Annotated in this window: 51 protein-coding genes and 1 tRNA gene (2 of these 52 cut by a window edge); 20 read left to right on the forward strand and 32 right to left on the reverse strand. The window is 40.9% G+C overall.

Annotated elements, in window-relative coordinates; genetic code table 11:
• Both pstA and AN393_RS09505 read right to left on the reverse strand, forming a co-directional pair.
• Window positions 1–300, reverse strand: the 5' portion of a protein-coding gene (gene pstA / locus AN393_RS09500; protein WP_055014695.1) for a phosphate ABC transporter permease PstA. Its footprint begins 1350 nt before the window's first position; only the first 300 of its 1650 coding nucleotides appear in the window; it begins with the start codon at window positions 298–300; the stop codon falls past the left edge of the window.
• Between the two features lie 15 nt (window positions 301–315).
• The gene (locus AN393_RS09505; protein WP_055014694.1) at window positions 316–2550 is read right to left on the reverse strand and encodes an ABC transporter permease subunit; all 2235 of its coding nucleotides are present in this window, start codon (window positions 2548–2550) and stop codon (window positions 316–318) included.
• Between the two features lie 560 nt (window positions 2551–3110).
• Here AN393_RS09505 and AN393_RS09510 point away from each other — a divergent pair.
• The 3 genes from AN393_RS09510 (at window position 3111) to AN393_RS09520 (ending at window position 7363) form a co-directional block, all read left to right on the forward strand.
• Window positions 3111–3617, forward strand: a complete 507-nt coding sequence (locus AN393_RS09510; RefSeq protein WP_024031441.1) for a glycine cleavage system protein R — start codon at window positions 3111–3113, stop codon at window positions 3615–3617.
• A 178-nt stretch (window positions 3618–3795) separates the two neighbouring features.
• On the forward strand, window positions 3796–5883 hold the full coding sequence (ppk1, locus tag AN393_RS09515) for a polyphosphate kinase 1 (protein ID WP_055017940.1): 2088 nt from the start codon (window positions 3796–3798) through the stop codon (window positions 5881–5883).
• Window positions 5876–7363, forward strand: a complete 1488-nt coding sequence (locus AN393_RS09520) for an exopolyphosphatase (RefSeq protein ID WP_055017941.1) — start codon at window positions 5876–5878, stop codon at window positions 7361–7363. Before ppk1 ends, AN393_RS09520 begins: the two co-directional genes overlap by 8 nt.
• A gap of 41 nt (window positions 7364–7404) precedes the next feature.
• Here AN393_RS09520 and AN393_RS09525 read toward each other — a convergent pair whose 3' ends face one another.
• The 7 genes from AN393_RS09525 to AN393_RS09555 form a co-directional block, all read right to left on the reverse strand.
• Window positions 7405–7860 (reverse strand): hypothetical protein, encoded by a 456-nt coding sequence (locus AN393_RS09525; RefSeq protein WP_055014691.1) that lies wholly within the window; start codon window positions 7858–7860, stop codon window positions 7405–7407.
• Window positions 7861–8038: 178 nt separating this feature from the next.
• Window positions 8039–11161: an efflux RND transporter permease subunit gene (locus AN393_RS09530; RefSeq protein ID WP_055017942.1), complete on the reverse strand. Its 3123-nt coding sequence runs from the start codon at window positions 11159–11161 to the stop codon at window positions 8039–8041.
• The gene (locus AN393_RS09535) at window positions 11158–12693 is read right to left on the reverse strand and encodes an efflux RND transporter periplasmic adaptor subunit (RefSeq protein WP_055017943.1); all 1536 of its coding nucleotides are present in this window, start codon (window positions 12691–12693) and stop codon (window positions 11158–11160) included. Before AN393_RS09535 ends, AN393_RS09530 begins: the two co-directional genes overlap by 4 nt.
• A 3-nt stretch (window positions 12694–12696) precedes the next feature.
• Complete coding sequence (locus AN393_RS09540; RefSeq protein ID WP_055017944.1) at window positions 12697–14019, reverse strand: TolC family protein; 1323 nt, start codon at window positions 14017–14019, stop codon at window positions 12697–12699.
• Window positions 14020–14282: 263 nt separating this feature from the next.
• Window positions 14283–14648, reverse strand: coding sequence for a hypothetical protein (locus AN393_RS09545; protein ID WP_055014687.1), 366 nt, complete (start codon window positions 14646–14648; stop codon window positions 14283–14285).
• 63 nt (window positions 14649–14711) lie between these two features.
• Window positions 14712–15320, reverse strand: a complete 609-nt coding sequence (locus AN393_RS09550; RefSeq protein ID WP_055014686.1) for a paraquat-inducible protein A — start codon at window positions 15318–15320, stop codon at window positions 14712–14714.
• A 2-nt stretch (window positions 15321–15322) separates the two neighbouring features.
• Window positions 15323–16588: an EAL and HDOD domain-containing protein gene (locus AN393_RS09555; protein WP_055014685.1), complete on the reverse strand. Its 1266-nt coding sequence runs from the start codon at window positions 16586–16588 to the stop codon at window positions 15323–15325.
• Between the two features lie 144 nt (window positions 16589–16732).
• On the opposite strand from AN393_RS09555, the gene AN393_RS09560 reads away from it, so the two are divergent.
• From AN393_RS09560 to AN393_RS09570, 3 genes are all read left to right on the forward strand, one after another.
• Window positions 16733–17491: an ABC transporter substrate-binding protein gene (locus tag AN393_RS09560; protein ID WP_055014684.1), complete on the forward strand. Its 759-nt coding sequence runs from the start codon at window positions 16733–16735 to the stop codon at window positions 17489–17491.
• 69 nt (window positions 17492–17560) lie between these two features.
• The gene (locus AN393_RS09565; RefSeq protein ID WP_055014683.1) at window positions 17561–18127 is read left to right on the forward strand and encodes an alkylphosphonate utilization protein; all 567 of its coding nucleotides are present in this window, start codon (window positions 17561–17563) and stop codon (window positions 18125–18127) included.
• Window positions 18128–18233: 106 nt separating this feature from the next.
• Window positions 18234–19049, forward strand: a complete 816-nt coding sequence (locus AN393_RS09570) for an META domain-containing protein (protein ID WP_055014682.1) — start codon at window positions 18234–18236, stop codon at window positions 19047–19049.
• 56 nt (window positions 19050–19105) lie between these two features.
• Here the strand turns inward: AN393_RS09570 and AN393_RS09575 are convergent, their stop codons facing one another.
• Entirely contained in the window at window positions 19106–19945 is an 840-nt protein-coding gene (locus AN393_RS09575; RefSeq protein ID WP_055014681.1) for a 23S rRNA (adenine(2030)-N(6))-methyltransferase RlmJ, read from the reverse strand.
• Window positions 19946–20183: 238 nt separating this feature from the next.
• Here AN393_RS09575 and zapB point away from each other — a divergent pair, with 238 nt between their 5' ends.
• The 8 genes from zapB (at window position 20184) to AN393_RS09615 (ending at window position 25901) form a co-directional block, all read left to right on the forward strand.
• Complete coding sequence (gene zapB / locus AN393_RS09580) at window positions 20184–20414, forward strand: cell division protein ZapB (protein WP_024031454.1); 231 nt, start codon at window positions 20184–20186, stop codon at window positions 20412–20414.
• The gene (locus AN393_RS09585) at window positions 20414–20716 is read left to right on the forward strand and encodes a cell division protein ZapA (RefSeq protein WP_055014680.1); all 303 of its coding nucleotides are present in this window, start codon (window positions 20414–20416) and stop codon (window positions 20714–20716) included. The genes zapB and AN393_RS09585 overlap by 1 nt, the downstream gene beginning before the upstream one ends.
• 62 nt (window positions 20717–20778) lie before the next feature.
• Complete coding sequence (locus AN393_RS09590; protein ID WP_055014679.1) at window positions 20779–21801, forward strand: MBL fold metallo-hydrolase; 1023 nt, start codon at window positions 20779–20781, stop codon at window positions 21799–21801.
• A 30-nt stretch (window positions 21802–21831) separates the two neighbouring features.
• Window positions 21832–23316: a LysM peptidoglycan-binding domain-containing protein gene (locus tag AN393_RS09595; protein WP_408003143.1), complete on the forward strand. Its 1485-nt coding sequence runs from the start codon at window positions 21832–21834 to the stop codon at window positions 23314–23316.
• A 67-nt stretch (window positions 23317–23383) separates the two neighbouring features.
• Entirely contained in the window at window positions 23384–23872 is a 489-nt protein-coding gene (locus AN393_RS09600; protein WP_024031457.1) for a peptidylprolyl isomerase, read from the forward strand.
• A 26-nt stretch (window positions 23873–23898) separates the two neighbouring features.
• Window positions 23899–24627 carry an SDR family NAD(P)-dependent oxidoreductase gene (locus tag AN393_RS09605; RefSeq protein ID WP_055014678.1) on the forward strand — a complete coding sequence of 243 codons (729 nt, stop codon included), beginning with the start codon at window positions 23899–23901 and terminating at the stop codon, window positions 24625–24627.
• Window positions 24628–24637: 10 nt separating this feature from the next.
• Window positions 24638–25477 carry an amidohydrolase gene (locus tag AN393_RS09610; protein ID WP_055017945.1) on the forward strand — a complete coding sequence of 280 codons (840 nt, stop codon included), beginning with the start codon at window positions 24638–24640 and terminating at the stop codon, window positions 25475–25477.
• 52 nt (window positions 25478–25529) lie between these two features.
• Window positions 25530–25901 (forward strand): hypothetical protein, encoded by a 372-nt coding sequence (locus AN393_RS09615; protein ID WP_055014676.1) that lies wholly within the window; start codon window positions 25530–25532, stop codon window positions 25899–25901.
• Between the two features lie 130 nt (window positions 25902–26031).
• Here AN393_RS09615 and AN393_RS09620 read toward each other — a convergent pair whose 3' ends face one another.
• From AN393_RS09620 to AN393_RS09635, 4 genes are all read right to left on the reverse strand, one after another.
• The gene (locus tag AN393_RS09620) at window positions 26032–27207 is read right to left on the reverse strand and encodes a mandelate racemase/muconate lactonizing enzyme family protein (protein ID WP_055014675.1); all 1176 of its coding nucleotides are present in this window, start codon (window positions 27205–27207) and stop codon (window positions 26032–26034) included.
• A gap of 25 nt (window positions 27208–27232) precedes the next feature.
• Complete coding sequence (locus AN393_RS09625; protein ID WP_055014674.1) at window positions 27233–28000, reverse strand: class II aldolase/adducin family protein; 768 nt, start codon at window positions 27998–28000, stop codon at window positions 27233–27235.
• Window positions 28001–28166: 166 nt separating this feature from the next.
• On the reverse strand, window positions 28167–28490 hold the full coding sequence (locus tag AN393_RS09630) for a c-type cytochrome (RefSeq protein ID WP_004587649.1): 324 nt from the start codon (window positions 28488–28490) through the stop codon (window positions 28167–28169).
• A gap of 160 nt (window positions 28491–28650) precedes the next feature.
• Window positions 28651–29190: a DUF2058 domain-containing protein gene (locus AN393_RS09635; RefSeq protein WP_004587650.1), complete on the reverse strand. Its 540-nt coding sequence runs from the start codon at window positions 29188–29190 to the stop codon at window positions 28651–28653.
• Window positions 29191–29389: 199 nt separating this feature from the next.
• Here AN393_RS09635 and AN393_RS09640 point away from each other — a divergent pair, with 199 nt between their 5' ends.
• Entirely contained in the window at window positions 29390–30535 is a 1146-nt protein-coding gene (locus AN393_RS09640; RefSeq protein ID WP_055014673.1) for an MFS transporter, read from the forward strand.
• On the opposite strand, the gene AN393_RS09645 is transcribed toward AN393_RS09640, so the two are convergent.
• The gene (locus AN393_RS09645; RefSeq protein ID WP_055017946.1) at window positions 30502–31002 is read right to left on the reverse strand and encodes a prolyl-tRNA synthetase associated domain-containing protein; all 501 of its coding nucleotides are present in this window, start codon (window positions 31000–31002) and stop codon (window positions 30502–30504) included. The two genes, AN393_RS09640 and AN393_RS09645, sit on opposite strands and share 34 nt — an antisense overlap.
• 1 nt (window position 31003) lies before the next feature.
• Window positions 31004–31405 (reverse strand): hypothetical protein, encoded by a 402-nt coding sequence (locus AN393_RS09650; RefSeq protein WP_055014671.1) that lies wholly within the window; start codon window positions 31403–31405, stop codon window positions 31004–31006.
• A gap of 164 nt (window positions 31406–31569) precedes the next feature.
• On the opposite strand from AN393_RS09650, the gene AN393_RS09655 reads away from it, so the two are divergent.
• The 4 genes from AN393_RS09655 (at window position 31570) to AN393_RS09670 (ending at window position 38563) form a co-directional block, all read left to right on the forward strand.
• Window positions 31570–31645, forward strand: a tRNA-Ala gene (locus AN393_RS09655).
• 154 nt (window positions 31646–31799) lie between these two features.
• The gene (locus AN393_RS09660) at window positions 31800–33062 is read left to right on the forward strand and encodes a PotD/PotF family extracellular solute-binding protein (RefSeq protein WP_055017947.1); all 1263 of its coding nucleotides are present in this window, start codon (window positions 31800–31802) and stop codon (window positions 33060–33062) included.
• A complete protein-coding gene (locus AN393_RS09665) occupies window positions 33062–36280 on the forward strand; it encodes a hybrid sensor histidine kinase/response regulator (RefSeq protein WP_055017948.1) in 3219 nt (1072 codons plus the stop codon). Before AN393_RS09660 ends, AN393_RS09665 begins: the two co-directional genes overlap by 1 nt.
• A gap of 57 nt (window positions 36281–36337) precedes the next feature.
• The gene (locus AN393_RS09670) at window positions 36338–38563 is read left to right on the forward strand and encodes an EAL domain-containing protein (RefSeq protein WP_055017949.1); all 2226 of its coding nucleotides are present in this window, start codon (window positions 36338–36340) and stop codon (window positions 38561–38563) included.
• Window positions 38564–38607: 44 nt separating this feature from the next.
• Here AN393_RS09670 and AN393_RS09675 read toward each other — a convergent pair whose 3' ends face one another.
• Both AN393_RS09675 and proB read right to left on the reverse strand, forming a co-directional pair.
• Window positions 38608–39855, reverse strand: coding sequence for a glutamate-5-semialdehyde dehydrogenase (locus AN393_RS09675; protein ID WP_055014667.1), 1248 nt, complete (start codon window positions 39853–39855; stop codon window positions 38608–38610).
• Window positions 39852–40958, reverse strand: a complete 1107-nt coding sequence (gene proB / locus AN393_RS09680; protein ID WP_055014666.1) for a glutamate 5-kinase — start codon at window positions 40956–40958, stop codon at window positions 39852–39854. The genes AN393_RS09675 and proB overlap by 4 nt, the downstream gene beginning before the upstream one ends.
• 846 nt (window positions 40959–41804) lie before the next feature.
• On the opposite strand from proB, the gene AN393_RS09685 reads away from it, so the two are divergent.
• On the forward strand, window positions 41805–43655 hold the full coding sequence (locus AN393_RS09685; RefSeq protein ID WP_055014665.1) for a sodium:proton antiporter: 1851 nt from the start codon (window positions 41805–41807) through the stop codon (window positions 43653–43655).
• An 81-nt stretch (window positions 43656–43736) separates the two neighbouring features.
• Here the strand turns inward: AN393_RS09685 and AN393_RS09690 are convergent, their stop codons facing one another.
• The 14 genes from AN393_RS09690 to AN393_RS09755 form a co-directional block, all read right to left on the reverse strand.
• Window positions 43737–44375, reverse strand: coding sequence for a tetratricopeptide repeat protein (locus AN393_RS09690; protein ID WP_055014757.1), 639 nt, complete (start codon window positions 44373–44375; stop codon window positions 43737–43739).
• A gap of 110 nt (window positions 44376–44485) precedes the next feature.
• Window positions 44486–45799 (reverse strand): adenylosuccinate synthase, encoded by a 1314-nt coding sequence (locus tag AN393_RS09695; RefSeq protein ID WP_055014664.1) that lies wholly within the window; start codon window positions 45797–45799, stop codon window positions 44486–44488.
• Window positions 45800–46013: 214 nt separating this feature from the next.
• Window positions 46014–46892 carry a protease modulator HflC gene (gene hflC / locus AN393_RS09700; RefSeq protein ID WP_004587662.1) on the reverse strand — a complete coding sequence of 293 codons (879 nt, stop codon included), beginning with the start codon at window positions 46890–46892 and terminating at the stop codon, window positions 46014–46016.
• Window positions 46893–46897: 5 nt separating this feature from the next.
• Window positions 46898–48070, reverse strand: a complete 1173-nt coding sequence (hflK, locus tag AN393_RS09705; protein WP_055014663.1) for an FtsH protease activity modulator HflK — start codon at window positions 48068–48070, stop codon at window positions 46898–46900.
• 100 nt (window positions 48071–48170) lie between these two features.
• Complete coding sequence (hflX, locus tag AN393_RS09710) at window positions 48171–49460, reverse strand: ribosome rescue GTPase HflX (protein ID WP_055014662.1); 1290 nt, start codon at window positions 49458–49460, stop codon at window positions 48171–48173.
• A 15-nt stretch (window positions 49461–49475) separates the two neighbouring features.
• A complete protein-coding gene (hfq, locus tag AN393_RS09715) occupies window positions 49476–49739 on the reverse strand; it encodes an RNA chaperone Hfq (protein ID WP_004587665.1) in 264 nt (87 codons plus the stop codon).
• Window positions 49740–49816: 77 nt separating this feature from the next.
• On the reverse strand, window positions 49817–50734 hold the full coding sequence (gene miaA / locus AN393_RS09720; protein ID WP_082422697.1) for a tRNA (adenosine(37)-N6)-dimethylallyltransferase MiaA: 918 nt from the start codon (window positions 50732–50734) through the stop codon (window positions 49817–49819).
• A 10-nt stretch (window positions 50735–50744) separates the two neighbouring features.
• The gene (mutL, locus tag AN393_RS09725) at window positions 50745–52607 is read right to left on the reverse strand and encodes a DNA mismatch repair endonuclease MutL (protein ID WP_055017950.1); all 1863 of its coding nucleotides are present in this window, start codon (window positions 52605–52607) and stop codon (window positions 50745–50747) included.
• Between the two features lie 34 nt (window positions 52608–52641).
• Window positions 52642–53985 carry an N-acetylmuramoyl-L-alanine amidase gene (locus tag AN393_RS09730; RefSeq protein ID WP_055014659.1) on the reverse strand — a complete coding sequence of 448 codons (1344 nt, stop codon included), beginning with the start codon at window positions 53983–53985 and terminating at the stop codon, window positions 52642–52644.
• Window positions 53986–54048: 63 nt separating this feature from the next.
• Window positions 54049–54528: a tRNA (adenosine(37)-N6)-threonylcarbamoyltransferase complex ATPase subunit type 1 TsaE gene (gene tsaE, locus AN393_RS09735; protein WP_055014658.1), complete on the reverse strand. Its 480-nt coding sequence runs from the start codon at window positions 54526–54528 to the stop codon at window positions 54049–54051.
• Window positions 54529–54653: 125 nt separating this feature from the next.
• Window positions 54654–55994 carry an acetyl-CoA carboxylase biotin carboxylase subunit gene (gene accC, locus AN393_RS09740; protein WP_055014657.1) on the reverse strand — a complete coding sequence of 447 codons (1341 nt, stop codon included), beginning with the start codon at window positions 55992–55994 and terminating at the stop codon, window positions 54654–54656.
• 25 nt (window positions 55995–56019) lie between these two features.
• Complete coding sequence (gene accB / locus AN393_RS09745) at window positions 56020–56487, reverse strand: acetyl-CoA carboxylase biotin carboxyl carrier protein (protein ID WP_055014656.1); 468 nt, start codon at window positions 56485–56487, stop codon at window positions 56020–56022.
• 32 nt (window positions 56488–56519) lie between these two features.
• Entirely contained in the window at window positions 56520–56972 is a 453-nt protein-coding gene (gene aroQ / locus AN393_RS09750) for a type II 3-dehydroquinate dehydratase (RefSeq protein WP_024031479.1), read from the reverse strand.
• A gap of 228 nt (window positions 56973–57200) precedes the next feature.
• A protein-coding gene (locus AN393_RS09755; protein WP_055017951.1) for a protein-disulfide reductase DsbD crosses the window boundary here: on the reverse strand, window positions 57201–57671 show its end. Its footprint extends 1344 nt past the window's final position; the window shows 471 of its 1815 coding nt (coding positions 1345–1815); its start codon lies beyond the right edge, outside the window; its stop codon occupies window positions 57201–57203.

The following is a 57671-nucleotide window of genomic DNA, read 5'->3' on the forward strand; positions in this document are numbered from 1 at the left end:
GTTACCTGTTTTTATAAGTAGGCGCTCAACTTCATCTTTATTAAAGCCTGAAACATCAATACCGGTTGCCGCTAAACGTGCCGTAGGTACGAGCTCTCGGTCGTAAACTTCACCAATTATGGTTTGTTTTGAAATAGACCCTTCTAGCTCAAATTGAACCACCTCCGATGGCCAGAAAAAGCTTAACCCTTTCCAAGCTATCATTGCTAATAAACCAAGAACTGAGATTAAGCTGATGCTTACTGCACCGCCTGTCATCCAAATCCAAGGAGAACCAGACTTAAACCACTGCTTTACCATGTCGTGTCTCTCCACTTACATTGAGCTGTATTTTTCACGCAGCTGCTGACGAACAAACTCAGCCACTGTGTTGAAAACAAAGGTGAATATGAATAGTACAAATGCTGCTAAGAATAGTATTCTATAGTGCGAGCTGCCTACTTCTGATTCAGGCATTTCTACCGCAATGTTTGCAGCTAAAGTACGCATACCTTGGAAAATACTCCAATCCATAATCGGCGTATTACCGGTTGCCATTAATACAATCATGGTTTCGCCTACTGCACGGCCAAGGCCCATCATCACAGCAGAGAAAATGCCTGGACTTGCTGTAAGTAGTACAACACGCACTAGCGTTTGCCATTGTGTAGCACCAAGTGCAAGTGAACCATTTGATAAGTGTTTAGGCACACTAAATACGGCATCTTCCGCAATCGAAAAAATAGTAGGAATAACCGCAAAGCCCATCGCAATACCCACAACTAACGAGTTACGTTGGTCAAACGTCATACCAAGTTCATTGGTTAAGTATTGACGTACATTTCCATCAAACATCCAAAGCTCGACTGTTTCGCTCATCGCGAACGACAGCCAGCCAATAAATAACACGACCGGAATTAGCAGAATAGAATGTGACCCTTCAGGGATTTTATGGCGAATACTCGCTGGTAACTTAGTCCAGCCTAGTGCGGTGGCTAATACACCTAATGGCAATAAAATAAGTAAACCAACAATGGCAGGTAAGTGCTCTTCTATAAGTGGCGCTAACCACAGGCCAGCTAAAAATCCGAGTATTACTGTAGGCAGAGCTTCCATAATTTCGACGGTCGGCTTTACCACTCTACGTAGCTCACTCGACATAAAGTATGCGGTGTAAATAGCAGCAGAGAGCGCAATAGGCACTGCAAACAGCATGGCGTACAGCGCAGCTTTTAAGGTACCAAACGAAATAGGAACTAAAGAAAATTTAGACTCAAAGTCATCGCTTGCTGAGGTAGATTGCCAAATGTAGCCTGGCTCTGGGTAACCTTCGTACCATACCTCTTGCCACAGGGCTGACCATGTAACCTCTGGGTGTTCATTATGAATCTCTAATACGGTTAGTTGGTTATCGGCTAAAATTAGCGCTGCATTTGAACGTGGGGCTATAGCAAAGTTTTTAATTTCACCTTCACTGACTTTACCTTGCCAAAGTTTTGCCTCGCTTGTGGTGTAATAAATACCTAACTCACCGTTACTACTTGTTGTAAAGAAAGTACGACGATAAAACTCAGTGAAAATATTCAGCTTACTTTGCTTCGTTGTTTCAAACGAGCGAATTTTTTGATACTCACGACCGCTATCCGTGTTCACCTCAAACCACTGCGAGACTTCACCATTGTCGTTTGCCAACATTAGCGAGTTAGCACCAGCAAGCAGCTGGGCTGATACTATATTAGCGTTTTCTTCATTAGCTGACAGTAACTGGATCTGTTCTACATCATCTGGATAGCGGGTATCGTAAACATAAATTTGATTAGCTGAACGCACAAAAGTTCGGGTGGTATCCGGCGAAATTAATAGCTCGTCTATACGCCCATTTACATCAAGTTCGGTGCGCTCAACTACCCATTCAACTTCACCAGTGAACATGTTTTCCTCAGCCACAAAGCTGCTAAACAACACGCGCTTGTCTTCGGTTAAAGCAACAACAGCTGTTTTATCTTCATAATGGCTAAATGCAAAGCGCTTGATGGCTGCACCTTGATCGTCAACTTCTAATGCCATTTCGCCAAGAGGGTAATCTAGACGCGGTGTTAGCTTTCTTTGATTATTTGGAAAAGTGACTAAAAACTTAGGTGCGACAAGCATCACTGAGCCATTTTCTAAGCCAAACGCATAATGCCCCTGAAACGGCGCACTGTTTGCAAAGCTTGATGCATCACTTGGTAGCTTAGCGCTTAATGTTTTAAGCTTTTGACCAAAGCTGCCATCTTGCACACTATAAAAAATGACCTCGCCTTGCTGGGATAGCAAAAAGGCAACCTCTGTTTGTTCCTCAACACCTAAGCCCACGATTTGATCAGCATTAGTAACGTTAAAGCTGTTACGCTTTTCTACTTTTGCTGACTCAAAAATTGGTTGTACCACATAAAGAAGGTAAAAGAATATTAATAACAATGCTATTAATACCATTACTCCGCCTGCGGAAATACCCCACTTTGCAAACCGGTCTTTAAATAGACGGCTTCGATCCGTATTTAAAGTCGGCTTATTCGGATTGGAAGTCATCAACACACCCTTTAATTCTGTTGTTGCGCGAATTATATTTCATCAAGATGACAGTAATGTTACAGATGTAATAAATACCCGCTGCAAGGCTTTAAAACAGCCCCTTTATTAGGTACTCAATAGCGCGCTTTGCAGTATTTAGCTCATCTATATTTATACGTTTATTACGCATTACCTATTTACACTTTTATGGTTAAACGAAATACGTACTGCTCAAAGCGAGTGAAAACTGGGCGTTCCTGAGCAGAAAGCACAATACGATGACACTTATTATCAAAAGTGCTATAAAATTGTTAATTGATTCAGTGTGGATTTATGTTTTTGTAGGAACTAATTTGTGCTTTTATTGGACAAACAATTTAACGCAGACAATACTAAAACTATGTATAACGAATGAAGACAACAGCGCTTAAGCTAAAAAAATACAACGATAAATATACAAATAAGTAGTAATAAACGAGTAGTTTTCTATGCGTTTATTTTACCCCCTACATTGATAGAAACATTACACATAATTAATGCCTACGCATTTACATTTTCAGGCTTAGAGAGAGCTATTTATGAAGCAGTTGGTGATCACCATTTTAGGGCAAGACCGGCCCGGATTAGTAGAAAGCATTTCATCTGTTATTTTGCAAAATAAGGGAAACTGGCTAAGCAGTAATTTAAGCCACTTACTTGGTCACTTTGCAGGTATTATTCAGGTTGAAGTAGCCCAGGAACACTTTGAAGCATTACAAAATGCATTAAATGCCTTACCTAAACTCGATGTACGTATTGAAACCGGCAACACAGAGGTAGAGCCAAGCAGCAAAGAACAAATAAACTTTGTTATTACCGGCAACGACCGACCTGGTATTGTACAAGAGCTGGCAAGTGTAATACGCCATAAAGGCGCAAGCATCACTCATTTAAACTCAAGACAGCAGAGCGCGCCAAATTGGGGAGTGCCTATTTTTAGTGCTGTCGCCACGGTTACTTTACCCAGCGGTATGAACAAAGAAGAAGTGATTGATGCGCTTGAATCAATTACCAGTGACTTAATTGTAGATATTGAAGAGGCCTAAACTAGCACGCCCTTGACATAAAAATGACACGGCAGTCATTTTTATGTCATCTAACTGGCGTAAATTTAAATAAAAAGGGCTGATTATTACTCGTGTTATCGCTTTTTACATTGCAATTCCCCTAAGCGTATACACAGCCCAAATTAAACTTAAAGCATATCCTAATAATGGAATAGAGATGAATGCCCACATAACTCCCTCTCAAACAACTGAATATTTTGCCAAAGAGCTAAGCTGGCTGTCATTCAACGAGCGTGTGCTTCAAGAAGCTAAAGATAAAAATAACCCAATTATCGAGCGCATGCGTTTTTTAGGTATTTTTTCTAATAACTTAGATGAGTTTTTTAGAGTACGTGTTGCAGAGGTAAAACGCCGAATTTTACTAAATAAACTCCCCGATGCTAACTTTGAAGAAGACGAAATACTACTTAGCGAGATACAAAAAAAAGTGCGTCAGTTAGGTAAAAAGTTTAACCACATTCATCAGCAAGTACTTACCGACCTAAACCATCATAATATTCACGTGAGCCGCCCTGATGAGCTAAGCGTGTTTCATTTAAACTGGCTAAAAAATTATTTTCATGAGCACGTTCTACAGCACACCTCTCCTATTTTACTAAACGAAAACAAAGATTACTCCGACTATATAAACGACACCATGACCTACCTATTTGTAGAAATGAGTGATGAAAAAAGTTATTACGCCATGCTTGAGGTACCCACCGACAGGGTTGATCGCTTTATAAACCTGCCTCCAGAAAAAACCCGCCGCCATAAAACTATTGTGATGCTTGACGATGTAATCACTTACTTTTTAAATGATGTATTTAGTAGTTTTTTTTCCTATAAAAGCATTGCCGGTTATGCAATAAAATTAACCCGCGATGCCGAGTACAACCTAGATGATGAACTAGAAGCTGGCTTGCTTGATAAAATGTCCAAAGGATTAAAACAACGTATTTATGCCGAGCCGGTAAGGTTAGTTTACGATCAAGCCATGCCTGAAAGCATGCTCAAAGTGATGAAAAAGCGCCTCGGTGTCACGCATCATGATGCGTTAATTCCTGGGGGGCGTTATCGTAATTTTAGAGACTTTATAACGTTCCCTAATGTAGGGCGCCAATATTTAGAAAACAAACCCCTTCCCGCATTGCAAAGTAGTGCATTTAAAAAGCACGCCAGTGTATTTGATGCCATTAGTGAGCAAGATATTTTACTTTATTACCCCTATCATACCTTTAACCATGTGCTTGAATATGTGCGCCAAGCGGCATTTGACCCCAAAGTTACACAAATAAAGGTAAATATCTATCGTGTAGCGAGTAAGTCTAGGTTAATTTCTTCATTAATTAATGCCGCTAAAAACGGAAAATTAGTGACCGTTATGGTCGAGTTAAAAGCACGTTTTGACGAGCAAAATAATATTGAATGGGCAAAGGTGCTAAGCAGTGCAGGTATTAAAGTGATTTTTGGTATACCCGCATTAAAAGTGCACAGCAAATTATGTGTCGTGCACCGTAAAGAAAAAGGCCAAATAGTAAAATACGCTCATATAGGCACAGGCAATTTTCATGAAAAAACAGCCAAAATTTACACTGACTTTAGCTTATTTACTCGCCACACTGGCATTTGTGAAGAAAGCGACAGCGTATTTAGATTTATAGAGAGCAGTTATAAACCCTTTAAATTTGACCACCTGATGCTTTCGCCAATAAATGCCCGTGAAACGCTGCTTAATTTAATCAATAACGAAATTGACCATGTTAATAACAACAAACCGGGCAAAATTACTGTAAAAGTAAACAACCTCGCTGATAAAGAGCTGGTAGATAGGCTTTACCTTGCTGGCAAAATAGGGGTTAAAATTAGAATTATTGTACGTGGCATGTGCTCACTTATTCCTGGTATGCCTCAACTTAGCGACAATATTAAGATAATTAGTATCGTTGACCGCTTTTTAGAGCACCCTCGGGTCATGGTATTTGGAAATAATGGCGATGAAAAAGTATTTATATCCTCTGCTGATTGGATGACACGTAACCTAGATCACCGTGTTGAGGTAGGCGTGCCTATATTAGATGTTAAGTTAAAACGGCTCATAATTGATATATTAGAGCTACAATTTAAAGACCGTACCAAAGCACGTATTATTGATAGCGAACAAAAAAACGCTTATGTAAGACGGGGTAACCGTAAAAAAATTCGCTCTCAAATAGCTATTTACGATTATCTAAAAAAATGGGAACACACTTATTATAATGAATGATCATCCTTCCATTGCTGCCGTTGATTTAGGTTCCAATAGCTTTCATTTAGTGGTTGCTCGGGAAGTGAACGGCACTTTGCAAATTCTACATAAAGAAAAACAACGCGTTTATTTAGCTGATGGATTAGATGACAAGTTTCGCTTAAGCCAGGCAGCCATCGGTCGTGCTTTAGTGGTGCTAAAGCAATTTGCTAAAACGTTGCACGATTTTCCTGCCAGTAACGTAAAAGTGGCGGCTACATACACCTTTAGGCGAGCTAAAAATATTAATGCCTTTTTAGCACAAGCAAGTAATGTGTTTCCTTTCCATATCGATGTAATCGCTGGACAAGAAGAGGCGCGCCTTATTTATCAAGGTGTAGCACATTATATTCATAATGAAGAAAACCGTTTAGTGATCGATATTGGCGGCGGCAGTACCGAGCTTATTATAGGTAAACATTTTAAGCATAAACTTTTATCTAGTCGCAATATGGGTTGCGTAAGCTTTACTAAGCAGTTTTTTAGCGATGGTAAAATAACGGCCAAACGCTTTAACAAAGCGCAAATAAAAGCCGAGCAAGAGCTCGAGGCTATTTTTTCTACTTATGTAAATGAAAATTGGCAGTCAGTAATTGGTACCTCAGGCACTATAAAATCAATATTAGCGATAATAAACACTGCCAATACGCAACAGCCTAAAATCACCTTTGACAATTTACTCACTTTAAAAGGGCAGTGCATTAGTGCTAAACACATTGATAACTTAACTATTGCAGGGCTCACACCTGAGCGCCAACAAAGTATATGTGGTGGCTTAGCAATTTTAATCGCAATATTTACAGAGTTTGCCATTAAAGAGCTTACCTATAGCGACTTTTCATTACGAGAAGGGTTACTGCACGAAATGCAGCAGAAGCTGGCCGACAAGGATATTCGCTCAAACACTATTAATAATTTAAGTGAGCGCTACACCGCTGATAAAACACACGCAGCACGTGTTGCGGATACGGCTATTTGGCTTTATAAACAGCTAAAAAATGTGTGGTATCTAGATAACAACGATGATGTTGCGTTGCTGACGTGGGCAGCAAAATTACATGAAATTGGTTTATCCATTAACTCTTCAGGCATTAACAAACACAGCGCTTATATAGTGGCAAATAGTCAATTACCCGGTTTTACGCAGCAAGAGCAACTTATTTTAAGCTCACTTATTCGCTTTTATCGTAAAAAAATTAAACTAACTGAGCTGCCAGAGTTTTTAACTATTTCTCAAAAGCACGTACTTAAGCTTATTGTTATTTTACGCTTAGCTATTTTATTTAATCAAAAACGCCAAGTTAGCTTAAAGCCTGATATGGTAATAAGCGCAAGCAACTTAGGGTTGTTTATTAAATTTAGTAATGGCTACTTGCAAGAGCATACTCTACTTCAAGCGGATCTTGAGCAAGAACAACTCTATTTAAAAAAAGCGGGGATTGAGTTTGAGTGCATTTAGTAATAAAAAGCTCGCTTAAAGCGAGCCTTTACATGTTGGGCTTACATATCCATATGGCGGTTTGAGCTTTGCATCATTTGCTTAATGCCTTGCTTCTCGAGCTCTAAAATTTGCTCGAGCTTTTCTTTACCGTTTTCTGTTTCTGCGCGCTCTAATAAGTATTCGTAAAGTTCGATTACTTTTTTATGCTGCTCAGAGAGATAATTTTGAATAACCTTTTCATCAAACTCTTGGTCTTTGCTTATATCCTTAAACGTAATTAGCTCGGGGTTATCTGCAAAGTATTCGTAGCTGTAAGTATCTAAAGTATTGATCTCAGTAATTGCTTTAAAGCCAACTAGGTCTTCAGCTAACTTTTTTTCATAATCTAAATAATAGTCCACTAGCATTGCATTACGTTCGTCAAGCAACTCCTTAACGCTGTAAAAATTTGCCGCCATTTGTGTGTGAAATAAAACGGTCCAATCGTACACTTCTTTAATTGTTTTAACTTGCATGTGCATTCCTTACTGAGTTGACTGTATAAGCGATGAGTTGCGTAAAACGTGCCAACATAAACTTTATTAAAAACAACGAATTAAATAACAAAAAAGAGGAGCTAGGCGGTTTATCTGGTACAAGTTACAAAATACGGGTAATTTTTATAGGGCAATACAAAGCGCATTGCCCCGAGCTTTAATGAGAAATATGCCGCTTTTTCCACAGTAAATACACGGCAGGGATAACTAATAATGTAAGTATAATCGCACTTAACATGCCGCCTACCATAGGCGCAGCTATCCTGCTCATTACTTCGCTGCCAGTGCCTGTACCGTATAAAACAGGTAATAAACCAACAATAATTGTCGCTACCGTCATCATTACGGGGCGCACTCTTAGCCCTGCACCTTGCATAATAGCGTGTTGTAGCGCTTGTAAGTTAAATGCAGTTTCGGTTTGCTCGCACTGCTGTTGTTGCGCTGTATAAGCTTGGTTTAAATATACAAGCATAATGACGCCTATTTCTACGGCAACACCAGCCAATGCAATAAACCCTACACCCACTGCCACCGAAAAGTTAAACGCTTCAAAGTACATTAGCCAAATGCCGCCCACCATAGCCAAAGGAAGGGTGGCTATAATAATAAGTACTTCGCTTAGGCATTTAAAATTAAGGTATAGCAGTATTACAATAATCGCGAGTGTAAGCGGTATCACATAAGTAAGCTTTGCTTTTGCGCGTTGCATGTATTCGTACTGCCCTGCCCACGTAATTGAATAACCAGCAGGTAATTGTAGATTATCGCTAAGTACTTGCTGTGCTTGTGCTACATAGCTGCCAATATCACTGCCTTTAATATCAATTAAGCTCCACCCATTTAAACGCGCGTTTTCGCTTTTAATGCCGGTAGGGCCATCTTCAATAAATACTTTAGCAACATCACCAAGTGCAATATGTTGTCCTGATGGTGTAATAATAGGTAATAATTTTAAATCTTCAGGCGAAGAACGAAAGCGCTGCGGGTAGCGTAAATTTACCGGGTAACGCTGTTGCCCTTCAATTGTTTCAGTCACGTTTGAGCCGCCAATGGCAGTGGCTACAACCTGTTGTATGTCGGCTATATTTAGATTATACCGTGCTGCTTTTTCGCGGTTTATATCCACTTTAATATAACGCCCTGTGGCCACACGCTCTGAATACACAGAGGCTGTGCCAGGCACATCTTTTAACAACTGCTCAATTTGCTGCCCAATGTTTTGAATTTCTAACAAGCTTGGGCCTGCAATTTTAATACCTACGGGCGTTTTAATACCGGTGGCAAGCATATCAATCCGTGTTTTTATTGGCATAACCCACGCATTTGTAAGGCCCGGTAATGCAACTAAGCTTTCTAGCTCGGCTTTAATTTTTTGCTTCGTCATGCCCTCTCGCCACTGTGATTTGGGCTTAAATTGAATAAAGGTTTCAATCATTGTCAGCGGTGCGGGGTCGGTAGCGGTATCAGCTCGCCCTATTTTGCCAAATACAGTTTTTACTTCTGGCACTGAGGCTATGAGCTTGTCTGTTTGCTGTAAAATTTTTCGTGCTTCACCAATAGAAAGCCCTGGGTAAGTTGTTGGCATATACATTAAGTCGCCTTCATCTAGCAAAGGTATAAACTCACTGCCTATTTTATATACCGGATAAAAGCCTATAACCGTCACTATAAATGCAATAAATAACGTACTTTTTGGAAATTTAAGTACGGTGGCTAACAGCGGTTTATACCCTGCAACCAAGGCTCTATTAACAGGGTTTTTATGCTCAGAAATGACCTTACCCCGAATAAAGTAGCCCATTAGCACCGGCACTAAGGTTATCGCTAAACCGGCAGAGGCTGCCATCGCATACGTTTTTGTATAAGCAAGCGGGGCAAACATGCGCCCTTCTTGCGCCTCTAAAATAAATACAGGCATAAAACTTACTGTAATAATGAGTAAACTAAAAAATAACGCAGGGCCGACCTCCGTGGCCGATTTAGTCACTATTTGCCAACGGTTTTGCTTGGTTAGTGGCGTTTTTTCCATATGTTTATGCATGTTTTCTATCATTACAATAGCACCATCTGTCATTGCGCCAATGGCAATAGCAATCCCGCCTAACGACATAATATTCGCGTTTACACCTTGCCAATACATCACAATAAAAGCCATTAATATACCCATAGGCAAGGTTATAATAGCCACCAGCGATGAGCGCACATGAAATAAAAATACCACACACACTAAGGCAACAATAATGAGCTCTTCAAACAATTTACTGCTCAGGTTATCGACCGCGCTTTTTATTAACGTGGAGCGGTCGTAAACCGGTATTATTTCAACCCCTTCGGGTAACCCTTGTTTTAATGACTCAAGTTTTGCTTTTACCCGAGAAATCGTTTCTTGGGCGTTTTCGCCATAACGCATCACCACAATGCCACCCGCAACCTCGCCTTCGCCATTAAGCTCTGCAATGCCTCGTCGCATTTGTGGGCCTAAGCGTACATTTGCTACATCTCGTAATTGTAATGCACTTCCTTGGGCATTAATTCCTAATGGAATGGCTTCTAAGTCGGCGACACTTTTAATATAACCTGTGCTGGTTACCATGTATTCAGCTTCAGCCATTTCGATTACTGAGGCGCCAGTTTCTTGATTACCTTGGCTAATAGCCGTTTGTATCAAACTAAGAGGAAGGTCATGAGCACGTAACTTAATGGGGTCTACAACCACTTGGTACTGCTTTATCATGCCACCCACAGTGGCCACTTCAGATACCCCTTCAACGCTTTGTAGTTCAAATTTTAGAAACCAATCTTGCAAGCTACGAAGTTGGCTAGTATTGAGCTGATTTGTTTTATCAACTAACGCATATAAATAAACCCAACCCACTCCTGTGGCATCGGGTCCAAGTTGCGCTTTTGCGCTAGGCGGCAAGCGGCTTTCTACCTGACTTAAATACTCTTGAACGCGGCTGCGGGCCCAGTAAATATCGGTATTTTCATCAAAAATAATATACACATATGAGTCGCCAAAAAACGAAAAACCACGCACCGTTTTAGCGCCAGGCACAGACAGCATGGCCGTAGTAAGCGGGAAGGTAACTTGGTCTTGCACTACTTGGGGCGCTTGGCCTGGGTAGCTGGTTTTAACAATGACCTGTACGTCCGATAAATCTGGAAGCGCATCAACGGGAGTCTGTTTAACACTGTAAATACCCGCGCCAAATACAATAATACTCAGCAACAAAACGAGAAAGCGATTAACGATCGACCAGCGAATAACAGCAGCTATCATAATGACTCCCCATGCATTGAGTGATGAGCTACGCCTTTGCCAGTGGGGTGTTCAGCAATTTTGCTTATTACAAATTCACCGTCGATAATGCTAAAGGTAAAATTAACCTGCTGATTAGGGGAAAGCGCATTAATATCAAGCGCTTTAGCAAGTATAAAGTCCATCGTAGCGGGGCCTCTGTTCCATTTAGCAATAGCCTCTCTACTAATGTTAATTACCCGCTGGGCTGGGTTTATATTATTTATGGTCCCCATTACTGTGGCTGTTTGAACCGCTTCAGCCTTGTCTATTTCCATATCAGGCATATTGCTTATCGCTTGAGTGCTTGGTGCGCTCATACGCTCAAAGTCTGAGTCCTTACTCGACTCAGAGTCTATTAAAAACTGCGCAGCAGTCACAACACTATCCTCCTTGGTAATGCCTGATAGAATAGCCACCTCTTGTTGACTAATTTGCCCAACCTTTACTGCCACGGATTTAAAGCGTCCATTGCCTAGGGCAAGTACTACTCGGTTTTGTGCACCTGTACGAATAAGCGCTTGCTTAGGTATAACAAGTTGCGCTGAGTTACTGTGTGTGTGAATGCTTACTTGAGCAAACATATTAGGTTTAAGAAGCCCGGCGGTATTTTCAAAACGCAGCCTTACACGTAGAGTACGATTTTGAGTATTAAGCGCTGGGTAAATGTAATCTACTACGCCCTGCCACTGCTTACCTTGGATGTAATCAAGTGTCATCGTCACAGGGAGCCCTTTGGTTACTAAAGCTGCTTGGCGCTCAAATACTTCTGCCTCTACCCATACTTGCTCTAATTTAGCGATACTCATCATTGAGGTGCCGGGCTTAACATAAAAACCTTCACGTATATTAAGCTCATCAAGCACGCCACTTTGACGCGCGTAAAACGTAATGTTTTGCATCACTTTTTTATTTTTTTCTAAGCGTTCTATAAAGCCATCAGACACATTTAGCGATTCTAAACGCGCTTTGGCAGCCCGAAGCAATACACTGTTTTTTCTATTTACTGCGAGTAAAAACTCTTCTTGCGCGTTCACAAGCTCAGGAGAGTAAAGCGTGTAAAGAGGCTCACCAGCACTAACGGGCTCCCCTTGCGCTTTTACAAATAACGTTTCTATCCAGCCTTCTACTCGGGGATGAATATGGGTTACCTGGTCTTGGTTGTATTGCACATAACCGATTGTATTAATATTGCTTTGCAGCGTTTTAACTTGCACTTTACTGGTTTTAACGCCTAAGTTATTAACCACTTCAGGTGATATTTTTATAGTACCTGGGCTGTCGTTTTCAGTGTTTGCATACACAGGTACTAGCTCCATGCCCATTGGCGACAGGCCTGGCTCATCACGCCTATAATTACTGTCCATTGGCGCAACCCAATACAACGGCTTCGCTTTTTTACTATCAGCGGTTGTGGCTAAGTGCTCTGTGTCATTAATCAGCCAGCGATTAGCAATAAACATTAACGCGGCACCAGTAAGCAGTGCTACAAGGTATTTTAAGTTCGTTTTCATTTTTTACCCTCGTAACTCAGCCATTACTAGCGAGTCTAAACTGGCTGCGTAATAATTTAGGCGAGCAATAATAATATGTTTGTCTATTTGAATATTAAGCGCATCTATTTTGGCATTTAGCTCACTAATACGCGCACGCATAACATCAGAAAAGTCGCCATCATCACGGGTGTACGCGTTTAAAGTAGCCTGCGCTTGTTGCGACATTTGCGGTAATAATGTGTTTTGATAAAGCGTATGGCGCTGCTTAATTCGCTCAAGCTGGCTAACCTCTTTAAAGTACTCCCCTTTTAGATTTTGTAGCGCCACGCGTTTGTCGGTTTTAATGGCTTCTACAGTGGCAATAGCGGCTTTAACTTGCTGATCTTGCCTGTTGTCGGTAAATAAAGGCAAATCAATACTCACGCCAACCGAAAGTAAATCAGCACGCGATTCACCAAATTGATTATCAGCGCGGTAGCCATAACCCATATTTACGCCAAGTTGTGGCTTATAGCTCTGTTTAGCAAGGCTCACTTGTGTGCGTTTAGCGGCTATACGCTGATCTATTGCCACCATAGAGGGGTGCGCCATAAGTAACTTAATCAGCTCATTAAAGCCTAAGCCAATAAATTGTGTTAGCGGGGTTGGGACTGTAAAAGTGTCACTTAATGGTTGACGTAATATGCTGTGTGGTAACCACTGAGCTAATCCTTGTTTAGCGGCGTCTAGCTGCTGTGCTAATACAATCAGTTTATCTTCAAGGCGTGTGAGTTCCAATTGTGCGCGAATAATATCTTGTTGGCGGGTTTTGCCTAAGCTACTGGAGTAACTGGCTTCGGTAACTTCAATTAGCTGGGTAAACAATGCTTTATCTTGTTCAATTAACGCAATACTTTGCTGTGCTCTGTAGGCATTTAACCACAGTTCCATCACCCTCGCTTTTACTTGCGCCTTTCGCTGCGCCCTCAGCCACGGCTGCTCAAGTGCTTCTTCTTTTATTGCTTGCTGGCTAAGTGCCAGGCTATTACCACGGCTAAAGCTTTGGCTTATACCCAGTTTTAACTGCGTCATGTTTTCTTGATCAAACGCAAAGCCATCTACGGGTACGCTTTGTAAACCTATGCTCAGTACTGGGTCTGGTAAAGTACCTGCAGCAATACTTTGCGCTGTGGCGGCGGCTTGCTTTTGCTCACTGGCGCTCAGCCACGGCTCGTTATTGAGCGCCATGTTTATGGCATCCGTTAAATTAAGGGTGGGTACTTTTGCTATGGCATCACTATTAAATACAGCACCAAATAAGGTGGCACTTAGTAATACAGCTTTAAAAATTACAGTGCGGGTCATTGCCTGCTCCATCTAAAATTAAAAATAAAAATCTTAAATTAACAAGCAGAACAGGCGCTTTAAGCCAATATAGCTAAATTTCACGCATACCAATGGTAATGAGTTATTGAGTATTTATAGCAACAGTTAAATACAGTGATAACAAGGCATAAACATCGCCATGTAGGTGTTCTACATGAGAGGTTTATAACGCTGTTAACGCTTTATTTGGCACGCTAAATGGCTTAATAATCAGGTCGATTGGTATCACACCTATTCTGCGTTTAAGCAAACATAGGAGGGCGATATAAGGTATTACTGGGAGGGGAGGAGAGACCGCTATTAAACAGGGTAACTTTTTCACTCGATAACGAAAAAGCAGTAAATAAGGCTGGGTACGTTAGAATAGAGCTGCTTCCACAGCCATTTATTGGGCAATGACACTCACTTTGAATATCGGCTTCATCATTGCAGCAATCCATTTCCATCATACCTGTAGGCAATTTACTCTCGCTCATTACATGTGTGGCATGCTTTGCTGATAGGCTCATATGTGGCATTTCGCACTGCTGATTTACAGACGCGACGGCTTGCCCCACAAACGTGAGTAACATCACAACAACGAGCAAATTTGAGTAAAAACGCTGCAAAACTAAGCCTATTAAGTAAATTACCCAATAATAATATTTGAGTTGTTGAGCGAACTCAAATAATTAATTTTCTTTTTTAGGCGGGGTAATTAAGCTACTCGCTAAAATAGCAAAAATACAATAAGCACTAAAATACCAAAACCCCTCGCCAAACGTGCTATGCATAATGAGTAAATCGCTACTTTGGCCATGTGCATTGCCTGCCAAATAAGTCACTATTAACGCAATAACAAACACATCCACCATGCTCCACTTGCTCAGCGCGCAAATAACTACACCTAACTTATTTTTAAATACGCTGGCCGACAAGCAGCAATACAGCAATTGCATCAGTAGCTTTAAACATGGAATCACAATAGAGAACAACCCAACAAGCACCGCTACAAATAAATTATTATTGCTAGCCAGCTCATTAATAGTCCCCCATATACTTTGGGTTTTATTGTACGCGTTTATTTCACCTTCTAATTTATCAAGCCCTAACATGCTAGAGAACATCATTAACATACTGCGGGTCCGGCCATCGCCTTCCTCGGCTAACATGTCTATCCCAACCTTAGCCAGTTGCGATTTATCAATGTTACCCTCAATCGTCAATACGGGCTTAGTAACCCCTGGGAATAACAGCCCTAATGCAACCACAATACTTAAAATAGATAACCAATTACGCATATTTATTCTGCTATAGCCTCAATAATTTCGTCACTATACAGCACTGCATCAAGCACATAATTAAAAATATGCCCTATATGCAGATCACTGTTTATTGCTGGCATTAGTGTCGCTATTTTATCCATTTCATCTAGTTCAAACGCTCTAATAAGCGCAAGGCTTTGCCCTAAAATGCCCTCATTGTTTAATAATGCCTGGGCAATACTTTCATCTAACGAAAATTCTTTAACAATAGCTTCAAGGTCTGTATCTAAAATTGCATCCATTACCGAAAATAGCCCAACCAAATAGCCTTGGCCAACCAATTTTGGATAACTCTGACCTAACAATAGCGCAATAAACTGGGCTCTGGTTAACGCAAGCTTTGTAAGTTCTGTCGGTTTATCAGCGCCTAACTCACTCAGTGCTAAAACGCGAACTAGCTGCCTGATGCTATCCTCTCCTAAATACACAACCGCTTGCGATATAGAGGTAATGGTTAATTTGGTACTACTCGAGCGGGCATTAGCTAACTTTAATACACGCGCTGTAATGGCTACATCTCTGGCTACTTGCTTTTGTATTTCATCAAAGCATAAAGATTCTTTTGCCGTAAAGCGCAGTAAATCAAACACAATCACTTTGCCCGGCTCCACATCTTTGTAGGTGATCATTTCAGGACGTGCAAAAAAGTAACCCTGAAATAAATCGCAACCCGCTTTTTTTAACGAATGAAATTGCGCATGTGTTTCTATGCGCTCAACAATCACTTTTGCATGCGGGTTAGCGCGTTTAATTTTTTTTATCCGCATATTGGTCTTAATTATTACATCGTCCATTTCAATTTTGATGTAATCAACATGCGCAAGTAATGGCGCCCACTTATCGTCACCATCGTAATCATCTAAAGCAAACCTGTACCCCTCTTGCTTGAGCGCTTTAACGCGTTGAGTAACCTCTGCTATTTTGTTTGTACGCTCAACGATTTCTAACACACAATTTTGGGGCACTAGCAATTTTGGAAAGTTTTCTAAAATAGTGGCGGAAGAAAGATTAATAAACGCTAAGTGATGTGCTGTAAGTTTATCTGGCCCTAACATCATTAATGTATTAAAAAATAAGCGGCTAGTTGCTTGCTCATCAGAAGTCCCCACAGGAAATGCGTTATGGGCTGAATCGCGATAAAGTAGCTCATAGGCAAACACATTCTGCTGTGCATCAAAAATAGGTTGCCTTGCAACAAACTGCGTTAGCTTTTGCCCGTTCTCAAAAATATTTGTAGGGTTCACTTATAAAAACCTATCTTATTTAACGTTGTTTATTACAATTAAGTTATATACTGTAATTCAACTACCATGAAGATTCTAGAATCCTTGCATGTAAAGCTAAATTACATAGCACTCACTCATAAAAGTTTAGCAAAGGTTATTTATTTGTTTTTTTTAAAGTTGTTTTTATTCTTATTTATTGCCCACCTTGCTACATTTGCCAATGCAGAGCAAAGCCAGCCAGAGCTTAACTATAATGTTAGTGCATCGGGCAGCCATTACCCTTTTTACACCAGTAACCCAGAAAACCCTGGTATTTTGCCAGAAATTATTACCGCTTTAATGGCGCAGGCAAATATTACCGTCAATCATGTGGAGCTACCCACCAAACGCATTGCCAAGTATTTAGAAAACGGCTTTATAGATTTTGATGTGTTCTCTTTAAAATGGTTAGCCCAAAACGAGCGGGATAATCCTTACTATGTTTTTTCAGACCCGCTGATCCCCGCAACTGAAATGATTATAGCTTTACCTAATAAAGTGGCGCAGTATCAAACTGAACAAAGTTTATATTCGAAAGAGGTTGGTACCGTACTTGGTTACGATTACCACGATGATGAAAAATATAATCGCGTCGACTTTCCCTCTGAAAAAGAGCTACTAATTGCATTATCTAAAGCGCGTATTGATGTTGCCATTATGGGGATTCACACCGCAGCGTATTGGTCTAAGCAGTTAAATATTAAAATTGGGTTTGGCGCACAGCATTCGCACGGATATTTAAGAGTACGGTTATTAGCTAAGCATAAAGCCCTATTGCCTAAAATAAACCAAGCAATTGCTTACTTACACAGCAATGGTTATATAAAACGTATCGAAGATAAGTACATAGAGCCAATACCCGCACAAAACTTAAGGGATTAGTATCGCCCTGAGCCGCCACTGGGGTATAATACGGCCAAATGTAAACCTCCTCCTATATAAGAATGCCTTATGAGTATTGAAAAAGCCTTAATCGAGCGCAGCAATAATCAGTGTGAATTGTGCAGCGCAACCGAACACTTATCTGTTTACGAAGTACCTCCTGTTACCGAAACCCACTCAGATAAATGCATTTACACCTGCCAAACCTGTAAAGATCAAATAGAAAACAACAGCGAGCTTACCCCAACACATTGGCACTGTTTAAACGACAGCATGTGGAGCCAAACGCCTGCCGTACAAGTGGTAGCCTATAGAATGCTTACACGCTTAGCTGTTGATAGTGGCTGGGCACAAGATGCGCTAGATATGATTTACCTTGAAGAAGACACACTTGCGTGGGCCAAAAAAGCCCTTGCTGAAGATGACGATATAAAACATGTAGATAGTAACGGCGTAGTACTTCAAGCTGGCGATACCGTTACGCTAATTAAAGACTTAGATGTGAAAGGCAGTAGCTTGACCGCCAAACGCGGCACAGCAGTACGCAACATAGGCTTAACAAGTAACCCTGAGCATATTGAAGGGCGTGTAGAGGGCCAACGCATTGTTATTTTAACTAAGTTTGTCAAAAAATAGCTTTATGCTAAGGCGCATTAGCGCCTCTTTATGCCTTAAAAATTAAGCCATGATTAAGCTCCCTCCCCCTACACTTACCAGCAATACAGGAATAAGGAGCGCAAGCATGGCTAAACATCAATTGAGGTTTCAACAACGCATATTTACAAGCTTAGGTTTATTAGCACTAAGTGCATTCACATTAGCGGGCTGTGAAAAACCCGCTAACGAGTCACAATCTACAGCACAAGAAAAAAACGTGATGGGATTGACCGCTCAAGTAAGCTATAAAGATCGCAGTATGCCACGCCCAGGGTCGCAACTGATCGTAACGCTATCGGATGTATCAAAAGCAGACGTAAAAGCCGAAATAATCACCCAACAAATCCTAGATATAAACAAAGCGCCACCGTATACCGTAGAGCTTGCGTATGATGACAACAACATTGTTGATAAACACCGCTACAGCCTCACAGCCAGAATCATTAATAAAGACAAGGTTCTTTATACCAGCACAAGGCAGTACAACCCTTTTAAAAATGCAAAATCAGGGATCCTTCACGAAATTGAGCTTGAAAGAGTCGCCTCACCTAAAAGTGATGTAACGCTTGCAAATACATACTGGAAGGCAGTGACAATTAATGCACAAACAGTCAGTGTAAGAACAAAAGAGCCGTTCATACAATTTGATAAAGACAACCGTGTTAACGGCTTTTTAGGATGTAATAACGTCAGCGGCAGCTACAGTACAGAGCAACATTCAATATCGTTTAGCCAATTAGCAAGCACAAAAAAAATGTGTTCGCAAAGCATGGAGCAAGAAGCAGCGATGTTAAACATGCTCAATAACACACAAAAATGGGCTATAGAAGGCGAGTCTTTAGAATTAAAAGATAGCAGTGGCAACACGCTTGCCACCTTTAACGCGGTCTATTTTAATTAAGTAAAAGCCCAGTTAAACTGGGCTTTTTAGTGCGCGTATTTAAATACTCTCACACACTATTCATCTACTAACTGCTCGCTTCGGTAAAAGCCGCTAGGTTTACTTAAAAGCTTAACAAGCTCAGGTAGCACGTTATCCATTGTTTGCTTTAATTTCCAGGGCGGGTTAATCACTATCATGCCTGAGGCAGTCATACCGTGTACGTCAGTGTCAGCCTCAGTACCTAGTTCAAATAATTGAATATTACGCATGCCCGACTCAATCAGACCTTGCTCCATATTATTGATACGCTCTCTATCAACAACAGGGTACCAAATCATATAAGTACCTGTAGCAAAACGCTGCTGCGCCTTTATCAGCGTGGTAACAACTGTATCGTAATCGTCTTTAATCTCGTAAGGCGGGTCAATAAGTACACATGCTCGGCGCGAAGCAGGCGGAAGTAACCCTATTAATCCGACAAAACCGTTTTCGCCACGTACGCGAATAGAACGCTTACCTTGCATGTTTTGCTCAAGTAACTGCAAATCGCGCGGATGTAATTCAAAAAACCAGCCTTTGTCTTGGCGGCGCAGGTAATGCTCAGCAATTTTTGGCGAACCGGGGTAAAACGCCAACTCATCCCCATCATTAAACGATTTAATTAATGAAATATAATCGTTTAGCGCCTCGTGCTCACTGCTATGCTGCCAAAGCTTAGCAATGCCCTCTTTGTATTCTTGTGTTTTTTGCGCATCTGATGAACTTAACTCAAAAAACCCCGCACCAGAGTGGGTATCAATGTAATCGAGGGGTTTATCTTTAATGGTTTGATATTGAAGTACCTGTGCAAGTACTAAATGTTTAAGCACATCGGCAGGGTTACCTGCATGAAAAGAGTGTCTGTAACTAAGCATGGATGATTTTCGCTATACGCAATTTAATATCGGCAGTGAACCACAAGCTCCGTATTTTGGCAACCTATTCACCGCTAAGCGCGCAGTTAAGTGAACCATTTATGAACAAAAAAGCCCCTACCCTGAATTATCACTTAATAAACAATAAAATTGTGCTAAAACCACCGTAAATGCTGGCAAAACAACACACTTTGCTTTACATTTGCATGACATTAATTACAGTTATATGAGCGCCTTTATGAACAACACAACTCTTCAACAACTCGAACAACTGATTGACTCGCTTATCGAGCGCAACAACCAATTACAAACGGATGTTGCTAGCTTAAAAGAGCAAAATGCAAAGCTAAGTGATGAAAACGAAATTTTACAACTAGAAGCCCTTGAAAACGAAGAAAAGCAAAAAGATGCTAGCTCTACGTTAACAGGCTTACTTGATAAACTACAAAGCGCACAACAGGCAAGCTAATGTCTGAGCTGCAAAACCAGCGGGTCACAGTTGAGTTGCTAGGTAAAGAGCAGCAGTTTGCATGCCCTGTTGGGCAAGAAGATGCATTAATAGCAGCAGCAAAAAATTTAAATGACTTGGTTGAGCAAACAAAGCAACGCTCATCAGTTCGCAACGAACAACAAGCGATACTTTTAGCAGCACTTACACTTAGCCATGAGTTACTAGAAGCTAAAACGCACGCCAGTGTAGAGCAACAACAGCAAGATCAACTCATTGATAAACTCAGCCAATGCTTGGCGAGTGACCCAACAAAAAAATAAAAAGCGCCCCGTGCGCTTTTTGTTTATTATGATAATAAATAAATGTTGCGCAGAGACACACAATGACGTTAAAACCCCTTTTAGTAACTGTAATCCCCGCTCTTTTTATTACCCTTAGCCTATTTTCTCAATCTACTCAGGCAGCGGTTACTTGGCAGCAAATTAACGACAATGTGCAATTTTTAAAACAACAAAATAAGCTACGCTTTTACGATTCAAACCAAGTGCTCATAGAGGGCGAACAATGCGCACTAATGGTTGATGCAAGCGGGAACTTTGCAGCCGTTGAAGCACTGGCAAAACAGTTAAAAAAACGCCTTAAAACCCCGTTATGTTATTTAGTAGCGACCCACTTTCATGACGACCACTTGCTAGGCATGGCCGTATTACAAAACGCCTTTCCAAAAGCACAGCTAATAGTGCATAAGCAAGTAGCCGATAACTTTGCCACATACCAGCAGGCGTACGATGATAAGTTAGCAGGCTATGAAAAAAGTATAGAACTGAGCTATCAGCGCTTAGCCACATTGCCCGAACAACAGCAAACACAGTGGCGCGAAAAGCTCTCTTTAGCTAAACAGCGTTTTTTACGTTGGAAAACCTATAACTTAGAATCACCTACAACTGTAATTAGTGAGCCACAAAGTATTGATTTAGGGAACTTTGCCGTACAAATAAAGCCCGAAAAAGCCCATACAAACGGCGATTTAACGCTCAGTACCAATAATGGCGCGCTGCTAATAGGCGGCGATATTGTGGATTGGCTACCCTACCCTGGTCACGGTCAATTACAAAATTGGCAAGCCCTACTCAAACGCTATATTAATCAGCCTAATTTGCGTACAATACTTCCCGGCCACGGCGAGGTGCTTAAAAAAACGCAACTTCAGCAACCTTTATTGTTTTTAACAAATTTAACTACCCATGTTAAAAACAATAAAAAACAATCACTTGATGAGCTAATCAACAGTTTCCCTGTGGATGTATTAGCGCCGTACAAACAAGAAGCGTTAAATACAAAATCGAGCCAATTATTTTTACAAGCAGGGCTCAAGCGCGCTCAATTAACTCAGCACACGGAATAGTGTTAACAAATAAAGGTACTTTTAAAAGAGATGATAATTCGCGGATTGTGTTTAATTTTTGCGTGTATTTTAATGTTTGGTTGCAGCTCCACAGAAAATGCAGAGCCTGTTGAAGCACCACAGATTTTCACTCACTTTGAGCCAAGCTACGAAAACCAAATTGACCTTGAGCCAGCAGAGCCAAAACAATTACAACAAGCAAAGCCTGCCCCGCCGGTAAAAGCAAAAAAAAACGTTGTAAAAAAACGCCCCGCGAAAGCTAAAAATCTATGGGTGCATATTGCCAACAACCTACATTTTACGGTGTATCAAAATCGCGCCTTAAAAAAGCGCATTAACTGGTATTTAAAACAACCTAACTATTTACCCACTGTAAATAAACGCGCCGCGCCTTATTTGTACCATATAGTAAAAAAAATTGAGCAAAAACGCCTGCCTATGGAACTGGCTTTATTGCCTTTTGTAGAAAGTGATTTTAGACCCACCATTGCTTCGTCGCAGCAAGCGGTAGGCGTTTGGCAGTTAGTGGCCGCCACCGCACATCATTTTGGGGTTAAATCCGATCAGTGGTATGACGGACGACAAGATGTACTTGCTTCCACCGATGCCGCACTTGAATACCTTAGCTATTTACACAAACGCTTTGATGGCGACTGGCTTCACGCACTAGCGGCATATAACAGTGGTGAAGGCCGAGTTAAACGAGCCATTGAGCGAAATAAAAAACGCGGTAAAAGTACCGATTATTTTTCTCTAAAGCTGCCAAAAGAAACGGCCGAATACGTGCCTAAACTGTTAGCGCTAAGCTACTTAGTAAAGCACCCGCAAAAAGGCTTTAAGCGCCCTAAACTTGCTAATAAACCAATAACAACCCTAATGAACATTGGCCAACAGTTTGATTTTTCGGTCATTGCTAAGCTCTCTGGGGTTGGCTCAAAACAGTTGCACGCGCTTAACCAAGGTTATTTAAAAAATCAGAGTTCACCTAATGGTCCCCATTCATTGCTTTTACCTATTGGCCAAGAGGCACTGTTAAAAAGTCAGTTTTTTAAGTCTAATTTTGCAGGCGAATACATCGTTAAAAAAAATGATACGCTATACAGTATTGCAAGGCGCTTTAGCATGTCGGTAAGCGCGTTAAAGCAGCTCAATGGCAAACAAAATAATATGATAGGGATAGGTGAAAAACTGTTTGTTGGACAGCCTAAAACGCTCCCCAAATCGCTCACTATAGATTATCAAATTAGTCCATATTTGGAGCCTCAAGAAGTCGTGATCCCAACCATAGAAATAGACTATGAAGTAAAACAAGGCGATAGCTTGTGGAGCATTAGCCAGCTTTACGAAGTGCCGCACAGCGATTTAGCTAAATGGAACAACTTAAGTGCCTCAAGCATTTTAAAGCCTGGCACGCAATTAACGCTATTTATTCCCCAGGCAGAACAACCCAAGCAACCGCAGCAAAAACAAGATTTACTGCAAGATCTACAAAAATCACTTATTCAACCACGCTGAGTTTATAAAGCTCGGTATTTCGCGTAAAATCGGCGTTTAACTTAGTCAAAAACTTAAAGAGACAAGCATGCAAATTAGCAAAAATTCAGCAGTTGAATTTCATTACACCTTAAGCGAAGCGGGCGAGCAACTAGAAAGCAGTGTAAACCACGCGCCGCTTAGCTATATTCATGGCAGCGAAGGCATGCTTCCTGGCTTAGAAAAAGCCCTTGAAGGCAAAGCTGCAGGCGATAAGTTTAGCGTAACACTTGAACCTAGCGAGTCATACGGTGAGCGCGTTGACGATTTAATTCAGCGTATTCCACTTAAGCACCTACAAGGTGACGTAAAAGTGTGGAAACCAGGTATGACTGCGATGGTGCACTCAAACCAAGGGCAGCACCAAGTAACATTAGTTAAAGTAGGCCGCTTTAATGCAGATTGCGATTTAAACCACCCGTTTGCAGGCAAAACGCTAACGTTTGATTTAGAAGTGGTATCGGTTCGTGAAGCAACCAGTGAAGAAATTTCGCATGGCCATGTTCACGCAGAAGGCGGCTGCGGTCACTCTCACTAGTCACATCCCTAAAATTAGGAGCAAGTATGTCTAAGGTTGCTATTGTTACAGGCGGTACAAAAGGCATTGGATTAGCAGTTGTAAAGCGCTTTATTGAAGATGGCTACACGGTGCACAATTTAGATATTGAGTACAGCGAGCTGGGTACTTTTCACCAATGCGATGTGAGTAATGTTAGTGCTGTAAAAGCATGTATTACGGCCATTTGTAATCGAAGCCCGCGCATAGATGTACTTGTTTCTAACGCCGGTAAACACCTCAGTGCTAGCATAGAGGATACCGATGAGGACACCTTCGATGCGTTATTTGCATTGAACGTGAAAGGGGCCTATGCGGCTGTACAAAGTGTACTACCAAGCATGAAAGCGCAAAACAATGGCGCCATTATTTTAATAGCCTCAGATCAGGCAATAATTGGTAAACCTAACTCGTTTGCCTACAACCTGACAAAGCATGCTCTGGCTTCTATGGCAAAAACCACAGCGCTTGACTACGCGCAATTTAATATTCGCGCAAATGCGGTATGCCCAGGGACAATAGAAACCCCTCTATTTCATAACGCCATAGATGCTTATTGTAAAAAAAGCGGTGCTAATAAGGCAGATATAGTGGCAGAAGAGGCAAGCCTTCAACCCCTAAACCGCTTAGGCCAAGCTGATGAAGTTGCCGCGCTAGTTAGCTTTTTAGCAAGTGATGATGCAAGCTTTATAACCGGTAGCCTGCAAAGTATAGATGGCGGCTATACAACACAATGAGCACATGCCGATGAGCCAAAAAATTATTGACCCCCACGTGCATTTTTTTAACCTTGCCGAGGGGCAATATACCTGGCTGCAAGGCGAAAACCCACCAGCATGGCCAAATTTAGAGTTAATAAAACAACCTATTAGTGAAAAAAAGCTAATAGGGAGCAGTGACTTTACCCTCGCCGGTATAGTACATATAGAGGCTGGTTTTGATAACAACGCCCCCATTAACGAACTCAATTGGCTAACGGCGCATTTAAAAAAGCTCCCCTTTAAAGCCATTAGTTACGCACAGTTAGATTGCGTACCTGTGCAATTTGAAAAAGCAATTAACGACCTTGCACACCCGCATATAATCGGCATACGGGATATAACCGAAGGCGCAGACGCACAGCGATTATTTAACCCCGCTTGCTTTGGTAATTTGCAAACTCTTTGCCAGCAAGGGCTGCATTATGAAGCGCAGTTTGAGCTTGAAAATACTGTCGTAGCCGCTCAGCTTGCTCGTTACGCTAAGGCGCTGCCTCAGCTAAAAATAATAATAAACCATGGCGGCTTACCTAATAATATTAATAACTGGCAACAAAGCATTCGCATGCTAAGCGCGTACACTAATATAGCGATTAAGTTTTCGGGTTTTGAGCTTTTAGCGTTAAATTTACAACAGCAGCAATACTGTTTTGACACTTTGTTCTCGTACTTTGGCGAGCAGCGTATTATGTTTGCGAGTAACTTTCCGGTTTGCCAAATTAACGCAAGCTATAATGATGTTTGGCATAGCCATCAAGCCTTATGCAAAACAAATAAAATATGGCATAACCTCAGCTACGCAAATGCTAAGCATTTTTATAATATGTAGGGCGTGTTGATCTATATTAAATTTAACCACTTACTTAAATGCGGCAATGACTATGACACTACATTCGCGATTATCAGCCCTTGGCATCTTTACTATTTTAAGTGGTTGCGCGTCTAACACGCAGCCTACTCCTAAGCTGCATCATGCCTTACTTACCGCGCCAAATAGCCAAGCAGTTTCGCGTGTTATAGAGCGCCTAATGCATATAAAAAACATAAAACTTGCTGACGATGTATTTATGCACTCCAGCACCTTTACTCTTAAAAACACTAACCGTAGCGATATAACGGCTAATCAGCAGCGCAACTTTCCCGATCAATTTGAGCTAATGATAAACAATAACCGCTGCTATATACGCCACCTTGATAGTAAAGCCACCGCTGAAATAAACAGCGTTACGTGTTCAATTAACCCTTCTAATTAATCCCTTAAAATATTCAAGCGTTATTGCTCATAGGTATTAGGTGCGGTCACACAGCTATAAAGAAGCCGGTAAGTGAGCTATCACTTACCGGCTTTTACTTTTAAACAATAGTATTTAAATAACGCTTAGGCTATTTAATTTCTACACGCTGCGAGCGCATAACAATCTCATCGTTTAATTCAATGCCTAAGCCTGGCTCTTCTGATACTTCAAAAAAGCCATTTTTAGGCTGTGGATCTTGTAAGCACAGCTCACGGTTCCACTTTTTAATGGCATAAGTATGATGCTCATGAATCAAAAAGTTTGGAATAGCGGTTTCTAAATGCAATGATGCGGCAGTCGCAACGGGACCACCACATACGTGCGCCTGAATACGCACATCAAAAATATCGGCGTAGTCACATACTTTTTTAGTTTCAGTAAAACCACCGCATAAGCCGATATCAGGCTGTAGTACATCAATGCTTTGATCTTCTAAATAAGGGCGCACACCCCAGCGGTTGTATAAACGCTCGCCACCAGCAATGGGCACGGCCACTTTATCGGCTACTTTTGCATGTAAAGAATGATTTAAGTAGTTAACGGGTTCCTCGTAGTACATACAATCAAACTCTTCGGCTATTTCGCCAATTTGAATAGCAGAAGTTGCGCCAGGCAAGCTGTGGCATTCAAAAATAATATCCACTTCATCACCCACCGCTTCACGTATAGCTTGCATACGCGCACGGTATAACTTCATTTCACCACGAGAAATAATTTTAGTGCGGTCGTAATATGTATTCCCGTCTTTATCGTATTGAATAGGGTCAACTTTAACTGCATCATAGCCTTCGCCAACCGCTTTTAACGCTGCTTCTGCGTATTCTTGCGGTTGTACTAGCGCTTTAAACTCGCTGTCCCAGTCAAACTGTAGCTGCGATGCGTAAGTACGTAGTTTATCGTTTACTTTACCGCCCAGTAGTTGATACACAGGTAAGCCAAGTGCTTTACCTTTTATATCCCAAAGTGCTGTATCTATGGCGCTCATCGCTGCATACACAACAGGGCCGCCACCTAAACCCCAAAAGCTTTCGCGTAACATACGCGACCATAACTTTTCGGTTTGAAATGGGTCGTGCCCAATTAAAAAAGCATCAGCCATTTCTTTTATCATTGCTGCCGCTGCGCTGTGGCCTAAATCGTAAGCTAAACCAGCTTCACCTACACCACTAATACCTTCATCGGTATGAATACGTACAAAAACCGGCGTCCAAGCTGGACGCTCTGGGCAATGAATATCAAATACTTCTACGCGATTTACTTTCATTAAAATTCCTTATTAGCCACGCAGGCTATTGTGCAAAACTGGGATCAAGTCGGTACGCTTTTCGTAACATGGCAGGCCACGCTAATTGCCCGCCTGTACTGCCACTATGTACCACATTAGCTTGGTTATAAATATTGTCGATAATTGGCTGTGGCACCGGTATAACCTCTTGTGAACTGGCTTGTAATGCAAGCTGAATTTCGCAGGCACGTTGCAAGTCATAAAAACGCATAAAGGCATCGCCTACGGTTGGCCCTACGGTTAAGCCACCATGATTTACCAATAGCATATGATTGGTACTGCCTAAATCATCTTGTAATACTTTGCGCTCGTCATCATTTACAGCTAACCCCTCGTAGCCATGGTACGACAGCGAAGGGAGCGAAAACATAGAATATTGGCTTAGTGGCAATAGGCCATTTTTTTGTGTCGCAACGGCAATGGTTTCTTTGGTATGTAAGTGAATAACACAGTGAGCATCTTCACGCACTTCGTGAATGGCGCTATGAATAGTAAACCCCGCAGGGTTAATACTAAACGGAGTATCATCAATAATATTGCCGTGCAAATCAACCTTTACCAGGTTTGATGCGGTTACTTCGTCAAACGTTAAGCCAAATGCATTTACAAGGTAATGATCAGTCCCTGGTAAACGGGCCGATAGATGCGTGTATATTAAATCCCCCCAACGAAAATGCTCTACTAATCGGTAGCACGCTGCTAAATCTACGCGCAATTGCCACTCTTGCTCCGATACTTTATTTTTTAAATCTAGTTGGGGTAAATCAATCATAATCAGCCTTTTAAAATACGTACAACAACACAAGTACGAATAGATGTTTAGAAGTCTAAAGCAGTATTAATTTTATAGCAAACACAAACAAAACAGCCACACAAATGTGTGGCTGTTTACGCTTCGCTTTAATTTAAAACGATAATACGTTTTTAAACGCGGTGCTTTATTTTACCTTTGAAAGGTAGTCTGCAATCGCTTCAAACTCTTCGTCCGTTACTGTTGCAACCATTGCTTTCATTGCCGCGGTCATACCATTACTACGTGCGCCCGATTTAATATCTTTCATTTGGGCCACTAAATAGTCTTTGTTTTGACCATTAATTTTAGGGTATGCGCCCATAATAGGTGCTTTACCTTCTGCACCATGACATGTTTGACACATTTTTTGGGTGTAAAGGGCTTCGCCATCAGCAGCGGCGGCGTTAAACGAAAAACTTGCGGCTAAACTAATACCCGCGCCTACTATTAGTGCTTTCATCTTGCTCATTATATTCACTCTTCTTTTTGACGGTTAGAAAATAGTCTATTGATTGTAGTAAACAATCTGGTAAAAAGCATACGTATCAATTTACGTTAGGCGATCAAACAAACATGACTACGTTTTCAGCCATTGTTGTTAACTGTAGCAAACAATACTGAACAGACACTTACCATACTAAATCATCTGGTACTTCAAAGTCTGCATAGGGGTCGTCTTCGTCTTTTGGTTTGTTTTCAGGTTCAACATGAAAAACAATGTACTTTTCATCAACTTCTGCGACTTTACGCGCCGGTTCATCATCAAGTACGTAAAACTGCCCTTCCAGTACACAAATAGCTAAACGGCCACCCGATAACGCTTTTTGGGTTTTCTCGTTTACGTCTATCCCTTTTACTTTGTTGTCGTAAGTAAAATTAAAGGTACGCTCACCGCGGATAGAGTCTTGGTTATGGTGCTCAAGTATTTGCTTAACACGAGCAACTTGCTCACGTTGCTTAAGCTCTTCTTGGCGCGACTGGTTAAGTTCTTCAGCCTTTTTTTGCTGCTCTAATTTAGTTTGCTGTATATGCTTTTGCAGATCACTTGGGTTACTAGTAGCCCCCTTTTTTTGCTTTTTTTGTTGCTTACGTTTTTCTGACTTAGCAACTTTAGCTTTGTGCGATGTTGTTAACCCTGCTTGCAGCAATTGGTCTTGTAATGAACCCATGGCTTTGTTCCACTAAAAACTTATATTAGGTTTATTTTAATCACCAACGACTACAAATAACAGTGCTATTAGCATTAATCTAGCAAAGGGCTGAATATACACTTTGATTTAGCGCAATTGTTAATGATTTAACCTATGAAATATAAGCCATTTTTCATATACTTTGGCTAACTTATCAGCTTATATTTTAAGCCTAACAATGCGCTTTGCTCACTTACTTATTTGCTCGGTGTTTATATTTTTTGTGCTGTACGCACCTCAGCCTTTATTAAACTTATTTGCTAACGAATTTAGCGTGTCCCCAGCGCTTGCCGGCAGCTTAATGAGCGTAACCATGCTGCCTTTAGCAATAGCTCCTTTTATTTATGGGCTTTTTTTAGCCAAGCAAAACCCACTTGTTATTTTACGTATTGCTATGTTTATTTTAGGGGGGAGCTGCATACTGTTTACAGCTGCGCCCAGTTTTGAGCTATTACTTCTGGTGCGTTTTATACAAGGCTTAACTTTACCTGCCGCACTTACCGCGATGACGAGCTACATTGGTATACGCTACAGCGCAAATGCCTTACAAAAAAATATGACCTTATACATAGGCAGTACCATAGCTGGAGGTTACTTTGGCCGAGTATTGGCGGCGTTATTTAGTGATGTGTGGCATTGGCAAAGTTTTTATTATGTTATTTCGTTTGTACTTATTGGCCTAGCTATAAATATAAAGCCTACGGGCTTTGTGATACCTGTTATGCCAGCACATACGCCGCTAACGTATATTAAACAGCTAAAAGATGCAGCAATATTAAAATTGTATGGTGCCGTTTTTTGTATGTTTTTTTGCTTTGCGGCCTTATTAAATTACCTTCCGTTTATTTTGCAACACACCTTTTTAATTACAAATACTCGCGATATAGGTTTAGTGTACAGCGGCTACTTAATCGGTGCTTTAGCCTCTATTGCCACACCTTGGCTTGCTAAAAAAGCGCCTTCGCCTTGGCATTTACTGGCTGCGGTTTTTATCGTATATAACTTAAGCATAGTGTTACTTATAAGCCAGCAACTGAGTGTGTTTTTAATCGCATTTACGATATTTTGTGCTGCTATGTTTGTTATTCACTCAAGTGCAGCCCCGCTTGTTAACAAGATTAGCAAGGCACCTGCAAGTGTAACAAATGGCGGGTATGTATCGTTTTATTACAGTGGCGGAGCGCTGGGCTCGTTATTACCAGGTATTGTTTATCAGCACTCAGGGCAAACTGCATTTATGCTTTGCTTACTGAGTGTGTGTTTTATTGGTTTAGTCTTAGTCACGTTAGGCTATCGAGAAGGTAAAAACATTACCCGAGGCTGATGCCCTGTATGCTTAAAAAATATGTTTAAATCATTTTTTGTAAGCAGCCAAGTTTGGGTGTTTTCAAACGGGTGACAATGAAACAGCTCATTAAACCAAATATCTTGATCAAGCCACAAAGTGACCTTGCTTTGTTTGTCGTTTGCCAGAGCAAGCATAGACACACAGCCTGGTTGTACTTTTAAATACCGCGCTAGGCGCTCACTTGAAGCAAACCCCAACCGAGAAAGCCCTTGTTGCTTAGATAAGGTTTTTAAATCGAGTTGTTTGTCGTGTGCGGTGATCACTAAAAAGTGATTTTTTCCTTCATTATCACGCAAAAACAAATTTTTAAGTCGCGTACCTGGGCGTTCTACCATAAATGCATCAGCATCTAAACTAGTATGTAACGCAGGATGTTCTATCACATCGTAATTTATACCTAATTGCGCTAATAGCTGCGCAAGCTTTGCTTTATCGGCCAACATACTACAAACAACGCCCTCTTAGCTGCACACTTAAGTCTCGCCACAATACTTGTGTAATTTCGTGTTTATTTTCACAGTAGTTATTTTCACTTAGGGTTTGATTTAAAAACCTGACGGCTTCATCCTCCAGCTTAAGTTTTAATACACTGGAGTCTTCGAAGTGTTCTTGTTCTATGTAACGTTTTACATCAGAGCGGCTCGGTCTTTTCTCGCCTCGTCCGCCGTTATTTAAGTTTATGTTACTACGGTGCTTGGCCTTAACCGAAACAACATAAGCAAATACTTTATTACCCTGCTCATCTACGTTTTCATAAAACTGTTTGTTATTTATTTCATAAGGAGGCGCTTCATTACTTGCACAGCCGGCAAGCAGCAAAGCAAGTATACAGATACTTTTTTTCATTGTTTTTGTCGTTTCGCGAGGTATTTTTCACGAGTCTATCAAAAATAAACGATAACAGTTAAATATTGCTAAAAAATACTTGACCAATTTTATAAAAATATTTAAAGTTCACCCCGCTTGGAACTCAGCAACCAAGTAATTACAACTATGTAATTTAGGAATGTGGGGCTATAGCTCAGCTGGGAGAGCGCCTGCCTTGCACGCAGGAGGTCAGCAGTTCGATCCTGCTTAGCTCCACCACTTTCCTACTCTTCTATTATTTCCTATTTTTAATCATCTTATTATTCTATTATTTTTTACACTCTCATTTTTATATTTGCTCATTCCTTGTTTGTTTAGTCTTTGTTGTCTATAAATTATCTCATCTGTAGCGTTCATACTTTTGGCTTAAACAATGGATATACCTAAACGCACCACGTTAAAAAAGCTTGCTGTCATTGGTTTAACTGCGGGCGTGGTTACCCATGTACCTTATGTGTTTGCCAGAAAAAAAATAACCTTAAGAGTGTTAGGAACGCATGTCACGCTGCAAGAGGCTATTCGTAAACAAGCAATGCTTGATTTGGGTATAAATATAGAGTTTTCCCCTGCAGGTAGCGCTGCCGTATTACAAAAAGCCTCCATGGACCCTAGCTCCTTTGACTTATACGAACAGTGGTCAAACAGTATTAATGTACTGTGGCGAGCAGGGACGATTCAAGCCATAGAAAAAAAGCGACTAACCTACTTTAATGAAATAAATTCTCTGACTAAAACGGGTAAACTCACTCCCGAGGCCAAATTGGGCGCAGGCGACGCCCCTTATAAACTACTCAATGTACAAGAGAATGGCACACTAAGTGCAAACGAAAGCGATCATATTAGCTTTTTACCTTATGTACATAATGTTGACTCTTTTGGCTATAACACTGCCATGATTAAGCCTGGTATTGCTTATGAAACTGAAAGCTGGGGCTGGCTACTGGATGATGCGCACCGAGGCAAAGTCGGCATTGTAAATGCACCCACAATAGGCTTGTTTGACCTGGCTTTGGCAGCACAAAGCAAAGGATTGATAACATTTAAAGATATTGGTGCGATTACTCGCTCTGAGCTTGACCGTTTATTTAGTATTTTAATTGACTATAAACGACAGGGGCATTTTGCGGGTTATTGGAACTCGGTGCCAGAGTCTATTGAATTTATGAAAAGCCAACGCGTGCATATTGAAAGTATGTTTTCTCCTGCTGTTGCCTCACTAAATAGTCAAAATATTAACGTACGATTTGCCGCCCCAAAAGAGGGCTACCGAGGCTGGCATGGGGTCATGTGCTTATCATCACAGGTTAATAATAACCAAAAAGATGCCGCATACGATTACATGAACTGGTGGCTTTCGGGGTGGGCGGGCGCATTTATTGCTCGCCAAGGATATTACATTAGTAACCCGCAGCGCTCAAAAGCAATGCTTTCACCAAGCGAATGGGATTACTGGTACTTAGGAAAGCCCACTTCGGTTAACTTGCTAAACACCCAGAAACAGGTCGCAGTAAAGGCCGGTGAGCAGCGAAATGGCGGTAGCTATTTAAAACGTTTAAGCAATGTAGCTGTTTGGAATAGCGTTATGCCTACTTACGATTACAGCTTACAAAAATGGTATGAGTTAATAAGCAGATAATGATAACCCGCTCAATAAAATCTAAAATAATAATTGCCTTATGCGTTTTAATTACCTTATTAATTTTGCAAAGTTACTTATTCAATTATTCGCAAAATTCGCTTTTTGAGCTACAAAACGCGCAGCACAAAGCATTATTACAAAGTGAAGCTGTCACCCGCTTAGAAAACGATGTGATTTCTTTGCAAAGCCAAGCCATAGCTTATTTAGATCATGCTAATAGCAATACTATTGATAAGTTTAATATGCACTATAATGATGCAAAAATGGATTTAGGCAGGCTTAGTAAACATATAGAAGAATATGATGAAAGCTATCAAAGCAACATTAAGCGCCTCAACGAGTATTTAAATAATTACCAAGATACGTTTAACCGGGTGGTCGTTAACAGAACTAAGCGAGAGCAGTTGTACCTTTCACAGTTTAAGCAGCCTATTGACACACTAAAAGCGCAACTTAATAAGCTGGAGAAAAGCACGCTTGGTAACAAACAGACAATAATAGTGAATATCCTTTTAACTATTAGCAATATAGAACAGGCAGCAAACAACTATTTACACAAGCCAAATTATGATGAAGCAAAAAATGTGCAAGATAACCTAGCACACTTAAACACCCTGCTTGCGCGCATTGAAACCGCTAATACTATCCAATTTAATAATACTGACGAGCTTGAGCAAGCATATAGCCAATTAGTTATATTAACGCGCAGTTATACGTTTTCTATAAATGTAGTTTTAACTGGAATAGAAAACGAGCTCCTTTACCTAGCCGAAAAAATCAGAGCTATTGAGAAACAAAAGCTCACCCAAACAGAGCAGCAGCTGAGAGAGCACGTACTCAAAAGTACAGAGATGGGAAATCTATTTGCGGCTTTAATCTCCGTCATAATTACGATAATCACCTTTTTTATTTTTAACTCCGTCATTAAGCCTATCGCACAGTTAACCAAGCTGCTAAAAGATATGAGTAATGAAAAACAAGTTACACTTAATAGTAATACACACCATCAAAATGAAATTAACTCTGTTATTACCGCGGCCAATGCGCTGTATTTAAAAAATAAGCAAACAAAAGAGCTACTAGCAGAAACGCAAGCGCTTAATTCAAAAATGGAATCAATGAATAAAGAGCTTACACTGGCCATCACTCAAGCAAAAAATGCCAACCAAGCGAAAAGCGACTTTGTTGCTAATATGAGCCATGAGCTACGTACGCCCATGAATGGTATTTTAGGCATGCTACAGCTTTTACAAAGCAGCGCCCTGCCACCCAAGCAAAAACACTACGCCGATAAAGCCTTTTCAAGTGCCCAAAACCTTCTGCAAATTCTAAATAACGTGCTCGATTTTTCTAAACTTGAGTCTGATAAAGTCAAACTTGAATCAATCCCTTTCACTTTGCATACCGTGGTGTCTAATGTAAAAAATTTATTCTCGGTGAACGCTAAACAAAAAGGGTTGCGCCTTAATTTTGTATTACATGTTGATGCAGGGCTAGAGCTGATGGGTGATCCGCTGCATTTAAGTCAAATTATTAATAACTGTGTAGGTAATGCAATTAAATTTACAGATCGCGGTGAAGTAACAGTAACGATTGAAGCCACCACACAAAATGAACAGCAAATTCAATTGCGCTTTGGTATTAAAGACACTGGCATAGGCATGACCCCAGAGCAAACAGCATCCATTTTTGACTCGTTCTACCAAGGCGACTCTAGTACAACACGCAAATATGGGGGAACAGGGCTAGGCTTAACCATTTGTAAGCAGCTTACTAAGTTGCTAGGTGGCGAAATACAAGTACGCAGTACACCACAGCTAGGCAGTGAGTTTTACTTTACACTCCCATTTAAAATGACCAATAAAGAAGCACTTAAAAAACATGCGCTACTTATTAGCCCCGATAATGAGCAAATAAAATCACTCACCGCGTTGTTAAGCAACGCCGATATTACGGCAGAAATTACCCAAGAGCCGTTGCGTGCAATTGCAAAAATGTCTCAACCCAGTAACCCTTTTAATATTGTTATTATGTCGTTGCCGCATAAAGAGCTAAAAGATAATTTTATTTTGCAGCAACTGTACTTACAAAAACAAAAAAATAAACATAAGTTACTGCTTATTCTACTTATTAGCGATCAAGAACACCCACACTCAATCCCCGATAGCGACCATATTGATATTTTAACAATAGGCAATACCGATACTGAGTCACAGTTAATGCGTTTATTATTGCCCGAAACAACGCAGCTTAAAGAGGGAGAGTCTTACCCACAATATACTGGTTATACTGCACTTACTGTAGATGATAACCCTGTAAACCAAGAGATTCTTGAAGCACTGTTAACTAAAATGAATATGACCGTTATCTCTGCAAATAACGGTGAAGAGGCCCTAATAAAAGTAGAAGAAAGTGCAATTGATATTATATTTATGGACATTCAAATGCCTGTTATGGATGGTTTAGAAGCCACACGTATACTACGCCAAAGAGGTTATACGCTTCCAATCGTTGCAGTTACGGCAGCTGTATTACCTAATGATAAAAAAGCCGCTATAAGAGCAGGCATGGACGACTTTTTAGTGAAGCCGCTGTTATTTGGCCTGCTTTGCAATACCGTAGAAAAACATTTAAAAAAGGCCCAAACGCTGAGTACATTAAATCTCGCTGTAGCAAAGGATAACCTCGAAGATAATAATGAACTCATCAATTCAATCTTTTCTAAATTTGACAGTGACTATAGCCAATTTATGGAAACAACCTTAAAGCATTTAAAAAATAATGAGCATGAAGCATTAGTGAGGGAACTGCATAATTTAAAAGGCCTCGCTGGCACACTAGGTTTAGAGCGACTTGAGCAAAGCGCCAAAAAAATTGAATTAGAACTGATAAATAACACTCACCCTGATTTTAGCGCTTTTAATGAACAACTAACCTTAGCACTTTATGCCATTAAACAGTTGCAGGTAACTAATACTTACAACCAGCAGGCCGGCGCAATTAATTTAGAGCAAAGCCCAGATACATTAATTGATGAGGTATATTCTTTAGCGTTATCTGCTCGTCCTATTCCTAGTAAATTAATTAGAGCAGTTGAGCTTCAAAAATTCGAGCAATCTCATCCATTATTTAAGCTAAAAGAGGCAATTGATAACTTTAACTACGCTTTAGTAATTAAACTGATTGATAAGTACAGAAATAACTATAAAAACTAGACAATTATGGCAACTATAAACTAACTTTAATGAGTAATTAAAGAATAAGGATTTAGTGTGCATTCAACCTTTCTTGCTAGCAATAATAAACCGGTAGTAAATCAACAGCGAAAACCTTTGATTCTCATAGTTGATGATGAACCTAGCAACCTACATGTACTAGTGGAAGGCCTACTTGCAGACTACGATGTACGCATTTCAACAAGCGGTGAGCAAGCGCTTGTATTTATAGAGTCCACCCGCCCTGATTTAATTTTACTCGATATTATGATGCCGGGCATGGACGGTTATGAAGTATGTAAAATACTTAAGGCAAAGCAAAACACCAAAGGCATCCCTATCATTTTTGTTACTGCTCTTACAGAAGAAGAATCTGAAGAGAAAGGCTTTGCCATGGGAGCTATTGACTATATCCATAAGCCTTATAAGTTAGCTTTGGTTAGAGCACGTATACGCACACACATTACTGCGCAAGGCATGTTAGACAGACTTATAGAAAAAAACTTTGATTTGCACGATAAATTATTAGAAATAGAGGCCCTTGCAAAAGAGTTAAGTCAGCGTGAAGAAGAGCTTAAGCAACTCTCATCTAAACAAAAATTATTTTATCAAGCCCTTACTAGTACGGCCGATGGTGTTGTTATCACTAATAGCGAAGGGAAGATTATTGCTGTTAATCCATCTTTTTGTAGAATTACAGGCTATTGCGAAGCTGAATCACTGGAAATGGACTTAAAAGATATTAAGCAAAATAACCACCCAAGTATTAGCTTTGATGAAGTGTGGAAACACGCAAACGAAGCAGGTTACTGGAGCGGCGAGCTTGTAACACGACGAAAAAATGGGGAACTCTACCCTGAGCTTTTAACACTTAGTATGGTTAAAAGCGAACAAGACGCCAATATACATTACATTGGTGTATTTAGTGATATCTCCAGCGTGAAAGTAACACAAGAACGAATAGATTATTTAACGTGGCACGATGAGCTTACTAAGCTACCTAATCGTAATGGCTTTTTGAAACAATTAGAGCAACAGTTACAAGATTGCAGTAACGATAAAACGTGTGCCTATATTTATATTATCGATATCGACAGCTTTCACTCCATTAATGATGGTTTAGGGCTTTTAGCAGGAGATAATATTTTAAAGGAGCTTGCTCAGCGTATTCATGCCAGTTTAGATAAAAAAGATATTATTGCACGCTTAGGCAGTGATGAATTTGCAGCCTTATGTAGTGTAGATAAAGGAGTTGGACGCACACGTGCGCAATCAATAGCAGAGAGCAAAGCACAAGAGCTTTTACACGCAGTTAACCGCCCTTTTGACGTTGATGGGCAAGAAGTGAGCTTAACAATTAGTATAGGCACTTATATTTTCCCACGTGACGATGTCTGGGAAAGTGCGATTGAAACTATCAGAAATTGTGAAGCTGCCTGTTATAAAGCCAAAGAAAAAGGCGGAAACAGAGTTACATTTTTTGATACCACATTTGGTGAGCAAGCTAAACGACGCTTTGAGATTGAGCAAGATTTAAGAAAAGCCATCCCTCAAAATGAGCTATCTATATTTTTACAGTCACAATTTGATAGCAAGCAAACATTAAAAGGCGCTGAAGTTCTGTTGCGCTGGGAACACCCTCAAAAAGGGTTTATAAGCCCCTGTGAGTTTATATCAATAGCCGAAGAATCAGATGTTATTTTTGAGCTGGATTGCTGGGTTACTACCCATGCGCTTAACTTACTTACCAAGCTGAAATATAACCATCCAAGTTTAAATATTTCGGTTAATATAAGCGGCCGGCACTTTCATGAAGCGCGTTTTTTAAACTTTATAAGCGAGCAAATTAAACGTGTTGATATTAATCCTCAGCAACTGACTATAGAAATTATAGAAGGGACGCTACTAAATCACATGGAAGCCGCCATTGAAGCCGTACACTGCCTTAAAAAGCTGGGCGTACGCGTATCGATAGATGACTTTGGTACTGGCTACTCAAGTTTAACGTATTTAAAGCAGCTACCCATTCATGAACTTAAAATAGATCGCTCATTTGTACTCGAAGCCCCCACTGATAACAACGATAAATTAATTATTGATATGATTGTAAGCCTTGGCAGGTTATTTCAGTTAGAAGTCGTTGCGGAGGGGGTCGAGAATCAATCGCACTTTGACTTATTACAAGAGTATCCGGAAGTTATCTTACAAGGGTACCATCTGCATCGGCCTGAACCATTAAAAGATTGGTTAGAGAAGCTAAGTCACACTTTACAAAATGCATAAAAAAACGCCGATTTAACAATCGGCGTTTTTTTCTTTAATTGTCGTTAATCACGCACTTGGCCTTCACCATTAACTAAATACTTTTCAGTGGTAAGTGACTCAAGACCCATAGGGCCATAAGCATGTAGCTTAGTTGTAGCTATACCAATTTCGGCACCTAACCCCAATTGCGAGCCATCTGAAAAACGCGATGAAGCATTTACCATCACTACCGATGCATCAACACTGCGCTGGAAAAGCTCAGCCGCGGTGTCGTTTTTAGTACAAATAACCTCAGTGTGGTTTGAACCAAACTGTGCAATATGATCCACAGCAGCACTAAAACTTGGTACTACACGAATAGCAATTTCTAAATCTAAGTATTCTTCACCAAATTCGTTGTCGGCGAGAACTGTTGCATTATCGAAATATTTTGCCGCTTGCTCATCTGCATTAATTTTCACGCCTTCTTGGCGCAATACAACGGCACATAAATTTAAAAATTCGTCAGCGACGTCTTGATGAACCACAAGCCCTTCAAGCGCATTACATACGCCTGTACGCTGTGTTTTACCGTTTAATAGTAAGTTAAGCGCCACCTCTAGGTCGGCGTCTTTATCTACGTATAAATGACACACACCTTTAAAGTGCTGAATAACTGGAATAGTACTGTTTTCAGTTACAAAGTTAATTAACCCTTCGCCACCACGTGGAATGATTAAGTCTATGGTGTCACGTTGCTGCATTAGCTCCATAAGCAAAGCACGGTCTGGGTCAGGAATAACTGAGATCAGCGCTTTAGGTAAGTTATGTTTTTCCAGTACTCCATGCATTACGCTCGCAATGGCTTGTGAGCTTTTAAGGGCTTCTTTACCACCGCGTAAAATAACACCGTTACCCGATTTAAAACACAATGCCCCTGCATCCGCAGTTACGTTAGGGCGCGCTTCGTAAATCATGCATACAACACCTAATGGTACACGCATTTTACGAATTTTAATGCCATTTGGGCGCTCTGTAATATCGCGTAGCTGACCGACGGGATCATCTAAACTTACGATAACTTCAATACCTTCAGCCATGGCTTCAATACGCTCTTCGTTAAGCGTTAGGCGGTCAATCATTGAAGCGGCTAAGTTGTTATCGCGTGCTGCGCTTAAATCACTTTCGTTTTCTTTAATTATAAATGCTTTTTCTGCGCGCAGTGCTGCCGCCATCTCTGTTAACACTTGGTTTTTAGTCTCGGTGTCGAGTAAAGCAAGTGTATTTGCCGCTTTTGCTGCTTGGCGTGAAATATCCGTAATCAAACTCATGACTTCTCCAATAATGCGATATCTTTTTCTGAAATAACAGGACCAATAGAATCCTGCATTTTTTCACTAAATTCACTTTGCTCGTTATCAGCAATAAAGCTTAACAAGCAACTACTATAATTTGCGGTGGCTTTTGCTAAACGTGTGCCATCCTCGCTTCTAACTAAAATGGTATCGCCAATGGCAAACTCACCATGAACTTCCATTATTTCGTCGCCACGTATGCAACCGTTTTCACCTTCAAGAGACTCATCGAATGAGCCATCTACTACTACTTCACCTTGCTCATTCGCTGTATGCGTCATCCAGTGCACAGCTTCTTGCATTGGTTTTTCATAAGGAAGAAAGACACTACCGGGGTTATCTCCATCCAACAACCTATTAAAGGTCTCTTCTTTAAAACCATTAATAATGTATGTAGCAATACCGTGAGAAGTCGCTTTCTCTGCAGCTTCGATTTTGGTCTTCATACCGCCGGTGCCCACTGCGCTAGTAGCACATCCTGCCATAGCGTAAATAGACTCATCAATTGATTTTATTTCAGGCAGTAAAACTGCGTCTTCATGTAAATTTGGGTTTTTGTCATATAGCCCGTCCACATCTGAAAAAATCATTAATGCGTCGGCATCTGCAGCCGCTGCGACCATGGCTGATAAGTTATCGTTGTCGCCCACTTTTAAGTCATCGGTTGTTACAGCATCATTTTCATTAATAATGGGTAGAACACCATGTTCTAGCAAGGTAAAAATAGTTTCACGAATACTTTCATAGCGCTCACGGTCACGTAAGTCACCGTGCGTTAATAATAATTGCGCTGATGGAAAATCAAAAAAGCGATCCCACATAGCCATCATTTCGGTTTGCCCTGCCGCTGCCATCGCTTTTTTCATGACAACTGAACGTGGAATGTCAGATGGGAATAAGTGTGAGCCTGCAGCGACAGAACCTGAAGATACTAAAATCACCTCAATACCTCGAGCGCGGCAGCGAACAATAAATTGCGCAATGGTTAATAAATAGCGTGAGCGGCACCCATCTTGATCAGGCGCGATTAATGCACTACCAACTTTTAAAACAATACGACGCCAATTTAACTTTTGCATAAAATCTCAACTTTCCATTTTATCTACATTCACACTGTGTGAACTAAAATTAGGTAATTGCGTAAATAGCACGCAATTTCGAATAGGTTTTCATACACTTTTTAAACGCACGCAAACACACGACCTAAAATTGCTTTTAGGTTTGTAAAGACATGAAACAGCACCAACCAAAATGAATGGAGGCCTATTAAATATAAAGATAAAAAGTGTTGTTTATGTATCGCTGTAAAAAGCTGTGTGTGGCTTTTTTGTTAACAACATACATAGAGCCTCTAAAGTCAGATACACCAACAGATAGGGTGATGACTCAAGGACCGAGATTTAGCCGCCACGATGGGAGCTAAACATTGAAAGTAATAGTTCAACTCAAACATTTATTTACTTAATTACTTAAATAAACATGCTTGAAAAAACCATACCAAGATATTCAAAAATACAATAGCTACTAATTTAACGCTAATAACAGCATACATTACTATTATTACAGACCAAATATGACGTTAGTATTAATATTTAACGCGGTCTTGAAAATTATAATTAGATGACTAATTGTTTGAACTCTAAATATAATACGATATTTCGATAGACAAAATCAAGGCTAAAAATCACTCTAATGTGTACCCAGCCCTAGCACAACATAAATTAGTCACTTAAAATCAATCACTTATATTTATTTTCACGCTTTTATTCATTTTTTATAAATAAATCAATAAGTTTAACCTACAATTTTTGTATTAAGCGCTAATATTTTATTAGCAAATTAAACATTTCACGTGTATACCCCTGTATTAATATTTAACAAAAGTTATACTTTTCATATTGTGATAAATAAGGAATTCTTAATTTATGTCAGCAATTTATATAGCCGGTATCGCACTTTGTTCAGTGCTTGCCCAATGGGTAGCGTGGGCATTTAAAGTACCCGCTATCTTGTTCTTATTGCTTACCGGTTTATTGCTAGGACCGTTTAGTGGTGTATTAGACCCAGATGCTTTACTTGGCGATTTGTTATTTCCTGTGGTGTCATTGAGTGTTGCTGTGATTTTATTTGAAGGCGCTCTCACTTTGCACTTCAGAGAATTAAAAGGCATAAGTAAGGTCGTTCGTAACCTGTGCTCTATTGGCATGATCACCACTTGTGTGGTGATAAGCTTAAGTGCCTATTGGCTACTCGAACTCAACTGGCGAGTTGCTGCTGTATTGGGGGCCGTACTCGTTGTAACAGGCCCCACAGTAATTGCCCCTTTACTTAATTCGATGCGCCCAACTCAAGATATTGATCGGATATTACGGTGGGAAGGCATTGTGATTGACCCAATCGGTGCCCTTTTTGCTGTACTTGTATTTGAAGCAGTTATGCTAGTAGGCCAAGGAGAAGTACTTAGCCATACTATTGTTGCACTTGTTAAAACAGTCGGCGTTGGGCTGTCTATAGGTATTGTTGCTGGGTGGATCACCACACAACTTATGCGCCGTGAATGGCTCCCCTTTGAACTCCATAAGTTTGGCATACTTGCATTAGTACTTATTAGTTTTTCGGTCTCTAATCATTTAAGCCACGAGTCAGGATTGTTGGCGGTTACCGTATTTGGTATTTGGCTTGCCAATCAAAACGATTTAGAAATCGATTCTGTATTGGAGTTTAAAGAAGACTTATCGATGATTTTAATATCATCACTGTTTATTTTACTTGCTGCACGCCTGCAGCTTTCTGACTTGATGATGTTAGATAGCGACGTATTTATATTTTTAGCCGTGGTGTTATTTATAGCGCGCCCATTGTGTATTGCTATATCTACTTTTGGTACTGACTTACCAATGAAGTCACGCCTGGTGCTATCATGGATAGCCCCAAGAGGTATAGTTGCTGCCGCGGTTGGGTCGGTGTTTGCATTAAGCATGATGGAAGCAGGCGTAGCTGATGCTGAAAAAATGGTGCCGTTAATATTCACTGTTATTATTATTACTGTGGTGCTCCAAAGCTTAACCGCTATTCCGGTTGCTAAGCTATTAGGTGTGCGCCAGCCTTCCCCAAACACTATTCTGATTATTGGTGCGAACCATGTATCGCGCGCTATTGGTAAAGGCTTGCAAGAGCAAAGTATTCCAGTTCACTTATCAGACCCCGCATGGGAGAACTGCAAAATGGCGCGTATGGATGGCCTTGCTTGTTATTACGGTAACCCACAGTCAGAGCATGCTGAGCGTTACTTACCGCTCACAACAATAAGAACGGTATTAGCGCTTTCACCTAACCGCCACCATAATGCGCTTGGTGTACAATATTTTTCTCATTTATTAAATGAAAAAAATGTATTTTCATTGCGCTCATCTACCTCGCATGCAAAAGCGAACAAAGACAGTGCAACATTCCTATCTAGGCAAATTTTGTTTGGTGAAGATGGTTCATACGCTCGCTTAAGCAGCATTATCGCTAAAGGTGGCAAAGTAAGCGCTACACGTATTTCAGAAGAGTTTGATTGGGAGAAATACCAAGAGATGAACCCTGAAGCGATCCCACTGTTTATTTTAAAAGGTGATAAAGACAACGACGAAGATACGCCAGTTAAGCTTCGCCCATTTACCAGTAATATGGAAAAGCCACCGCAAGAGGGAGAGCGTATATTTGCACTTCAGCCCCCAAAAATGTCAGTGTTAAAAGACCCAGCTAAATCAAAAGGCAAAGAAGAAAGCTAGCCACTTATAGTTATTAGACAAAAGCCCTAATTAATCATTAGGGCTTTTTATTTTATAAAAATGGTGAGTATTATTTGGCACTTACATGGGTAACCGGGCGCGGGCCACAACACTATCTGGCATTTTTTGCGCTAGTAACTTAAGTGCACGCTCAATTTTTTTATGGGTGGCTTTATCTGCTACCGTGGTATTAAATAACCAGCGGTACGCATCTTCAAAGTCACGTGGGCTTCCATAGCCTGAATTAAAAAGCTTAACCAACCTTAGCTGCGCTTTTAGGTTTCCTTGAGCTGAAGCCTCCCGTAAATAGGTAATGGCCATAGCTTTATCTTGCTGTACTAAGCGGCCAGTGTCGTAATAACGCCCAAGCTGCTCTAGCGCAGCCGCTAGGCCTTGCTCAGCCGCTTTACGCATGTAGTACACACCTAACTCTACATTGCGTTCAACACACACGTTATAAGCCAGCATATCACCATATAAAAATTGGTAAGAAGGCAGTGCCATTTTATTGGCCCTTGCCTCTATATCTTGCACTAACTGGCAATCATCTGCCTTCACACGCTGTAAATGTGTATTTTTGTTTATTAGTGCGATTAGCTCCGGCTCGGTATAAAGCGGCACCGCAGCGGGTGTTTCTTCAGCTAACACATTGCTACTGATAGATAAAAGTAATGGAGCGAGCAAAGACGCTAATAAAGTATTACAGGTAGATAGGCGCATGTTTACCACGTATATAATAAAACTTATCAAATAATATACAAAGATCGTTCCAAGGTGAATTTTAGGCATAAAAAAAGCTGCAAAAGCAGCTTTTTTTATATTAATGGTAATTAAGCAAACGGGTTGCGAAGTACCATTGTTTCTACACGATCTGGGCCGGTAGAGATAATATCAACAGGTACACCTGTGATTTCTTCGATACGCTTGATGTAGTCAATCGCAGCCTTTGGTAGGTCTTCGAGACTAGTTACGCCTACTGTGTTTTCAGACCAACCCGGCATCTCTTCGTATACTGGTGTTACTTTCTCGTAACCCTCAGCAGCTAATGGCGTTACATTAGTCACTGTGCCATCTTCTAGCTGGTAACCAGTACAGATTTTAAGTGTTTCTAAACCATCTAACACATCTAACTTAGTTAAACAAAAACCTGAGATGCTGTTGATTTGAACTGCACGGCGCATTGCCACTGCATCTAACCAACCGGTACGGCGTAAACGACCTGTTGTCGCGCCAAACTCATGACCTTTATCGCCTAAGTGCTTACCTACTGGATCTTGTTTTTCAAGGCCATCGTAAAGCTCTGTAGGGAAAGGACCAGAACCAACACGTGTAGTGTACGCTTTAATAATACCTAGCACGTAATCAAGATTTAATGGACCAAAGCCAGCACCAGTCGCAACACCACCAGCAGTGGTATTAGAAGAGGTTACATAAGGGTAAGTACCGTGATCGATATCAAGTAATGTACCTTGTGCACCTTCAAATAAAATGTGTTCACCCGCTAAACGTGTCTGATCTAAAAGCTCAGTTACATCAACAACCATTGCTTTTAAGATGTCTGCAACAGCCATTGCGTCATCAAACGTTTTTTGGAAATCAACAGCATCTACTTTGTAGTAGTTAACTAAAGTGAAGTTATGGTATTCAAGTACTTCTTTTAGTTTAGCTGCGAATAATTCTGGATTGAATAAGTCACCTACGCGTAAACCGCGACGGGCTACTTTATCTTCGTACGCAGGACCGATACCACGGCCAGTTGTACCAATTGGCTTGTCGCCGCGAGCAGTTTCGCGAGCTACATCTAATGCAACATGGAAAGGCAGAATTAACGGACATGCTTCACTAATTAAAAGACGCTCACGTACAGGTACGCCACGCTCTTCTAACATGCCAATTTCTTTCATTAGCGCTTCTGGTGATAAAACCACACCATTACCAATCACACATTTAACATTGTCACGTAATACACCCGATGGAATAAGGTGTAGAACTGTCTTTTCACCGTCAATAACTAAAGTATGACCCGCATTGTGGCCACCTTGGTATCGAACTACTAAAGATGCTTTGTCTGTAAGGAGATCAACAACCTTACCCTTACCTTCGTCACCCCATTGGGTGCCTAATACAACAACGTTTTTACCCATTGTAAATTCACTTCGAGAAAATTAGGACGAGATTTTACCAGAAAACTAAAGTAAAGATCACCCCTGTTCAGCTTATTTTTTCTGCGCGTATTTTTTAGGCCATCATACTTTTTAAATAACCACATATATAACAGCCATTTAAACTTTCAAATTATACTTAACAAAAAGCCCCGCATAGGCGGGGCTTTATAGCTTTAAATGATTAAGGCATCGCTTATTGCGCTGCAGCGCCTTTCATATATTTAAAGAAGTCGCTGTCAGGTGAAAGCACCATCACATCTTGCTTATCTTTAAAGGTCTTTTTATACGCCTCTAAAGAACGAACAAAACCAAAGAACTCTGGATCTTTGTTGTATGCTTTAGCATAAATAGCAGCAGCTTCTGCATCACCTTGACCACGTACTGAGCGCGCATTACGCTCCGCATCAGCGAGCATGACCGTTACTCGGCGGTCAACATTAGCACGAATTGTTTCTGCTTTTTCTTGGCCTTCCGAGCGATGCTCTTTTGCAACAGCAGTACGCTCAGCGCGCATACGTTGGTAAATAGAGCTGCTCACTTCTTGTGGTAAGTTAATTTGCTTAACACGCACGTCAAGTACTTCAATACCTAACTCGCGCGCACTTTCAGAAGCTTGTACTAATGCCTCTTCCATTAGCTCACTACGCTCACCTGATACAATCTCGCGAATAGTACGCGTACCAAAGTTAGTACGCAGACCATTATTAACTTTTTGCTTTAGTAGTGTTTCAGCATATTGCTTATCACCACGAGCACGAAGGTAAAATGCGCTAAAGTCGTTTACGCGCCATTTAACAAACGAATCAACAATTAAGTCTTTTTTCTCGCTTGTCACAAAGCGGTCTGGCGTGCCATCTAGCGTTTGAATACGTGCATCAATACGACGTACTTGGCTAAAAAATGGTACTTTTAAATGAAGGCCTGGGCTGTATACAACGGCTTTGTCTTCACTGTCTTTTTCAACCTTGCTAAATAGCAACACGATTGCTTTTTGCCCTTCAGGTACTACAAATACCGCAGAGAAAGACATAACAATGGCAGCTAATAGTATGACTAAACTAAAGTTTTTCATGACGCTTATCTCCCGTTATTGTTAAAGCGATCGCTGTTAAAACGGTCGTTACCGCTGTTCACAGTGCTGTTACGTGATGTATTTACTTTGTTACGTAAATCTTGAATATCACTTGAGCTTGGTAAAGCTACACGTGTTGCAGTGCCTTGCTTTTCCATAATTTTATCAAGTGGTAAGTACATCATGTTGTTACCGCCTTTAACATCAACAATGACTTTAGAGCTACTACCTAGCACTTCTTCCATTGCATCAATGTATAAACGTTCACGCGTTACTTCTTTAGCTGCTTGATATTCAGGTAATAGCTTTTCAAAACGAGCCACTTCACCTTGCGCTTCAAGTGTAATGCGTTCTTGATAACCTTCTGCCTCTTGCGTCATACGTGTTACTTGACCACGCGCGCGCGGTTCAATTTCACGTGCATAAGCTTCGGCTTCACGGATAAAACGCTCTTCATCTTCTTGTGCGGCAATCGCGTCATCAAATGCATCTTTTACTTCAGTCGGCGGACGCGAATCTTTAAAGTTCACATCGGTCACAATTAAACCTAAGTTATACGGTTCGATGATTTTATTAAGCTCATCCCACGTATTTTGACGAACGACTTCACGGCCATTAGTCAGTACTTGGTCCATTTTTGCATGGCCAACAACGTAACGTAGTGCGCTATCAAGCGCCTCTTCTAAGCTATTATCAGCATTAGTTACGCTAAACTTATAAAGATACGGGTCAATAACACGGTATTGCACTTCAAACTCAACGCTTACTACGTTTTCATCTTCAGTAAGCATAAACCCAGATGCAGATAATGAACGCACAGCTTCAATATCTACCGGAATAACCGTTTCAATAAAGGTCATTTTCCAGCGTAAGCCTGGCTCTGCAATACGGTCATACTTACCAAATTGCAATACCACACCACGTTCGGCTTCTTTAACCGTATAAATACCACTTAACGCCCACACAATTGCGGCGATAATGAGGATAAATGAAATACCGGCTCCGCCAAGTCCACCGCCGCTATTATTGCCGGATTTTTTACCGCCAAATAAGCCGCCTAACTTGTTGCTAAACTTACGGAACACCTCGTCTAAATCAGGTGGGCCTTGATCACGTCCGCCTTTATTGTTCCACGGATCTTTGTCATTGCCATTATTACCCGGTTCATTCCAGGCCATAGCTATACTCCATTGTTATCTAAATAAATTAGGAAATTGTGTTAAATCTATCAAATCTACCGCGTTTCTCATACAAAAACCGACATTTATATACCAATTTTTAATCGCGATTGATAAAACCCTCAATTTCAGGACCAAACTCTTTAATTAATCGGCTCCACTCAACCATAGGTAAACGTACATCTAACAACCAGTTACCTTGCTCATCAAAGCGCTCTTCATGGACTGCACTTAAGCTAAATAAGGACGCTCTTAATCGGCCATATTGAGGAGCAAGTAATAACGTATCGCTAAACATTTTCTTAGCAAGCAGGTCACTTATTGCTTCGCTAAGTAACTCACACCCTTCGCCGGTTTGTGCAGATAACCATACTCTTATAGGCTGCCCTTGGTCATCCCGATCAATTCGTGGGCTTACATCATCAAGTGCATCAATTTTGTTATATACTAATAGTTGCGGTACTTCATCGGCTTCAATCTCTTTTAAAACCGATTGTACTTCCTCTATGTTTTCACGTCTGCGCGGGTCTGCAACATCAATTACGTGTAATTGAAGGTCGGCTTCACGCGTTTCTGTTAGCGTTGCTTTAAAGGCTGCCACTAAGTCATGCGGCAAATGGCGAATAAATCCTACTGTATCGGCCAAAATAACCGAACCAACATCACCTATATCAAGTTTACGTAGTGTTGGGTCAAGCGTGGCAAAAAGCTGATCCGCTGCGTATACATCTGAGTCTGTTATACGGTTAAACAGGGTTGATTTACCCGCATTGGTATACCCTACAAGTGACACGGTAGGAATTTCGTTACGCGTACGCGCACGTCTACCTTGCTCACGTTGTACAGCGACTTTGGCTAATCGGGCACGAATATTTTTAATGCGCGCGCGCAATAAGCGTCTATCGGTTTCAAGCTGTGTTTCGCCTGGACCTCGTAAACCTATTCCCCCTTTTTGGCGCTCAAGGTGAGTCCATCCTCGGATTAATCGAGTAGACATATGCCTAAGCTGAGCAAGCTCTACTTGTAGCTTACCTTCGTGGGTACGGGCTCTTTGGGCAAAAATATCAAGAATAAGTGTTGTTCTATCAAGTACACGACATTGGCAAACGCGCTCTAAATTACGTTCTTGAGACGGACTTAATTGATGATTAAAGATGACAACATCTGCATTGTGGATTTTGACAATCTCAGCTATTTCTTCTGCTTTACCGGTACCGACGAATAGTTTCGGATGTGGTGCTTGGCGGCTGCCTTGCACAACCGCCAAACTACTAACACCAGCAGAAGATACCAACAACTCTAATTCATGAAGATCTTCACGATCGCCATCTTTAGGTAAGTCGATATGAACTAAGACTGCCTGTTCGCCGGATTCATAGCGGTCAAACAAGCATTACGCTCCTAATTAAATATTTCCTGGTTCTTGCTCTTCAGTGTCATCGCTCCCTTGAACACCTTGGAAGTTGACTGCACGAGCAGGTACAACTGTTGAAATTGCGTGTTTATACACCATTTGGTTTACAGTGTTTTCAAGTAAAATAACAAATTGGTCAAATGACTGAATTTTACCTTGTAATTTTATGCCATTTACCAAAAAGATTGATACTGGAATGCGCTCACGACGTAGTGCATTCAAAAATGGGTCTTGTAACGATTGGCCTTTTGCCATGTTATTGTTCCTTCGTTCTAGGTGTTATTATAATTTAAGTAGCTGAACTTATTTAATTAAATAATTAGCAACTACTACTAGCTTAGCGAACTTACTACGCGTTGCAAGTTTTCTTCATCGCCTGTTGTTAACCACGTAACATCAGACCAACTTCGTAACCACGTTAGCTGGCGTTTTGCCAATTGACGCGTTGCAGCAATGCCGCGAAAAACCATCTCATCATGGTCTACTTCACCCGCAAGGTAATCCCACATTTGTCTATAACCTACACAACGAATAGAAGGCATATTGGGGTGTAAATCCTTACGTAGATATAGGGTCGAAACTTCTTTTTCAAACCCCTGCTCTATCATTATTTTAAACCTTTTTTCAATTCGCTGATGCAATTCACTGCGATCATCAGGCGCAATCGCAAATTGATGAAAAGTATAAGGTAACGTTGGCTGCTTTTGCTTTTGCAATTCCGTCATTGTTTTACCACTAATACGGTAAACTTCCAAAGCTCGATTTATTCTTTGTGAATCATTTTCACTTATTTTGTCGGCCGCTTGCGGATCAACTTTAGCAAGCTCTTGATGCAAGTGTGGCCAGCCAAATTGTTTTGCTTGCGCTTCAAGCTCTGCTCTTACTATTGGGCAAGCCTCTGGCAGTGGCGATAATCCATCAATTAAAGATTTAAAATACATCATGGTGCCGCCCACCAATATAGGTACTTTACCTTGTTGATGAAATTCATCAATTTTTTTTATCGCATCACGTCTAAAATCAGCAACTGAATAAGTTTCACTCGGATCGAGCAAATCTATTAGGTGATGCGGAGCACGCGCAAGTTCCTCTGCATCGGGCTTTGCCGTACCTATGTCCATACCTTTATACACTAACGCTGAATCAACGCTGATTATTTCCGTATTTAAGTGCTCACACAGTGAAATTGCCAATGCTGTTTTACCAGCTGCGGTTGGGCCCATTAAAAATATGACCGGTAAATTGCTCAACACGGGTACCTTAATTTAATTGCGTTAAATAGTGTTCTAGATCTATTTTAACTGCTTTTTCTTTTAAACGTTCAATTGTTTGCGGATTATTTTGTAAGCTAATTTGTAATTCAATAAACGCATTACTTTCATAAAAGCGTTCTGGTACGCAACTAAGTTGCCATGACAGCCATGCTTGTAAGTCCTCTAGCTGCGCTTTACATGCGCCAAGTAGGCTTTCAATTGCAGCAGAAACATCGAGTAAATATAAACAAGTCGGTAGCTTTTTAACCATCACAAACTGTTTTTCAATAACTAACTCAAAGCCCAATAAGGTAAACCACGACTGTTGCTGAGCGATTAGTTCGCAGTCAGCTTTTTCAAGGTTAACCCTTACTGGTAATAACAAGGCTTTGCCCTCTAAATTACCCAGCTCTTTTATTTGGCCATGCCAATAATCTACAAGTGCATGCTTATAGTGCGCGCAAAATAATTGTCGCTGTTGAGTAAATACACACACACCTTTATTTACATTTAATACCTGCACACTTTTAAATGTGTGTGTAGCGCTCTCATCAGTTATCAGCTGCGAGGGTATACTATGATCAAAATGTGCTGCTTGTTGTTCACTTACCCCTTGATAAAATGCATTGACATCGTGATAACTTGAAGCACTTTGTTTAGACTGAGAAGCCCTCCCTGCACTGGCTCCGCCTGAGCCCATAAGATTAGAGGAAGGACGACTAGAAAAACCACTACTTTGTGAATCTATTGGCTGCAACGGTGACTTGGGGTAATCATACCCTTGCTGAACTGTCTGATTATTAGCTACATGACTTGGCTGCTCAATAAACGCTGAGGATTGGTAATCGTCTGTGGGCGCTTGATTAGTTGCGAATTCACCTTGTAAAGGCACAACTACTTGCTTAATCGCCTGCAATATAAAATCGTGCACTAACCGGCCTTGATGAAAACGCACCTCGTGCTTAGCGGGATGAACATTTACATCTACCTGTCGTGGGTCAATATCAATATAAATAACAAAACCAGGAAGCTCTTGCGCGCCACTTACTTCTTCAAACGCCTGACGAATAGCGTGTAAAATTAGCTTATCGCGCATCATGCGGTTATTTACGTAGGTATATTGCGTGGTATTTGCTGACCCCACCGGTAATACCCAACCATGCAGCTGTAAACCACTTTCACCAGATTGAATATGTAATCCTTGCTCGGCAAACGCTTTACCTGCAACTTGCGCAACCCGAGTAATAGCTTGATCAGGATCGGTTTTAGCACGATACTGCCTAACCACCTTTTGGTTATGCGTCAGTGTAATCGACACATCAAAACGACTCAGTGCAATACGTTTTATCAGCTCATCTATATGGCTAAATTCGGTTTTTTCGGTGCGTAAAAACTTACGCCTTGCTGGGGTGTTAAAAAATAAATCTTTAACTTCTATTGTTGTGCCATCTGGGTGAGCTACGGGCTTTACTTGCACATCCATATCGCGGCCCTGTGCAAACGCTTGCCATGCGGCATCTTGTGCTTTGGGCTTTGAGCAAAGCGTTAAACGCGATACCGAACTAATAGAGGCAAGCGCTTCACCTCTAAAACCTAAAGAGCAAATGTTTTCTAAATCATCAAGCGATTTAAGTTTACTTGTTGCATGGCGTGAAAGCGCTAGCGTTAACTCATCTTTACCAATACCTGAGCCATTATCACGAATACGAATAAGCTTGTGACCACCACGCTCTATATCTATTTGCACACGCGTAGCGCCCGCATCTAAGCTATTTTCTACCAGTTCTTTAACCACTGAAGCTGGGCGTTCAACCACTTCACCTGCCGCTATTTGGTTAGCGAGTCGTGCAGGTAATATTTCAATACTCATAAGGCCCCTAATACGTGTACAGGTTTAATAAGCATCAACTCTGCGGTATGTCCAGCTCTTGACCTATGAACAAGGTGTTTGAGCGTAGTTGATTAACTTGTTTTAATTTGGCTACCGATACGCCATAGCGACTCGCTAATAAGCTTAGCGATTCACCTGGGCGAACTTTATGCTTTGTTGGATACTGCGATTTAAGCTTTGCAAATAACGAATCATCAGGTGGGTTTTTTAAGTAATAATTTTTTATAGACGTAAACATGGCTTTTGCTAAGCGTTCTTGGTGGTTAGCGCTTTTTAACATACGCTCTTCACGGGGGTTAGAAATAAACCCTGTTTCTACCAAAATAGATGGAATATCTGGCGACTTTAATACAGCAAGACTTGCATGTTGTGGATCTTTTTTATGTAATTTGGCTACTTTTTTTAGCTCTTTGACCACTTCTTCGGCCACACTAAGCCCTGTTTTCATTGAGTGGTCCATCGACATATCAAGCAGGGCCTGCGCAAGGTATTTTTCGTTAGCGGCATCTTTAATTACATCGGCTGCACCACCTAAAAGCTCTGAGTGTTTTTCTTTATCTTCTATCCATTTACCAATCTCAGAATTAGCGCGACCCAGTGATAAAACCCACACCGAAGCACCGTTAGGCCCTGGGCTGGTAAAGGCATCGGCATGAATTGACACTAAAAAGTCGGCTTTTTTCTGGCGTGCTCGGCTGGTGCGGGTATTAAGCTTAACAAAGTAATCGCCACTTCTTACCATGCGCGAAATCATGCCACGTTCGCCGTCAATCATACGCTCTAAACGTTTAGCTATTTGCAACGTAATGGTTTTTTCATACGTGCCTGAGGGACCAATAGACCCTGGATCTTCTCCACCGTGGCCCGCATCAATTGCAATAACAATATCACGCTCTTGGCTTAACTGGCGCTTTTTAGCTGCTTTTTGGGCAGGTGTAGTGCTTACTGCGGGTTCACTTTTATTATATAAATCCACAACTAGCCTGTTTTTGTACGGGCCAGTAGGTGCCAGCGCGAAAATAACCGGCTTAATAGGCGCAGTTAGCTCAAAAACAAAACGTACGCTTTGCTTATTTTTAGGCTTAGAGTAACGTAATTTGCTAACAATTTTATGCTTAGAAGGAATATTCGGTAATACTTTTAACCCTTTGGTGTTTACAAGGTCTACCACTAAACGGCTTGGGTTTTTAAGCATAAAGTAGCTGAAATCGGGCTTGTCATCTAAATCAAATACCACCCGAGTGCTATCTGGTGAGGGCCATACCCGTACACTATTAATTGTATTTTGTGCCCACAGCGGCAGGCTCATAGCGAAAGCTATGAAACAAATAAAAAGTTTAACTACACCTCGATTCATTTTAACTACCATTGCCTTAACTATTTATTGTTATGAAAGTGAATACATTGATCCACTATTAATTTATTCACCAAGGTTTAGGCTATTGAGTTTTTCAACAATTGCTACTCCACGCTCACTAGCACTGTTTATTGCAATTTTACGCTCATCACCAACATAACTTAAGGTAATATCTAAATCGGGAACGGGTATAAAGTCGCCGCCTTTTTCTGGCCACTCTACAACACAAATAGCCTGCTCAGAAAAGTAATCTCTTATACCCATGTATTCAAGTTCTTCAGGATCGCCTAACCGGTACAAGTCAAAGTGATACACATTTGCACGTACCAGTTCGTATGGCTCTACCAGCGTGTAAGTTGGGCTTTTAACCTTACCTGAGTGTCCAAAGCCTTGAACTACACCACGCGTAAATGTTGTTTTACCTGCACCTAAATCACCGTGCAAATAGATCACTGCACCTTGCTCTATAATAGCAGCCAGTTTGTTACCCATAGCTACTGTGGCAGTTTCATTATGTAGGTGAGCTTTAAAACTACGCGTCATGGTTACCTCAAAAATTTACTAAAAGCGCATCTTTGCTAATCATACCAGAATATTTCTTGAAGGCGATAAATTGGCGTTTTAGGCATAAAAAAACCGGCCTAAGCCGGTTTTAATTAACTGTGGCTTTATAGCCCTAGTTTTTTCTCAAGGTAGTGAATATTTGTACCACCACTTTGGAAGTTTTCGTCTGCAAGAATTTTCTTATGTAATGGCGTATTTGTCTTAATGCCATCGATAACCAATTCGTTCAACGCATTACGAGCACGGGCAATTGCTACATCACGGTTTTCACCGTAAGTAATAAGTTTACCAACCATCGAATCGTAATGTGGAGGCACTGTATAGTCAGCATAAATATGGCTATCCCAACGAATGCCTAAGCCACCTGCAGGGTGAAAACGCGTAATTTTACCAGGCGACGGGATAAACGTTTCAGGATCTTCTGCGTTAATACGACACTCAATTGCATGCCCACGAATAACTACGTCATCTTGCGTGAAAGACAGCGGTTGCCCTGCAGCAATTTTTAGCTGCTCTTTTATTAAGTCAACACCGCTTACCATTTCTGTCACTGGGTGCTCAACTTGAATACGCGTGTTCATTTCAATGAAGTAAAATTCGCCGTTTTCGTATAAAAACTCAAACGTACCCGCACCACGGTAACCAATTTCGATACATGCACGTGTACAGCGCTCACCAATAAATTTACGCACTTCTGCCGTTATACCTGGCGCAGGCGCTTCTTCAACTACTTTTTGGTGGCGACGTTGCATAGAACAGTCACGCTCACCTAAATGAACAGCATTACCTTGTCCATCTGCAAGTACCTGAATTTCAATATGGCGAGGGTTTTCAAGGAATTTTTCCATGTAAACCATGCTATTACCAAAGAACTGTTTTGCTTCTTGTTGAGTAAGCGCGATTGAATCAATCAACTCAGCTTCGCTACGTACTACACGCATTCCACGGCCACCACCGCCACCAGCGGCTTTAATAATTACCGGGTAACCAATGCGCTTAGCAATTTGCATGTTGCGTTCTTTGTCATCCGATACTGGACCATCAGAACCAGGTACACAAGGTACACCAGCTTTGCGCATTGCATTAATTGCCGATACTTTATCGCCCATAAGACGAATAGTGTCGCCTTTTGGACCAATAAATACAAAACCACTTTGCTCAACTTGGTCTGCAAAATCTGCATTTTCTGAAAGAAAACCATATCCTGGGTGAATAGCTACAGCGTCTGTTACTTCAGCAGCCGCAATAATACGCGGGATATCTAAGTAACTTTCAGAGGCTGGAGGTCTACCGATACAAATGGTTTCATCTGCAAGTAATACGTGCTTAAGATCGCGATCCGCCGTTGAATGCACAGCAACCGTTTTGATCCCAAGCTCTTTGCAGGCGCGCAATACGCGAAGTGCTATTTCACCTCGGTTTGCAATGACTACTTTATCTAACATAAGAGTTGGCCTTTAGGTTACTAAATTATTCAATGATGAATAGAGGTTGATCAAATTCTACTGGTTCGCCATTTTCAACTAAAATAGCTGTCACTGTACCGGCTTTATCTGACTCAATTTGGTTCATCATTTTCATTGCTTCAACGATACATAATGTATCACCTACTTTTACCTGAGAACCTACTTCTACGTATGCTGGCGCTTCTGGCGAAGCCGCTGAGTAAAATGAACCAACCATAGGTGATTTAACTTGATGGCCTGCAGGCGCTGCAGGTGTAGCATCGGCTTCAACGGCTGGCGCAGCTGGAGCTTGTGTTGGTGCAGCAGGCGCTGGAGCAGCAAATTGCTGTGGTGCGTACTGAGCGTAAGCAGGACCTGCGCTCATGTTGTTACGGTTAATACGTACTGACTCTTCACCTTCAGTGATTTCTAGCTCAGCAATGCCTGATTCTTCTACTAATTCGATTAGTTTTTTGATCTTGCGAATATCCATGAACGACCCGCCTATAAGTTTGTTAGTTTAAATTAATTCGAGTTTTGCAACCGGCTCACGGCAGCATTCAATGCTGCGTGGTAACCCATTGCACCTAATCCACATACCACACCTTGCGCCACATCAGAAAAATACGAATGATGACGAAATGCTTCACGTGCATGCACATTACTTAAGTGCACCTCAAAAAAAGGAATATCAACGCTTAACAATGCATCACGTAAAGCGACGCTAGTGTGCGTAAATGCAGCAGGATTAATAATTATGTAATCAACTGCCTGCCAAGCATCGTGTATTCTTTCAATAAGGGCTTGCTCACTATTACTTTGAAAATGCGTAAGCTGAACATCTAGACCCTCTGCGGCAGTCGTTAGTTCGCTCATAATTTCACCAAGAGTGTGCAAACCGTATTTTTCTGGCTCACGCTTTCCTAGCATGTTTAAATTTGGACCATTTATAACTAAAAGTTTAAATTTTGCAGCCATAATACGCGATATATCCTCTAAGTAATGAGTAAAGCCGTTGCGAGCTAATTTTGTACACTAAAGTAAGTATAAAAAACAAAAATTGCAACAAATTCTCACGTTAGCCAACTATTATAGTCAGTTCGATGTAAATAGCAGCAAAATACTGGTCTAATCTCTGGAGGTGTAATAAATATGACGTAATTGGAGGCAAGCCACTTGGTAAGCCCAAGCGGCTAAATTGCACTATTATTGTGCGCTGGCGCGCACTGCAGCTAGGTGGGTGGCAAAATCATCGGCGTTTAAAAATCCTGTAACGCGCTTTGAACTTAGCTCCTGCCCTTGTGTGTTAAAAAACAAAATACTGGGTAAACCAAACACAGTAAACTCTTCCATTAGCTCAATGGTGGTGTCATCACTTTGTGTTAAATCGATTTGAATTAACTGATAGTAACTAAACTCACTCTGCACGTTAGGATCAGGGAATGTGTAATGCTCAAACTCTTTACATGCCACACACCAATCGGCGTATAAATCAACCATCACCAGTTTACCTTGCTGATTTGCCCCAGCAACGGCCTTTTTTAACTCGGTTAAATTAGCCACTTGTTTAAACTCATTACTTTGCTGACTAACCTGCTCAATCTGTTGCACTGGCCAAATAACATTTTTAGCTAACGTAAAACCGGTAACTACTAAAAATGTAGCACTAAACCAAAG

The sequence above is a fragment of the Pseudoalteromonas sp. P1-25 genome (assembly GCF_001401805.1).
In the GTDB taxonomy this organism is placed as follows: Bacteria; Pseudomonadota; Gammaproteobacteria; order Enterobacterales; family Alteromonadaceae; genus Pseudoalteromonas.

Bases quoted from the DNA above. Each gene is read 5' to 3' on its own strand.
- AN393_RS09600 (WP_024031457.1), top strand. From the start codon at position 23,384: ATGCAAATTAGCAAAAATTCAGCAGTTGAATTTCATTACACCTTAAGC.
- AN393_RS09530 (WP_055017942.1), bottom strand. From the start codon at position 11,161: ATGATAGCTGCTGTTATTCGCTGGTCGATCGTTAATCGCTTTCTCGTT.
- AN393_RS09685 (WP_055014665.1), top strand. From the start codon at position 41,805: ATGTCAGCAATTTATATAGCCGGTATCGCACTTTGTTCAGTGCTTGCC.
- AN393_RS09635 (WP_004587650.1), bottom strand. From the start codon at position 29,190: ATGGGTTCATTACAAGACCAATTGCTGCAAGCAGGGTTAACAACATCG.
- AN393_RS09565 (WP_055014683.1), top strand. From the start codon at position 17,561: ATGAGTATTGAAAAAGCCTTAATCGAGCGCAGCAATAATCAGTGTGAA.
- AN393_RS09690 (WP_055014757.1), bottom strand. From the start codon at position 44,375: ATGCGCCTATCTACCTGTAATACTTTATTAGCGTCTTTGCTCGCTCCA.
- AN393_RS09535 (WP_055017943.1), bottom strand. From the start codon at position 12,693: ATGAAAACGAACTTAAAATACCTTGTAGCACTGCTTACTGGTGCCGCG.
- AN393_RS09575 (WP_055014681.1), bottom strand. From the start codon at position 19,945: ATGCTTAGTTACAGACACTCTTTTCATGCAGGTAACCCTGCCGATGTG.
- AN393_RS09640 (WP_055014673.1), top strand. From the start codon at position 29,390: ATGCGCTTTGCTCACTTACTTATTTGCTCGGTGTTTATATTTTTTGTG.
- proB (WP_055014666.1), bottom strand. From the start codon at position 40,958: ATGCAAAAGTTAAATTGGCGTCGTATTGTTTTAAAAGTTGGTAGTGCA.
- AN393_RS09730 (WP_055014659.1), bottom strand. From the start codon at position 53,985: ATGAATCGAGGTGTAGTTAAACTTTTTATTTGTTTCATAGCTTTCGCT.
- mutL (WP_055017950.1), bottom strand. From the start codon at position 52,607: ATGAGTATTGAAATATTACCTGCACGACTCGCTAACCAAATAGCGGCA.
- AN393_RS09665 (WP_055017948.1), top strand. From the start codon at position 33,062: ATGATAACCCGCTCAATAAAATCTAAAATAATAATTGCCTTATGCGTT.
- AN393_RS09505 (WP_055014694.1), bottom strand. From the start codon at position 2,550: ATGACTTCCAATCCGAATAAGCCGACTTTAAATACGGATCGAAGCCGT.
- AN393_RS09510 (WP_024031441.1), top strand. From the start codon at position 3,111: ATGAAGCAGTTGGTGATCACCATTTTAGGGCAAGACCGGCCCGGATTA.
- AN393_RS09645 (WP_055017946.1), bottom strand. From the start codon at position 31,002: ATGTTGGCCGATAAAGCAAAGCTTGCGCAGCTATTAGCGCAATTAGGT.
- AN393_RS09605 (WP_055014678.1), top strand. From the start codon at position 23,899: ATGTCTAAGGTTGCTATTGTTACAGGCGGTACAAAAGGCATTGGATTA.
- AN393_RS09650 (WP_055014671.1), bottom strand. From the start codon at position 31,405: ATGAAAAAAAGTATCTGTATACTTGCTTTGCTGCTTGCCGGCTGTGCA.
- AN393_RS09695 (WP_055014664.1), bottom strand. From the start codon at position 45,799: ATGGGTAAAAACGTTGTTGTATTAGGCACCCAATGGGGTGACGAAGGT.
- AN393_RS09660 (WP_055017947.1), top strand. From the start codon at position 31,800: ATGGATATACCTAAACGCACCACGTTAAAAAAGCTTGCTGTCATTGGT.
- AN393_RS09595 (WP_408003143.1), top strand. From the start codon at position 21,832: ATGATAATTCGCGGATTGTGTTTAATTTTTGCGTGTATTTTAATGTTT.
- AN393_RS09625 (WP_055014674.1), bottom strand. From the start codon at position 28,000: ATGATTGATTTACCCCAACTAGATTTAAAAAATAAAGTATCGGAGCAA.
- accB (WP_055014656.1), bottom strand. From the start codon at position 56,487: ATGGATATTCGCAAGATCAAAAAACTAATCGAATTAGTAGAAGAATCA.
- AN393_RS09615 (WP_055014676.1), top strand. From the start codon at position 25,530: ATGACACTACATTCGCGATTATCAGCCCTTGGCATCTTTACTATTTTA.
- accC (WP_055014657.1), bottom strand. From the start codon at position 55,994: ATGTTAGATAAAGTAGTCATTGCAAACCGAGGTGAAATAGCACTTCGC.
- AN393_RS09610 (WP_055017945.1), top strand. From the start codon at position 24,638: ATGAGCCAAAAAATTATTGACCCCCACGTGCATTTTTTTAACCTTGCC.
- AN393_RS09585 (WP_055014680.1), top strand. From the start codon at position 20,414: ATGTCTGAGCTGCAAAACCAGCGGGTCACAGTTGAGTTGCTAGGTAAA.
- aroQ (WP_024031479.1), bottom strand. From the start codon at position 56,972: ATGGCTGCAAAATTTAAACTTTTAGTTATAAATGGTCCAAATTTAAAC.
- hfq (WP_004587665.1), bottom strand. From the start codon at position 49,739: ATGGCAAAAGGCCAATCGTTACAAGACCCATTTTTGAATGCACTACGT.
- AN393_RS09630 (WP_004587649.1), bottom strand. From the start codon at position 28,490: ATGAGCAAGATGAAAGCACTAATAGTAGGCGCGGGTATTAGTTTAGCC.
- hflK (WP_055014663.1), bottom strand. From the start codon at position 48,070: ATGGCCTGGAATGAACCGGGTAATAATGGCAATGACAAAGATCCGTGG.
- AN393_RS09540 (WP_055017944.1), bottom strand. From the start codon at position 14,019: ATGACCCGCACTGTAATTTTTAAAGCTGTATTACTAAGTGCCACCTTA.
- ppk1 (WP_055017940.1), top strand. From the start codon at position 3,796: ATGAATGCCCACATAACTCCCTCTCAAACAACTGAATATTTTGCCAAA.
- hflC (WP_004587662.1), bottom strand. From the start codon at position 46,892: ATGAAAAACTTTAGTTTAGTCATACTATTAGCTGCCATTGTTATGTCT.
- AN393_RS09570 (WP_055014682.1), top strand. From the start codon at position 18,234: ATGGCTAAACATCAATTGAGGTTTCAACAACGCATATTTACAAGCTTA.
- AN393_RS09675 (WP_055014667.1), bottom strand. From the start codon at position 39,855: ATGAGTTTGATTACGGATATTTCACGCCAAGCAGCAAAAGCGGCAAAT.
- zapB (WP_024031454.1), top strand. From the start codon at position 20,184: ATGAACAACACAACTCTTCAACAACTCGAACAACTGATTGACTCGCTT.
- tsaE (WP_055014658.1), bottom strand. From the start codon at position 54,528: ATGACGCGTAGTTTTAAAGCTCACCTACATAATGAAACTGCCACAGTA.
- AN393_RS09525 (WP_055014691.1), bottom strand. From the start codon at position 7,860: ATGCAAGTTAAAACAATTAAAGAAGTGTACGATTGGACCGTTTTATTT.
- AN393_RS09520 (WP_055017941.1), top strand. From the start codon at position 5,876: ATGAATGATCATCCTTCCATTGCTGCCGTTGATTTAGGTTCCAATAGC.
- AN393_RS09590 (WP_055014679.1), top strand. From the start codon at position 20,779: ATGACGTTAAAACCCCTTTTAGTAACTGTAATCCCCGCTCTTTTTATT.
- AN393_RS09620 (WP_055014675.1), bottom strand. From the start codon at position 27,207: ATGAAAGTAAATCGCGTAGAAGTATTTGATATTCATTGCCCAGAGCGT.
- AN393_RS09550 (WP_055014686.1), bottom strand. From the start codon at position 15,320: ATGCGTAATTGGTTATCTATTTTAAGTATTGTGGTTGCATTAGGGCTG.